Origin of the sequence: Streptomyces sp. NPDC085944 (assembly GCF_040686295.1) — a bacterium.
GTDB classification, from domain to species: domain Bacteria; phylum Actinomycetota; class Actinomycetes; order Streptomycetales; family Streptomycetaceae; genus Streptomyces; species Streptomyces salinarius.
The window spans coordinates 1-57,671 of record NZ_JBFBJX010000008.1; the positions used below are offsets into that span (position 1 = coordinate 1).

Below are 57,671 nucleotides of genomic sequence, written 5' to 3' on the forward strand. Positions count from 1 at the left end.
AACTTCGCCAGGAAGCAATAGCCGACACAGCCTCCACCAGCAGCCTTGCTCCCACCTCAACCGAAACGGACATCGCCTCACGAACCGCCCACTTAGACTCGGGGCGTGAGCCACAACGAAGAGACACCCGGCGTCGGCGCTTCCGACGGACAGCAAGGGGAGCGGCCCGGGCCGGAGTCGCAGCATCCGGCTGAGCGCGGACCAAGGGGAATGTACGAAGCGGCGGAGAAGCTGTGCCGGACGACGACCGGCGACGGCCTCCTTGAAGCCTCGGCGGCGCGAGCTGTCGGGCGGATCGCCGGGACTCTGGCCGAGACGCGTTCCCGGGACAGTGTGACGTTCGCTGTGGACCTCGTGAGCCGGCTGCTGCCCGAAGGGGCCATGCCTCCCGGCGAAGGCGATCGACTGCTGCGTTCCGTGGCCGCTAAGCTGGCCAAGGCTCAGCATCTGCGCGACATCGAGCCTCTGTTCCGTGAGGTGCCGGACGGGATTTCGGATCCGGCGGTCGAGCTACGGGCCTGTCTCCTCGCAGAGTTGGCGCTGATCGGCTCGGGGGCCGGTCGCCGCTCCCTGGAGGCGTACGCCGACAAGCTGCGTGAGCTGGGGCATCCGCTGGCTCGGCTGCCAGGGGCGCGACTGGACATCGAGCACCGATTCGCCGTTCGCGTCCGGGGGCTGGGGTCGATCAAGACCGCGAAGCAACTACGGTCGCGTTTCCCGGAGGCTTCCTCGACCGACTCCGGCGCCGTCGTCGGCCGCGGGGCCGAGGACGCCCGGGACGACGGTCGGGCGAGCGCGGCCGCCCGACCGTTCACGGCCGGCGGCTGGGCCCGTGAGCCCGAGGCACGGTTCTTCACGCTGCCGAGCCCGCTCGGCCCCGACGACTTCGGCATCTCCTTCATCAAGGAACTGCCCTTGCGCTGTCTGGCGGGTGAGGGCAGCCGCCGGGGGAGTGCGCTCGCCTGCGTGACGACACCCGACGATGTGCTCAACGAACTGTTCTCGGCTTCGTACGTCGGCGGAGTGAACGGCCAGGGGCAGGGCGGTGCGTACGCGCGGCTGTATGCCTGGCAGAGTCTCTACGCGCTCATGGGGTTGCCCACCCGTGTACCCCTCTTGGAAGCGGTGCGGCGCGCGGCGGATCACCGGTGGTTGCGTTTCATGGCGTTCACGGACTGGTTCCACCACGACACCTCGGACCTGGCTTTCGCCGTGCTCGATCCCACCCGGACTCGGGTCGTGGTGCTGGCGGCGACCGATACCGATGTCCACCGCGATGCTCTCGGATAGCGGGAAGTCGTCCCCGGCACCTTCTTCGCCTTTGTCGTCAGAATGGTCCGAGAGCCTTCCGGCCCTGTGAAGAATGACGTGGGCGTCACCAGCACCGTGCTGCGGACCCGCCGCCGGATTCCGGCCGCGGGGGTTCGGAGACCACGCTGCTCTGGCCGGACGTGACGCTTGGGGGTCTTCGGGCGAGGCGCTCGGAGCCTCGGCCTCTTCGCGCTGGCCTGCGGCTGTGTCACCTGGCCCCTGGTGAGAACCGCTGTCAATGAACGAACACGTGACGTTGCCTGTCCCAGAGAAGTCCCAGGGGTAACTGCGAGTCCCCCCTGCCTCGCATCTGTACAGGTCAGGAGGGGTTTCGCGCTGCTTTTCCTCAGACCCTTCAGATGTCCCGGAAGATCTCGATCTGCGCCCCGATCGAGTTCAGCCGTTCCGCCAGGTCCTCGTAACCGCGGTTGATGACGTACACGTTGCGCAGCACCGACGTGCCCTCGGCGGCCATCATCGCCAGGAGGACGACGACCGCGGGGCGCAGGGCCGGCGGGCACATCATCTCGGCGGCGCGCCAGCGGGTGGGGCCCTCGACCAGGACGCGGTGGGGGTCCAGGAGCTGGAGGCGGCCGCCGAGGCGGTTCAGGTCGGTGAGGTAGATGGCGCGGTTGTCGTAGACCCAGTCGTGGATGAGGGTCTGACCCTGGGCCGAGGCCGCGATGGCCGCGAAGAAGGGGACGTTGTCGATGTTCAGGCCGGGGAAGGGCATCGGGTGGATCTTGTCGATGGGCGCCTCCAGCTTGGAGGGGCGCACCGTCAGGTCCACCAGGCGGGTACGGCCGTTGTCGGCGAAGTACTCCGGGGTGCGGTCGTGGTCGAGGCCCATCTCCTCCAGGACCGCCAGCTCGATCTCCAGGAACTCGATCGGGACCCGACGCACCGTCAGCTCCGACTCCGTGACCACGGCGGCGGCCAGCAGGCTCATCGCCTCGACCGGGTCCTCGGAGGGGGAGTAGTCCACGTCGGCGTCGATGACCGGCATGCCGTGCACGGTGAGGGTGGTGGTGCCGATGCCCTCGACGCGCACGCCCAGGGCTTCGAGGAAGAAGCAGAGATCCTGGACCATGTAGTTGGAGGAGGCGTTGCGGATGACGGTGACGCCGTCGTGGCGGGCGGCGGCCAGCAGCGCGTTCTCCGTGACCGTGTCGCCCCGCTCGGTCAGGACGATCGGGCGGTCCGGGCGCACCGTGCGGTCGACCACCGCGTGGTAGTGGCCCTCGGTCGCGGCGACGTCCAGGCCGAAGCGGCGCAGCGCGATCATGTGCGGCTCGATGGTGCGGGTGCCGAGGTCGCAGCCGCCGGCGTAGGGCAGGCGGAAGCGGTCCATGCGGTGCAGCAGGGGGCCGAGGAACATGATGATGGAGCGGGTGCGGACGGCGGCCTCGGCGTCGATGGCCTCCATGTCCAGCTCGGCCGGCGGCACGATCTCCAGGTCGGTGCCGTCGTTGACCCAGCGGGTGCGCACGCCGATGGAGTTGAGCACCTCCAGGAGGCGGTAGACCTCCTCGATGCGGGCGACCCGGCGCAGCACGGTGCGCCCCTTGTTGAGCAGCGAGGCGCACAGCAGGGCCACGCAGGCGTTCTTGCTGGTCTTGACGTCGATGGCGCCGGACAGGCGACGGCCGCCGACCACACGCAGGTGCATCGGACCCGCGTAGCCCAGGGAGACGATCTCGCTGTCCAGCGCTTCGCCGATCCGGGCGATCATCTCAAGGCTGATGTTCTGGTTGCCGCGCTCGATGCGGTTGACGGCGCTCTGACTGGTGTTGAGCGCCTCCGCGAGCTGTGACTGCGTCCAGCCGCGGTGCTGCCGGGCATCACGGATGAGTCGGCCGATGCGTACGAGGTAGTCGTCTGCCATGAGGTTGAGGCTATCTCAGATATGAGATCACGCCTCTCGAGGGGTCTGTTCGGGTGATGTCACGTCAAGAAACCCCCGGTCACCGCCCGGTCGCGGCTCAGCGGCGCCTGCTCGTCGTCGTGCGACGCCACCCGAAAGGTCCCGGCAAATCCATCGATGTCGTACGACGTCCGGTACTGCTGCGGGTGTGGCGCGGGCCGTTGCGCCCTCCGGTCGTGATGGACCACGAGCGTTTGTTGATGTTCAGCCGCACTCCGGGGAGGATCCGGAAACTCTTGCGGAACGTGAGCGGCATCGTGCCCCCTTCCGGGTCGTGCCGGGTCGGTCCGGCACGAGTCGGATACCCCCGTACGGCGTAGTGATGGCCGTGTGGGTCACCCGGGGTGGGGCGCACGCCACATGGTGCCCGGACATGACCGGGCCGCCCCTATGTACTAGAGTTATCTCGACATCGAGATATCTGCCGAGGCGTACCGCAGCCGCCACCCTGGTAAGGGTTACCTAACTTAGCCCTACCTTAGCGGATCGGCCAGGGGGCGTGGCGGCAGGATGCGGTGGTACGCGCACATGAATGAAGGAGACTGTCGTGTCGGCGAACAGCTTCGACGCCCGCAGCACGCTGCAGGTGGGCGACGAGTCGTACGAGATCTTCCGGCTGGACAAGGTCGAGGGCTCCGCGCGCCTTCCCTACAGCCTGAAGGTGCTGCTGGAGAACCTGCTCCGTACCGAGGACGGCGCGAACATCACCGCCGACCACATCCGCGCCCTCGGCGGCTGGGACTCGCAGGCCCAGCCGTCGCAGGAGATCCAGTTCACGCCGGCCCGCGTGATCATGCAGGACTTCACCGGCGTGCCCTGTGTCGTCGACCTCGCCACCATGCGTGAGGCCGTCAAGGAGCTGGGCGGCGACCCGAACAAGATCAACCCGCTCTCCCCGGCCGAGATGGTCATCGACCACTCCGTCATCGCCGACAAGTTCGGCACCGCCGACGCCTTCAAGCAGAACGTCGACCTGGAGTACGGCCGCAACCGCGAGCGCTACCAGTTCCTGCGCTGGGGCCAGACCGCCTTCGACGACTTCAAGGTCGTCCCGCCGGGCACCGGCATCGTCCACCAGGTGAACATCGAGCACCTGGCCCGCGTCGTCATGACCCGCGACGGCAAGGCCTACCCGGACACCCTGGTCGGCACCGACTCGCACACCACCATGGTCAACGGCCTCGGCGTCCTCGGCTGGGGCGTCGGCGGCATCGAGGCCGAGGCCGCGATGCTCGGCCAGCCGGTCTCCATGCTCATCCCGCGCGTCGTCGGCTTCAAGCTGACCGGCGAGCTCACCCCCGGCACCACCGCCACCGACCTGGTGCTGACCATCACCGAGATGCTGCGCAAGCACGGTGTCGTCGGCAAGTTCGTCGAGTTCTACGGCGAGGGCGTGGCCGCCACCAGCCTCGCCAACCGCGCCACCATCGGCAACATGTCGCCGGAGTTCGGCTCCACCGCCGCGATCTTCCCGGTCGACGGCGAGACGCTCAACTACATGCGCCTGACCGGCCGCAGCGAGCAGCAGGTCGCGCTCGTCGAGGCGTACGCCAAGGAGCAGGGCCTCTGGCTGGACCCGAAGGCCGAGCCGGACTTCTCCGAGAAGCTGGAGCTCGACCTCTCCACGGTCGTGCCCTCCATCGCCGGCCCGAAGCGCCCGCAGGACCGCATCGTCCTCGCGAACGCCGCCCAGCAGTTCAAGACCGACGTCCTCAACTACGTGGACGTCGTGGACGAGGCGGGCAAGGAGTCCTTCCCGGCCTCCGACTCCCCGGCCGTCACCCCGAACGGCACCCCGTCCAACCCGGTCCGCGTGACCGCCCCCGACGGCACCTCGTACGAGCTGGACCACGGTGCGGTGACGGTCGCGGCCATCACCTCCTGCACCAACACCTCCAACCCGTACGTCATGGTCGCCGCCGCCCTGGTGGCCAAGAAGGCGGTCGAGAAGGGCCTGACCCGCAAGCCGTGGGTCAAGACCACCCTCGCCCCGGGCTCCAAGGTCGTCACCGACTACTTCGAGAAGGCGGGCCTGACCCCCTACCTCGACAAGGTCGGCTTCAACCTCGTCGGTTACGGCTGCACCACCTGCATCGGCAACTCCGGCCCGCTGCCGGAGGAGGTCTCCAAGGCCGTCAACGAGCACGACCTCGCCGTCACCTCGGTGCTCTCCGGCAACCGCAACTTCGAGGGCCGGATCAACCCCGACGTCAAGATGAACTACCTGGCGTCCCCGCCGCTGGTCGTCGCCTACGCGCTCGCGGGCTCCATGAAGGTGGACATCACCAAGGAGGCCCTGGGCACCGACCAGGACGGCAACCCGGTCTTCCTCAAGGACATCTGGCCCTCCGAGGCCGAGGTCAACGACGTCGTCGCCAACGCCATCGGCGAGGACATGTTCGCCAAGTCCTACAGCGACGTCTTCGCGGGCGACGCCCAGTGGCAGGCGCTGCCGATCCCGACCGGCGACACCTTCGAGTGGGACGCCGAGTCCACCTACGTGCGCAAGCCCCCGTACTTCGAGGGCATGGGTATGGAGCCGGCCCCGGTCGAGGACATCTCGGGCGCTCGCGTGCTCGCCAAGCTGGGCGACTCGGTGACGACGGACCACATCTCGCCCGCCGGTGCGATCAAGGCCGACACCCCGGCCGGCAAGTACCTGACGGAGCACGGCGTCGAGCGCCGCGACTTCAACAGCTACGGCTCGCGCCGCGGCAACCACGAGATCATGATCCGCGGCACCTTCGCCAACATCCGCCTGCGCAATCAGATCGCGCCGGGCACCGAGGGCGGCTACACCCGCGACTTCACCCAGGACGGCGGTCCGGTGTCGTTCATCTACGACGCCTCCCGCAACTACATCGAGCGGAACATCCCGCTCGTCGTCCTGGCGGGCAAGGAGTACGGCTCCGGCTCTTCCCGCGACTGGGCCGCCAAGGGCACCGCGCTCCTCGGCGTCAAGGCCGTCATCGCCGAGTCGTACGAGCGCATCCACCGCTCGAACCTCATCGGCATGGGCGTGCTGCCGCTGCAGTTCCCGGAGGGCCGGACCGCCGAGACCCTCGGCCTGACCGGCGAGGAGTCCTTCTCCGTCTCCGGCGTCACCGGGCTGAACGACGGCACCACCCCGCGCACGGTGAAGGTCACCACCGACACCGGCGTCGAGTTCGACGCGGTGGTCCGCATCGACACCCCGGGCGAGGCGGACTACTACCGCAACGGCGGCATCCTGCAGTACGTGCTGCGCAGCCTGATCCGCAAGTAGGCGGCGGCGCACAACGGCTGAGGGCCGCATCCCCGGTGACGGGGGTGCGGCCCTCGCGCTTGCCCGCCTCACAGAGGCGTCGCGTACGGCTTTAGAACATCAGGCGGTACGTGTTCCAGCCGCCGCTGCCGATCTTCACCCGGGACTTGTACGGGGAAGCGGCGTTGCCGGTGCCCTTGTACAGGTACAGCGCGCCCGTCGTGTCACGGGCGATCAGGTCGGTGATGTTGTCATAGTCGATGTCGCCGACGGTGAGGAGGTTGTTGTACGTGTTCCAACCGCCACCGATACGAGTGCGCGACGTGAAGGGCGCCTTGTAGTTGCCGGTGCCCTTGTAGAGCCACAGCACGCCGGACTTGTCCTTGGCGACGATGTCGTCCTTGCCGTCACCGGTCAGGTCGCCCTTGCCGGCGATGTGGGTGTAGGTGTTCCATCCGCCGCCGACGCGGTAACGCTGGGTGAGGGTCCCAGTTCCGTAGCCGAGGTACAGCCACAGAACGCCGGACTTGTCCCGCGCGATCAGGTCGTCGGCGGCGGCACCGCCGAGGTTGCCGGCCGACAGGAGCCGGTCGTAGATGCCCCAGCCCTTGCCGATCAGCGTCGAGCCGGTGATGTTCCACTCCAGGTACCGGAGCTGGCCGTCGACCACCAACCAGTTGCCGTCCGACTCGCCGTCGGCGTTGTGGTCGACCTGCGTGACGAACTTGGTGTCGGGCGAAAGCCGGCCGGCGCCGGATCGTGAGGTGAGTCCGCCGTAACCGTCGAGCCCGTAGCTGTAGAGGTCGCCCCCGCTCGTCATCCCGTACACGCCGTTGAACGGTGCCCCCTGCACATCGGCCGTGCCGAACTTCGACGCATCCGACTGCTTCACGTCGAGCGGCACCTTCGACGCGGAAGGTACGGGCGAGTCCGCGGCGACGGCACTGCTCGCCCCCGTCGCCACCAGTGCGGCGGTGAGCGCCGCAGCCGTGGCACGCGCCAGCGCGCGACGCGTGTTCAGGCCAGAGTTCTTGGCCACGTGGATCCTCCGTTTGGTCATGCGGAAGGGACCGCGGACGGGCAAGTCCGCAAGATCCCGGGATACTTCGTGATCCTTACACATGACGTTCACAGGTCAATCAGTTTTACGGCCAGGGACGAGAGCAGTACAGAAAAGGAACGCAAGCGCAACGTGGGGCGTACAACCTTTTGCGGGGTACGCCCGTCACCCGGCGTACCCCGCAACGTCATGTCCTGCTCACCTTCGGGCTCAGGCCAGCAGTTCCACCTCTGCCAGCGTGTGCGCGCCGTCCAGCACCAGGCGGTACTTGGCGTACGAGCCCGGCGACTTCACCGAGAACGCCCGCGTCTGCCGGTCCCAGGCGAAGGACTCGCCGGAGCGCTCGTCCAGCGTCCGCCAGGCCGTGCCGTCGGCCGAGCCCTGGAGCTTCCAGCCGGTCGGCGCCTGCGCACGGTCCGCCGACGAGGTGAGCGTGTACTGGACCGCCTCGACGCCCTTGCCGGACACGGGCAGGTCCACGGACGTCACGCTCGCGTCCGTCCCCGACGTGTCGTCGAACAGGGCACCCACACCCGTGATCGCGTCGGTGCGCGGGGTCGGGACCTCGTCGTCCTTGGTGATCGACGGCGGCGCCGCGTTGTCCCCCGTGCCCCACGAGGAGGGCTTCGCGCCCATGTCGAACTCCAGGACCCCGCCCCTGGCGAGCAGCGAGTGCGGGAGCGAAGTGGACTTCCAGCGCTTGCCGTTGACCTTCAGGCCCTGCACGTAGACGTTCTTCGTGCTGTTCTTCGGCGCCTTGACGACCAGCTCGCGGCCGTTCTCCAGGTGCACCGTGGCCTTCGTGAACAGCGGGGACCCGACGGCGTACTCGCCGCTGCCCATCACCAGCGGGTAGAAGCCGAGCGAGGAGAAGAGGAACCAGGCCGACTGCTCGCCGTTGTCCTCGTCGCCGTGGTAGCCCTGGCCGATGTCGCTGCCGGTGTACAGCCGCTGGAGCACCTCGCGGATGTTCTTCTGCGTCTTGTACGGCTGACCGGCCGCGTCGTACATGTACAGGGCGTGGTGGGCGACCTGGTTGGAGTGCCCGTACATGCCCATGCGCACGTCCCGCGCCTCGACCATCTCGTGGATGACCCCGCCGTAGGAGCCCTTCAGCTCCGGGGAGGCCGTCTCCGGGGTCGACAGGTACTCGTCGAGCTTGTCGCCGAGGCCCTTGCGTCCGCCGTACAGGTTGGCCAGGCCCCGGCTGTCCTGCGGGGCGGTGAAGGCGTAGCCCCAGCCGTTGGTCTCCGTGTAGTCGTAGCCCCACACGCGCGGGTCGTACTTCTCGGAGTCCACGCGCCAGTCGCCCTCGGCGTCCTTGCCCTGGAAGAAGCCGGCCTTCGCGTCGAAGAGGTTGACGTAGTCCTGGCCGCGGTTGAGGAAGTAGGCGGACTCCTCCTTGTAGTGCTCCTCGCCGGTCTCCTTGTAGAGCTTCTCGCCCATCTTGGCGATGCCGTAGTCGTTGAGGTAGCCCTCCAGCGCCCACGACAGGCCCTCGTGCGTCTCGGTGCTGGTGTAGCCGAGGAAGGGCGAGGTCTCCATGCCCTTGCGGCCCACGCCGGAGGACGGGGGCACGACGGTGGCGTTCTTCAGGGCCGCGTCGTACGCCGCCTTCGCGTCGAAGTCGACGCCCTTGACGTAGGCGTCGGCGAAGGCCACGTCGGAGGAGGTGCCGGTCATCAGGTCCGCGTAGCCGGGGGAGGACCAGCGCGAGGTCCAGCCGCCGTCCTTGTAGTGCTGCACGAAGCCGTCGACCAGCTCACCGGCCTGGGAGGGGGTGAGGAAGGAGTACGCGGGCCAGGTGGTCCGGTACGTGTCCCAGAAGCCGTTGTTGACGTAGACCTTGCCGTCCACGATCTTCGACCCGGTCGCGGTCGGCGTGTCCTCCTTGACCGCCTTGGAGAACGGGGAGGCGTACTTGTACTGTCCGCCGACCTTCTCGTGGCCCGCGTTCGGGTACAGGTAGAGGCGGTAGAGGCTGGAGTACAGCGTGGTCAGCTGGTCCTGGGTGGCGCCCTCGACCTCGACCTTGCCGAGGATCCGGTCCCACTGCTTGCGGGCGTCCCGCTTGACCTTGTCGAAGGAGGCGTGCTTCGGGATCTCCTGGCGCAGGTTGTCCTTCGCCTGGTCGACGCCGATCAGCGAGGTGGCGATGCGCAGCGTCACGGCGCGGTCCCGGCCGGCGTCGAAGCGCAGGTGGCCCTTGACGCCGCTGGAGTCGCCGCCGATCACCTTGCTGTCGAACTCGCCGTACACGAAGAGGCGGGTGGCGCCGGTGGACAGCCCGGACTTGACGTCCGAGTAGCCGGAGAAGGTGCCGTTGTCCTTGTCCAGGGTCAGACCGGCGCTGTTCTCCACGTTGTCGAAGATCACGCTCGCGTCGTCACCGGGGTAGGTGAAGCGCATCATCGCCGCGTGGTCGGTCGGCGTCATCTCGGCCTTGAGGCCGTTCTCGAACCGCACGCCGTAGTAGTACGGCCTGGCCGTCTCGTTCTCGTGCCGGAAGGCCAGCTCGCGGGCGTCCCGGCCGGTGTCCGGGGTGCCGGAGGCGGCCGAGGGCATCACCTGGAAGGTCTGCCGGTCGCCCATCCAGGGGCTCGGCTCGTGGCTCGCGCTGAACGCCTGCAGGGTGGGCAGGTTGGCGTCGTTGTTGCCGCGCGCGTACTCGTAGAGCCAGCTGAGCGAACCGGCGTTGGTCACCGGCGTCCAGAAGTTGAAGCCGTGCGGCACGGCCGTCGCGGGGAAGTTGTTGCCACGCGAGAAACTGCCGCTGGAGTTGGTGCCCCGGGTGGTGAGCGCGTAGTCGGACAGGTGGGCCTTGGGGCGCTCTGGCTCGGCGCGCTTGATCTCCACGTCGTCCAGCCAGCCCCGGAACTTCGCCGGGCCCTTGGGGGAGTCGTAGGCCACCAGGATGCGGTCGACGGTCTTGCCCGCCGCGACCGTGCCGATGCCCGACTCGACGCTGTTCCACTGGTTCACGTAAAGGATCTCGGCGTCGCCCTGACCGCGCGGCGTCAGCGGGAACCCGTGCTGGTCGGTGGCCTTCAGGTCGCTCAGGTAGGTGCCGTCGGTGAAGGCGAGGTCGACGGAGACGTTCGTGGCGTCGTAGTCGAGGTCGCCGTCCGCCATCGACGGGAAGATCTTGTACGACAGTTCGGTGCGCCGGTCGACCTTCACGTCGACGTCGAAGACCTTGTTGTACGAGTAGGCCCGGCCGTCCGCCGTGTGGCGGCCCGCGTAGCGCAGCGCGTGGGTGCCGGTGAAGCCGGCGTTCGCCTTCGCGGTGGGCGAGCCCGCCGGGCCGTCGTCGACCGAGGAGAGCATGTCCTCGGGGGTGGGGACCTCGGTGTCGGCGGTGGCGAGCTGCACGTCGGCGAGCTGGAGGGCGTCGCCGGCGCCGTTGTTCCTGGTGATCTCCAGCCGGAAGTGCTGGAACTCGGCGGTCCCGTCCAGCTCGTACGTCTTCGTCTGGAAGCGCTCGCCGAAGCTCTCCCCGGAGCGGGTGTCCACGGTCTGCCAGTTCTCGCCGTCCGCCGAGCCCTTCAGCGTCCAGTCCACCGGGTCGCGCTCGTCGTGGTCGTTGGCCGAGGTGAGCGCGTACTTGGCGATCTTCTGCGGGGAGTTGAGGTCGAACTCGACCCAGCCGGTCGGGGCGAAGGTCAGCCACTTGGTGCCCGGCTCGTTGTCGACGAGGTTCTCCTTGACCTCCCCGCCGCCCGCGTTCTCGGCGCTGGCCCGCACCCCGGTGACGTGCTCCGTGACGTTGCCCGGTATACCGGTGCTGAACCCGCCGTCCACGCCGGAGGCCCGCTTGCGGCCGTCCGCACCGGTGTCCACGGTGTCGGTCCAGTCCGGGGCCGGGTCGCCCTTCTCGAAGGACGACGCGAACTCCCGGTCGGCCTTCGCGGGCGCGCCGGGCAGGGCGACCGCCGCCCCCTGAGAACCCACGGCCAAGGCGAAGGCGGTCGCCGTCACGACCGCCGGACCCCATCTGTGCCGAACTCTGTAGTGCATGTCCTGGCCACCCTCCCAGCGCTGGGGACAACGTTGTCAATTCAACTGCGCAAGGACCAGTAGGGGTCAAGTGGCAAGTGATGTCAAGGGCGTTGGATGTGGCGTTCGGGGGTTATGGCGGGGATTCCTACGGCATGCGACGCACAGGGCACTCATATTTCCGGGAGGTCTCAACTCGGAAAAGACGTACCGGGAACCTTGCATTCGATCTTGCTCCGCCGACGGAAAGTGGACTATACCTGTCGCCCATCGGGGGATACGGAGGGAACCGCGAGGAGGAACCGCCCAAGCGCCCGAACAGCGGTGACGGAATCCGTGACCGCACAGAAGCACCCGCGTTTCCAGTACGGCCCAGCATGAACCAGCACGATGCAGCGTGACCCGATCGCGGTGCCGGGGAGGATCCGGTTCACCGCCTGAGTCCTGGAGAAGGCGAGGACTTGAGCATGGGATCCACTTCCGCCGAGAACAACGGTACGGGCGTCGGCCGCCGCGATCTGATCAAGCGGTCCGCCGCGCTCGGCCTGATCTCCGTACCCACGATGAGCTTCCTGTCCGCCTGCGCGAGCGGCGGCGGGGACGACCAGAAGAAGGCCGAGGCGGGCGAGAAGTCCGCCGAGAACCCGCTGGCGGTCAACGAGAGCGCCCAGATGGAGTTCGTCCTCTTCGACGGAGGCTTCGGCAAGGAGTACGCCGAGGACGCCGTGAAGCTGTACGAGAAGGCCTTCCCGAAGGCCAAGGTGAAGTTCGCCGCGACCCAGAAGATCCAGTCCACCCTGCAGCCGCGCTTCAACGGCGGCAACCCGCCCGACCTCGTCGACAACTCCGGCGCCGAGCAGATGGACATGGGCGTCCTGGTCGGCAAGAAGCAGCTCGCCGACCTCACCCCGCTCCTCGACGCACCGTCCTACGACGACCCGAACAAGAAGGTCCGCGACACGCTGCGCCCCGGCATCGTGGAAATGGGCCAGTTCGACGGCGACCCGGTCTGGATCCTGTACTACGCCTACACGGTCTACGGCAACTGGTACTCCCAGAAGGCCCTGGACTCCCTGGACGCGGAGTACCCCAAGACCTGGGACGAGATGCTCGCCGTCTGCGCCAAGGCCAAGAAGAAGGGCATGGCCGGCTGGACCTACGCCGGCAAGTACCCCTACTACATCCCCTTCTCGATGTCCCCGATGATCGCCAAGGTCGGCGGTGTCGAGGTGCTGGACGCCATCGACAACCTGGAGCCGAACGCCTGGAAGCACCCGGCGGTCAAGACGGTCTTCGAGGCCTGGTACGAGCTGTTCAAGAAGGGCTACATCCTCAAGGGCACCCCGGGCCTGGACCACATCCAGTCGCAGACCGCGTGGGCCAAGGGCGACGCCCTGTTCATCCCCAACGGCTCCTGGGTGGAGAACGAGTCGGCCAAGGTCATCCCCGCCGACTTCGACCTCGCCGTCTCCGCCCCGCCCGGCATCGACGACAGCGACAAGATGCCCTTCGGCACCATCTGGGCGTCCGGCGGCGAGCCCTTCATCGTCCCCGCCAAGGCGGCCAACGGCGCCGGCGGCATGGAGCAGCTGCGCATCATGCTCAGCGAGGCGTCCTCCAAGAACTTCACCAGCAAGGTGAAGTCGCTGAGCGCCTACAACGGCGGCACCGACGGCATCGAGCTGACCCCGGGCCTCAAGTCCGGTGTCGCGGCGCTGGAACTGGCCGGCGACAACGTCGTGAACCCGCGCATGCAGGACTGGTACGTGCAGCTCCAGAAGGAGAAGATCGGCGTCTCCTGCCTGGGCGAGATGATGGCGGGCCGGATGACCCCGGCCGAGACCATCAAGAAGATCCAGGGCTACGCCGACGAAGCCGCCAAGGACTCGTCGATCAAGCACTACAAGCACCAGTGAGGACGCGTCACCAGGGCCTGTCCGGCGCCACCGCGCCGGGCGGGCCCTGGCGGCGCCACCCGCGCGCAGATCGGGGTCGGTAGCAATGCAGCACGGCAAGTACCGGTTCATCGTGGGGTTCCTGGCGGTTCCCCTGGGACTGTACGCGCTCTTCGTCATCTGGCCGTTCATCCAGTCCATCTACTACTCGTTCACGGACTGGACGGGACTGAGTCCCGAGTTCAAGATGGTCGGCTTCGACAACTACTCGCGGATGCTCGACGACGACATCTTCTGGAAGTCGTTGCAGCACAGCGTGATGTTCGCGCTGCTGGTGCCGCTGGTGACACTCAGCCTGGCGCTCTTCTTCGCCTTCATGATCAACGTCGGCGGACGGCGCCGCCGCGGCGGCCCCGCGATCACCGGTGTGCGCGGCTCCGGCTTCTACAAGATCGTGTACTTCTTCCCGCAGGTGCTCTCCATCGCGATCGTCGCCCTGCTGTTCCAGTTCGCCTACAACCCCGACAGCGGCGCGATCAACTCCCTGCTGCGCGGGATCGGCCTGGACTCCGTCCAGCCGCTGTGGCTCGGCGACCCCAACATCGCCCTGTGGTGCGTGATGGCGGTGCTCGTCTGGTCGACGGTGGGCTTCTTCGTGGTGCTCTTCTCCGCGGGCATGGCCTCCATCCCGGCGGAGCTGTACGAGGCCGCGCTGCTGGACGGGGCGAACCGCGCCACCACCTTCTTCAAGGTGACCCTGCCGCTGCTGTGGGACACCGTGCAGTCCGGCTGGGTCTACATGGGCATCCTCGCGCTGGGCGCCGAGTCCTTCGCGGTCGTGCAGATCATGACGACCGGACCCGGCGGACCCGACTACTCGACCACCGTCATGGTCCTGTACGTGTACCAGAAGGCGTTCCGTGACGGTCAGGCCGCCTACGCCACCACCATCGGCGTCGCACTCCTCCTCGTCACGCTGGCCTTCGCCGCCGTCGTGATGCGGCTGGGCCGGCGCGAGCGGCTGGAGTACTGATCAATGAAGACGACCGAGACCCCCGCCCCCGTGCCCGCCGAGCCCGGCACGCCCGTCGTCAAGGCCGAGGCCGCCCCCGGCGGACTCAAGGAGGGGAAGAAGCGGGAGGGCACCACCCTCAACGTCTTCTCCCACGGCGTCCTCGTCATCTGGGCGATCATGGTCGGCATGCCGCTGGTGTGGGCGGTGATGACCTCCTTCAAGGACGACGCCTCCATCTTCGGCTCGCCCTGGTCGCTGCCCGACAAGCTGAACTTCGACAACTGGTCGCGGGCCTGGTCGCAGGCGCACATGAGCGACTACTTCCTCAACACCATTCTCGTGGTGGGCGGTTCGCTCATCGGCACCCTGGTGCTGGGTTCCATGGCGGCCTATGTGCTGGCCCGGTTCGACTTTCCCGGCAACCGGTTCATCTATTACTTGTTCATCGCCGGCATGAGTTTCCCGATCATGCTCGCCCTGGTCCCGTTGTTCTACGTCGTGGACAACATGGGAATGCTGAACACCATCCACGGGCTGATCCTGGTCTACATCGCCTATTCGCTGCCCTTCACGGTGTTCTTCCTGACCGGGTTCTTCAGAACCCTGCCCACTTCGGTGGCCGAGGCCGCCTTCGTGGACGGGGCCTCGCACACCCGGACGTTCTTCCAGGTCATGCTGCCGATGGCCAAGCCGGGCCTGATCAGCGTGGGGATCTTCAACTTCCTGGGCCAGTGGAACCAGTACATGCTGCCGACCGTGCTGAACACGGACCCGGACAAACACGTCCTCACCCAGGGCCTGGTGCAGCTGGCGGTCAGCCAGGGGTACAAGGGCGACTGGTCGGGCCTGTTCGCCGGCCTGGTCATGGCGATGCTGCCGGTGCTGGCCGCGTACATCGTCTTCCAGCGCCAGGTGGTCCAAGGGCTCACGGCGGGCGCGCTGAAGTAGCGCCCGTCCCGGCCCCGGAAACCCCGGAGGCCTCACCCGCATGCCGCTCCCGGAACCCCGGGGGCGGCATGCTCGTATGTGCGGGACCGCCCGCATGGGATACCTGGATACGGTTCAACCTCTTGACGGTAGGTGACCCGAACGGCTCTGCTTAGGGTTCACTAGTTGCACATGGAAGGGGCCTCATCGAAGCGGCCCCGCGCGCAGGAGGTCGTCGTGGAGACTCCCGGGTCGCAGTCGTCGCTGCACCGAGCCAACCTGGAACGCGTCGTACGGGCGGTACGGCTCGCCGGTTCGCTCACGCAGGCGGAGATCGCGAGGACGACGGGCCTGTCCGCGGCCACGGTCTCGAACATCGTCCGCGAGCTGAAGGACGGCGGAACGGTCGAGGTCACGCCCACCTCGGCGGGCGGCCGGCGGGCCCGCAGCGTCTCGCTGAGCGGCGACGCCGGCATCGTCATCGGCGTGGACTTCGGCCACACCCACCTGCGCGTCGCCGTCGGCAACCTCGCCCACCAGGTGCTTGCCGAGGAGTCCGAACCCCTGGACGTCGACGCGTCCGCGGCTCAGGGCTTCGACCGGGCGGAACAGCTGGTCAGTCGGTTGATCGCGGCCACCGGCGTGGACCGCGCCAAGATCGCCGGAGTGGGCCTCGGCGTGCCCGGGCCGATCGACGTCGAGTCCGGCACGCTGGGTTCGACCGCCATCCTGCCCGGCTGGGGCGGCACCCGGCCCGCCGAGGAGCTGCGGGGGCGGCTCGGCGTGCCGGTGCACGTGGACAACGACGCCAACCTCGGCGCCCTGGGCGAGCTGGTCTGGGGCAGTGGGCGGGGCGTGCGGGACCTGGCCTACATCAAGGTGGCCAGCGGCGTCGGCGCCGGTCTGGTGATCAACGGGAAGATCTATCGCGGCCCGGGCGGCACGGCGGGCGAAATCGGGCACATCACCCTCGACGAGGCCGGTCCCGTCTGCCGGTGCGGAAACCGGGGTTGCCTGGAGACCTTCGCGGCAGCACGCTATGTGCTTCCGCTCCTCCAGCCCAGCCACGGCACCGATCTGACGATGGAGGGCGTGGTGCGGCTGGCCCGGGACGGCGACCCCGGTTGCCGTCGGGTGATCGCCGACGTCGGCCGCCACATCGGCAGCGGAGTCGCCAACCTCTGCAATCTGCTCAACCCGAGCCGGGTCGTCCTCGGCGGTGATCTCGCCGAGGCCGGCGAGTTGGTGCTCGGGCCGATAAGGGAGTCCGTCGGGCGCTACGCCATCCCCAGCGCGGCGCGCCAACTCTCCGTACTTCCCGGGGCACTTGGGGGCCGTGCGGAGGTGCTGGGGGCGCTCGCCCTGGCGCTGAGTGAAATGGGCGATTCGACCCTCTTGGACGGATCTGCGACCGGCGCCCTGCCGACGGTCACGCCTGCCTTCACTTAGAGCACGGATGGCACCGTTGTCATCTCGTTAAGGATTTACTTCTTGACGTCGCACGTGTGGCCGAGTTGACTTCCAGCCACCTCGGCCGCAACGTCGCGGCCTCGTCAGGGAGGTTTGTGAAGTGAACACGCGTATGCGTCGTGCCGCCGTTGCCGTTGCCACCACCGCGATGGCCGTCTCTCTCGCCGCCTGCGGCAGCGCCAAGGAGTCCGGCGACAACAACGACTCGTCCGACTCGGCCGCCAAGAAGGGCGACGACATCAAGGTCGGGCTGCTCCTTCCGGAGAACCAGACCGCGCGGTACGAGAAGTTCGACCGGCCCATGATCGAGAAGAAGGTCAAGGAGCTCACGAACAACAAGGGCGAGGTCGTCTACGCCAACGCCAAGCAGGACGCCAGCCTGCAGAACCAGCAGGTCGAGACGATGATCACCAACAAGGTGGACGTGATGATCGTCGACGCGGTGGACTACAAGGCCATCGCGGGTTCGGTGAAGAAGGCCCACGACGCCGGCATCAAGGTCGTCGCCTTCGACCGCCTGGCCGAGGGTCCGATCGACGGCTACACCTCGTTCGACAACGTCACCGTCGGCAAGACGCAGGGCGAGGCGCTGCTGAAGGCGCTGGGCGACAAGGCCAAGGACAGCCAGATCGTCATGATGAACGGCTCGTCCACCGACCCGAACGCCGCCCAGTTCAAGGAGGGCGCCCACTCCGTCCTCGACGGCAAGGTCAAGATCGGCCGCGAGTACGACACCAAGGAGTGGAAGCCGGAGAACGCCAACGCCAACATGCAGGCGGCCATCTCCGCCCTCGGCAAGGACAAGATCGACGGGGTCTACTCCGCCAACGACGGCATGGCGGGCGGTTCCATCACCGCCCTCAAGCGCGCCGGTATCAAGAACATCCCGGTCACCGGCCAGGACGCCGAACTGGCGGGCGTGCAGCGCATCGTCACCGGTGAGCAGTACATGAGCGTCTTCAAGTCCTACCCGAAGGAGGCCGAGACCGCAGCCGAGATGGCCGTCGCGCTGGCCAAGGGCGAGTCGCTCGACTCGATCGCCAACGACAAGGTCGACAGCGCCACGACCAAGGGTGTCCCCGCGGTCATCGTCCCGGTCGTCTCGCTGACCCAGGACAACATCAAGGAGACCGTCATCAAGGACGGCTTCTACACGATCGACGAGATCTGCACGGACAAGTACAAGGCCGCCTGCGACAAGATCGGCCTCAAGTAAGCGGACCCGCGTCCCGCGCCGCGTGAGCGGCCCGGACCGCCCGCCCCAGCTCCTCCGGCGCCCCGCACTCAACAGCCCCGCAAGCTACGCGGGGCGCCGGACGGAACAACCCCCCAACTTCTGTACAACCTCCCGCCGGGTCAGGCGGCGAAGGAGATGGTTCACGTGTCCGCTACGCCCGTGCTGGCGTTGCGCGGGGTCTCCAAGCGATTCGGTGCCGTCCAGGCGCTCACCGACGTCGAGCTTGAGGTCCACGCCGGTGAGGTGGTCGCCCTGGTGGGCGACAACGGAGCCGGAAAGTCCACGCTGGTCAAGACGATCGCCGGCGTGCACCCCATCGATGAGGGCGCCATCGAGTGGGACGGCAAGGCCGTCTCGATCAACAGGCCGCACGACGCCCAGAACCTCGGCATCGCGACCGTCTACCAGGACCTCGCGCTGTGCGACAACATCGACGTCGTCGGCAATCTCTACCTGGGCCGGGAGCTCCGCAGGCGCGGCGTCCTCGACGAGGTGGAGATGGAGCGCCGCTCACGCGAGCTGCTGGACACGCTGTCCATCCGCATCCCCAGCGTCCGTATCCCGATCGCCTCGCTCTCCGGCGGTCAGCGCCAGGTCGTGGCGATCGCCCGGTCCATGCTCGGCGAGCCCAAGCTGGTCATCCTCGACGAGCCCACCGCCGCCCTCGGCGTCGAGCAGACCGCGCAGGTCCTCGACCTCGTGGAGCGGCTGCGCGAGCGCGGCCACGCCGTCATCCTCATCAGCCACAACATGGCCGACGTCAAGGCGGTCGCCGACAAGGTCGCCGTCCTGCGCCTCGGGCGCAACAACGGCGTCTTCGAGGTCAAGTCGACCTCGCAGGAAGAGATCATCTCCGCCATCACGGGCGCCACGGAGAACGCCGTGACCCGTCGTGCGGCGCGCACCAATGGGGAGATCAAGAAGTGAGCATCGAAAAGACCTCCACCCCCGCCGAGGACCAGGCGAACGACAATCCCGCCGCGGCCGCCGGCGCGGCCACCCCGGTCGACCCACGGCTGCTGGTGCGCGAGCAGGGCTTCGCGGGCTACCTCGGCGAGTTCAAGCGGAAGATGAAGGCCGGTGACCTCGGGTCCATACCGGTCGTCGTCGGACTGCTGATCATCTGGGCCATCTTCACCAGCCTGAACTCCAACTTCCTCACCGCCGGCAACTTCTCCGACATGGCGGTCGCCATGGTCGGCACCGGCATGATCGCCGTCGGCATCGTCTTCGTCCTGCTGCTCGGCGAGATCGACCTGTCGGTCGGCTCGGTCAGCGGTGTCGCGGGCGCCACGTTCGCTGTGCTGAGCGTCACCCACGGGATGAACGAGTGGCTCGCCCTGCTGCTGGCGGTGCTCACCGGCACCGTGGCCGGTGCCGTCCACGGCTTCTTCTTCGCCCGCATCGGTGTGCCGGCCTTCGCCGTGACACTGGCCGGACTGCTGTTCTGGCAGGGCTTCATGCTGCAGATCCTGGGCAGCAACGGGACGATCAACCTCGACTCCGAGGGCGTCGTCGTCAAGATGACCAGCTACTTCTTCAGCGACGTGGCCGCCGCCTACGGGCTGGCGATCGTCGTGACCGCGGGGTACTTCCTCACCTCGTTCTTCGACAACCGCCGCCGTGCCGCCGCCGGGGTGCCGTCCCGGCCGCTGAACGAGATCATCGTGCGTACGGTGCTGCTCGCGATCCTGGCCTTCGTCGTGGCGATCGTCTTCAACCAGTACAAGGGCCTGCCGCTGGCTGTGGTGATCTTCCTGGCCTTCCTGCTGCTCACGGACTTCGTCCTGCGCCGCACCGCCTACGGTCGCATGATCTTCGCACTCGGTGGCAGCGTCGAGGCGTCCCGCCGTGCCGGCATCAATGTGGAGCTGGTCCGGATCTCGGTCTTCGCGATCGCCGGCGGCTTCGCCGCCCTGGGCGGCCTCTTCGTGGCGTCGAAGATCGCCGCCGCCAACCAGGGCGCCGGCACCGGTGAGTTCCTGATGAACGTCATCGCCGCGGCGGTGATCGGCGGCACGTCCCTGTTCGGCGGCCGCGGCCGCACCTGGAACGCGCTGCTCGGTGTGATGGTCATCGTCTCGATCCAGTACGGCCTCGCCCTGGAGGGTGTCGGCTCGCCGGTCCAGTACATGATCACCGGTGGCGTGCTGCTGGCGACCGTCGTCATCGACGCGGTGACCCGCAAGACGCAGAAGACGGCCGGCCGCGCCTAGCGTCCCGCACGGCCGACGACGGTCCGCCCGCCCGCCCAGCTGAGCCCTGGGCCGGCGGGCGGACCGCTGTGTCGCGTCAGTGGGGCCCGCTCGTCGTCAGCAGGCGCCGAGGTCCTGCCAGACACCCCACTGGCCGGTGGTCCCGGGCTCCTCGCCGGTCGTCCACCACTTGGCCTTCCAGGTGTGCCCCTCGTGGGAGACCTGCTGTCCACCGGTGTAGATCGCGCCCGAGTCCCACGGGGCGGCCGTGCACCGGTCGCCGTTGCCGCCGGTGACGGTCAGCGAGTACGTGGTGCTGTGGCTGCCCGACGGACTGGTGCCGGTGACGGTGACGGAGTAGGTCCCCGAGACCGCCCGGTCGGTGGTGGCGAGGGTCAGCGTCGACTGTCCGCCCGCGGTGACCGAGGCCGGGCTGAAGGACGCGGTGACGCCGGCCGGGAGCCCGCTCGCGCCGAGCCGTACCGTCTCCGCCTCGCCGGACTTCACCGCGGTCTTGACGGTGGTGGTGGCCGAGGCGCCCGCGGTCACCGTGCCCGAGGCCGGGGTGGCGGAGAGGGAGAAGTCGTTCTCCGGGGCGGTGCTGCCGCTGGTGAAGGGCGCGAAGACGTGCGAGAAGTCCCAGGTGTTCTGCTGGATGCCCGAGCAGTTGTCGGCCGCGCCGCCGCCCGCGCAGCTGCCGTTGTCCCGCTGCAGCGCCCAGAAGGAGAGCGTGTTGATGCCCTGCTTGAGGGCCCAGTCGTAGACCGTGCGGGCGTTGTCCAGGGTGAAGGTCTCCGCCGGTCCGAAGTCGTCGACGCCGATCATCTCGATGACGCCGATCATGTGCCACAGGTCGGCGGAGGACTTGTCCGGGTGGAGCCGGGCCAGTACGTCGTGCAGGCCCTGGGTGGCCGTCTGGGTGTCCTTGGCCATGTCGTGCGGCTGGTTGTCGTAGTAGTCGAAGGTCATGAGGTTCACGACGTCGACCCTGGTGCCGTTCTTGACGGCGTTCTCGAGCAGGGCGACGCCGTTGCTCGCCAGGCCGTGGGTGGTCGTGGGCAGCGTGTACGAGATCTCGATGTCCCGGCCGTTCACCGCGGCCCAGTCCTGGACCAGCTTGATCGCCTTGTTGCGGCGGTCGATGCCGGCGCTGTTGTCCAGCGCGTCGATCTCGATGTCCATGTCGAGCCGGGTGACGTCGTAGGTCGTGATGACCTTCTCGTAGGCCGCGGCGATCTGCTGGACGTCGGTGCAGCTGTCGGCGATCTCGGTGCCGGTGGTGTCGGCCGTGTAGCCGCCGAACGAGGGGATGAGGTCCCCGCCGTCGGCCTGGACGGTGTCGAAGTCGGCGCCGAAGGTCGACTGCGCGATCGGCATCGAGGTGTCGCCGTTCCAGTACGGCGTGCAGGAGCCCGCGGTCTCCGTCTGGAGGAAGGCCATCGTCAGGTGCTTGGCACCCGACTGGGCGGCCAGCGCGGCCGGGCTCTCGCCGGTCCAGGCCTCGAAGTACGGCGCGAAGACCCGGTCCGGCAGCGGGGTCGCCGCCTGGGCCGCGCCGGTGCCGGTCAGCGCGAGGCCCACCGCGGCCACGGTGGTGGCGGCCGCGGTGAGGGCCGCCCGGATGGAACGCATGCGTCTCATGTCAGTCCCGGTGTGTGTGGGGTGGAACGTCGATTCCCTTGCTGTGCTGGGGTGTTGCCGGGTACGGGGATATCGCCGGAGCACCGGGAGCCGCAATGGTCTGGACCAGAATGGGACTAGACCAATCCGCGGGGTCGGACGTCACCGGGCCTGGACACCGCGCGCCCGGGGGACTGGACCACCCGGGTAAAGGTGTCCCCAAGCCGGACGGCGACGTGCGACGGCGCGGACGGGGAAGACGCGAGGAGGCGGCAGGAGACACGCGAGGGCGCAGACGGGGAAGACGCGGACCGGTGAGACGTAGAACGGCCCGCCCCTGGGTAAGGCCGAACGCGTGACGTACGACGCACCGCCCGGACACGTTCCGCCGGAGCGGAACATTAGACTCGACGAGCCCGGCAACAGCTCTACTGCAAGGAGGCACGGGTGCCGCTGCTGACCCGCATCACGGGACCGCGCGATCTGGACCGGCTCAGCCTGGAAGAGCTGACTCAGCTGGCCGAGGAGATCCGTACCTTCCTCGTCGACGCCGTCTCCAAGACCGGCGGCCACCTCGGCCCCAACCTGGGCGTGGTGGAACTCACCCTCGCCCTGCACCGCGTCTTCGACTCGCCGAAGGACAAGGTGCTCTGGGACACCGGCCACCAGTCCTACGTGCACAAGCTGCTCACCGGCCGCCAGGACTTCTCCAGGCTGAAGATGAAGGGCGGCCTGTCCGGCTACCCCTCGCAGGCCGAGTCCGAGCACGACGTCATCGAGAACAGCCACGCCTCCACCGTGCTGGGCTGGGCCGACGGCATCGCCAAGGCCAACCAGGTCCTGGAGCGCGACGACCACGTCGTCGCCGTCATCGGCGACGGCGCTCTGACCGGCGGCATGGCCTGGGAGGCGCTGAACAACATCGCCGCCGCCAAGGACCGCCCCCTGGTCATCGTCGTCAACGACAACGAGCGCTCGTACGCGCCCACCATCGGCGGCCTCGCCAACCACCTGGCGACCCTGCGCACCACCGACGGCTACGAGCGCTTCCTGGCCCGCACCAAGGAGGTCCTGGAGCGCACCCCGGTCGTCGGCCGCCCGCTCTACGACACCCTGCACGGCGCCAAGAAGGGCCTGAAGGACTTCATCGCCCCACAGGGCATGTTCGAGGACCTCGGCCTCAAGTACGTCGGCCCGATCGACGGGCACGACCTGGAAGCCCTGGAGTCCGCACTCACCCGCGCCAAGCGCTTCGGCGGCCCGGTGATCGTGCACTGCCTCACCGAGAAGGGCCGCGGCTACCAGCCCGCCCTGGCAGACGAGGCGGACCGCTTCCACGCCGTCGGCAAGATCCACCCCGACACGGGCCTGCCCATCTCCACCTCCGGCGCCGACTGGACGTCCGTCTTCGGCGACGAGATGCTCAAGCTCGGCAAGGAGCGCGATGACGTCGTCGCCATCACGGCCGCGATGCTCCAGCCGGTCGGCCTCGACAAGTTCGCCAAGGCCTTCCCCGACCGCGTCTACGACGTCGGCATCGCCGAGCAGCACGGCGCCGTCTCCGCGGCCGGCCTCGCCCACGGCGGCGTCCACCCGGTCTTCGCCGTCTACGCCACCTTCCTCAACCGCGCCTTCGACCAGGTCCTCATGGACGTCGCCCTGCACAAGTGCGGCGTGACCTTCGTGCTGGACCGGGCCGGCGTCACCGGCACCGACGGCGCCTCCCACAACGGCATGTGGGACATGTCGATCCTCCAGGTCGTCCCCGGCCTGCGCCTGGCCGCCCCGCGCGACGCCGACCAGGTCCGCGCCCAGCTCCGCGAGGCCGTCGAGGTGGACGACGCGCCGACCGTGGTCCGCTTCTCCAAGGGCGCCGTCGGCCCCGCCGTACCCGCCGTCGGCCGCGTCGGCGGCATGGACGTCCTGCGCGCCCCCGGCACCGACACCCCCGACGTGCTCCTGGTCTCCGTCGGCGCCCTCGCGCCGATGTGCCTGGAGGTGGCCGGCCTGCTGGACAAGCAGGGCATCTCCACCACCGTCGTCGACCCCCGCTGGGTCAAGCCCGTCGACGAGGCCATGGCCCCGCTCGCCGAGCACCACCGCGTGGTCGTCACCGTCGAGGACAACTCCCGCGTCGGCGGCGTCGGCTCCGCTGTCGCCCAGGCCCTGCGCGACGCCGGCGTCGACGTGCCGCTGCGCGACTTCGGCATCCCGCCCCGCTTCCTCGACCACGCCTCCCGCGCCGAGGTCCTCGCCGAGATCGGGCTCACCGCGCCCGACATCGCGCGCCAGGTCACCGGCCTGGTCGCCAAGCTCGACGGCCGGTACGACCGTACGGGCGCCGCAGTGGACCAGGTGGAGGCCGCGCGCGACTGACGCGCTTGCGCATCCTCCGGACGGGCCGGTCGCACCACTCGATGCAGTGGCGCAACCGGCCCATCCGCGTGAAATCGCCCACGCCGGGGCATACGCAGTACGCCCCCTCTCGATCATGTCGAGGACGACAAGCGTGGGAGGTCCCCGTGAGCAACACCCTCTTCAGGACCAAGAAGATCGAGCAGTCCATCCAGGACACGGAGGAACCGGAGCACGCGCTCAAGAAATCCCTGTCGGCCCTGGACCTGACCGTCTTCGGTATCGGCGTCGTCATCGGCACCGGCATCTTCGTACTGACCGGCACCGTCGCCAAGAACAATGCCGGACCGGCCACGGCTCTGGCGTTCGTCGTCGCCGGAGTCGTCTGCGCGCTCGCCGCGCTGTGCTACGCCGAGTTCGCCTCCACCGTCCCCGTGGCCGGCTCCGCGTACACCTTCTCCTACGCCTCCCTGGGCGAACTGCCCGCCTGGATCATCGGCTGGGACCTGGTCCTGGAGTTCGCGCTCGGCACGGCGGTGGTGGCCGTCGGCTGGTCGGGCTACATCCGCTCACTCATGGACAACGCGGGCTGGCACATGCCCGCCGAGCTGGGCGGCCGGGACGGCGCCGAGGGCTTCGGCTTCGACATCCTTGCCGCCGCGCTGGTGCTGGTGCTCACCGCGATCCTCGTGCTCGGCATGAAGCTGTCGGCACGCATCACCTCGCTCGTCGTCGCCATCAAGGTGGCGGTCGTCCTCGTCGTGATCATCGCGGGTGCCTTCTTCATCAAGGGTGCCAACTACGACCCCTTCATCCCCGAGTCGCAGCCGGTCGAGGCGGGCGGGGGACTGCACTCACCCCTGATCCAGCTGATGTTCGGCTGGGCGCCGTCCAACTTCGGCGTGATGGGCATCTTCACGGCCGCCTCGGTCGTCTTCTTCGCCTTCATCGGCTTCGACATCGTCGCCACCGCCGCCGAGGAGACCAGGAACCCGCAGCGCGACATGCCGCGCGGCATCCTCGGCTCGCTGGCCATCTGCACCGTCCTCTACGTCGCCGTGTCGATCGTCGTCACCGGCATGCAGCACTACACCGAGCTCTCGGTGGACGCCCCGCTGGCCGACGCGTTCAAGGCCACCGGGCATCCCTTCTTCTCGGGCGTCATCAGCTTCGGCGCCGCGGTCGGCCTGACCACGGTCTGCATGATCCTGCTCCTCGGACAGAGCCGGGTCTTCTTCGCCATGAGCCGCGACGGGCTCCTGCCGCGCTTCTTCTCCCACGTCCACCCGAAGTTCCGCACCCCCTACCGGCCCACCATCCTGCTCGGCGTCGTCATCGCGATCGTCGCCGGCTTCACCAGCCTCAGCGAGCTGGCCGAGCTGGTGAACATCGGCACGCTCTTCGCCTTCGTGGTCGTCGCGATCAGCGTCGTCATCCTGCGCAGGACCCGGCCCGACCTGCCCCGCGCCTTCCGCACTCCGCTGGTCCCGCTGCTGCCCATCGTCTCCGTGGCCGCGTCGCTGTGGCTGATGCTGAACCTGCCGGCCGAGACCTGGGTCCGGTTCGGCATCTGGATGGTGATCGGCTTCGTCGTGTACTTCCTCTACGGCCGCACCCACAGCCGCCTGGGCCGCGGCGAGGAGGCCCCGGCGGAGCCGTCCGCCCCGAACGGCCCGTAGCCCGTCGGCCCACCGGTCCGGGGCCACGCACCCACGCGAGTGCGTGGCCCCACTGACGTACGCGGCCGGGTCTCACCCGGGCCGCACCGTCCGCGGTCCCGCCACCTCAGCCCCCAGCTCCGTCACCCGGCGGCGCAGTTCGCGGTCCGCCGTCACGACCAGGACGTCGCGGTCGCCCGCCGCCCGCGCGACCAGCTCGACCATGTGGTCGTCCCCGCTGCCGGGCGCGGACTCGACCCGTACGCCGGGCACGGACTCCACCCCGCGGGCCGCGCCCTCGACCACGAGCACGACCTCCACCGGCCCCGCCCGCCCCGGCACCCCGTCCGCCGCCAGCCGGTCCCGCAACCGCTCCGCCGCCCCACGCCGGTCCCGCCACCAGCCGTCGGGCACCGACCCGACGACGTTCGCGGCGTCGACGATCACGAGCTCAGGCACGTTGTCTTCCATCCCGTCAGGTTCGCACGGCTCCGTGACCGTCCCCTCCGGCACGGTGACGGCCGTACCCGACCGACGCGGAGCCGACGGCCCCGCTTAGAGTGATCCGGTGAATGGCGACTGGCTTCTTACCGGCCGCGACGGCCGCCTCAGTGTCTACCTCCCGTCGAACGACGCCGCCCTGTGGCGTGCCGAACGTGCCCCGGCCGGGCGCTGGGAGGCCCCGCGCCGCATCGGCGGCGCCCAGGAAGTGCGCCCGGACGGCGGCCTCGCGGTCGGCCGGGGACCGGACGGCTACACCCATCTGGTCACCTGGAGCCCCACCGGCGCCGGCCGCTGCACCCTCGTCCACACCACGCACTTCCGACCACTTCTCGCGCCCCTGGACTGGCAGTCCGCCGGCCACCCCAACAAGCAGGGCGACCGCACCGGGACCCCCGCCGTCGCGGTCGACGCACAGGGCCGCGCCCACGTCTTCGTCCGCAACGGGGGCGGCGGCCTGAGCATGGTGGCCCAGCAGGAGAAGGGCGGCTGGGAGCCGTGGCGGGACCTGAAGGGCCGCGGCGTCCTGGAGTCGCCGATCGCCGTGACGGCCGACTCCGGCACGGTCGAGGCGTACGCGCCCGTCGAGGGCGGCATCCTGCACTGGAGCCAGGACAAGCCGGGCGCGCGACCGGTCCTGGGGGAGCGCCTCGACGCGGCGGTCCAACCGGGCACCCTGTACGCCCTGGCGACCTCCGCGGAGCACACCACGGTCTTCTACACGGACGCCGGCACCGGTGAGCTGTGCGCCTGGCGCCCCGGCGGAAAGCCCGTACCCCTGGCACCCGCCGCGGGCCCCGGCCCGGTGTCCGCAGTCCGCACCGTCATAGACGGCCACGACTGCACGCTGCTCGCCCAGCGCGCGCCGGGCAGCGGCCGCGTCGCCTTCGCGGCGTACCCCTCTGAACTGGAGGAGATGGGCGCGACCTGGACCGAGTCGGGCCCCGCCCTGCCCTCCGACGCGACCGTCTCCCTGACCCTGGACACCGACGGCCGCCTGGTGGCGGCGTCCCTGTCCCCGTCGAGCGGACAGCTGCTGCTGAGCCGGCGCAGGGACGAGGCGGGGTTGGCGATGGGGGCTTGGGAGGGGGTCTGAGGCGGCAGCGGGCGGGGCCCACACCGCGAGGACGGGGACACCGTGCGCCCGGACCGGCCGTCGCAGGCTCTCCATGCTTCGTTCACCAGATGGTCATCCTATGATGAGCCCGCTCGGTCTCCTGCACGCAGGTTCGGGAGAGGCGGACCGGCCGCGCCGAGAGTACGGAAGGGGCAGGTCTCGTCATGCGTACCAGATCCGGGCGCGGCGCAGCCCGGGGCAGAGCATTCCCCGGGGCCGAACAGCCGTCGGCCGAGCGGTACGGTGCACGGCGCACCATGAACGGCCGGTGGCTCGTACTCGGCAAGGACGGCCGGCTGACCGCCTACGCGCGTACCGACGACGGTCTACTGCGGTGGACCGAGACGAGGCCGGGCGGGCCCGCGTGGGCGGGTCCGGACTTCTTCCCCGTGCCGCACCTGACACACCTCTCGGTGACTCAGGGCGCCGACACGTACGTGCATTTCCTCGGCCGGCGCGAGATCCGCCAACCGGACGGGCCGCCCGCCACCGACCTCGTACACGCCATCCAGTACCAGAGCGGACGTCCGGTCACCGAGTGGCGATCGCTGGGCAATCCGCACACGGACCCGCACAAGGCGGCCCGTCTGGGAGTGCCTACGGCCGCTGTCAGCGCCTCGGGCCGGGTGTACGTGCTGGTGCGCAACGCGGGCGGCGGGGTGATGCTGCGCAGGGAGGCGCCGGGCGGGAAGTGGGAGCGGTGGAGCGATCTCAAGGGCAGCGGCGTGCACGACGGTCTTGCCGCCCTCGCCCATGCCTCCGGACGCGTGGAGCTGTTGGCCGGCGGTGAGCGCGACGCCATGTGGTGGCGGCAGCACGAACCCGACGGCGAGCTTCAGCGGGAGCTGAACATCCCTGTGCGGATGACGCCTGGGACCGCCTCGGCCCTTCAGACCGCGCCGGACCGCGCGACGTACTACTGGACCGACCCGGAAACGGGAGGCATCGTCGCACACCGTCCCGGGGGGTGGCTGATTCCGCTGGGCGGAGCCCCGGCCGCCGAGCCCTTCGCGGCGATGCGCGCGGTGCTCGATGGTTACGACTGCACGGTACTGGCCCACCGCGATGCCGGTGGAGAGGTCCTGCTGGCCACCTTCGGCACGGAGAACGAGCAGTCGGGCGTGTGGTGGTCGCAGACTGGCGAGCACAGCGAGACCGCCCCGGCTCTGGCCCACGATGCTCTCGGTCGCGTCGTGCTTGCAGTGCTGGGCCGGGACGGTTCGCTGCGCGTTGCCCGCCAGACGGGCGAGCCCGGCCTGTCGATGGCGCCCTCCGTGTCCGTGTGACTCCGTTCCCGGGCGATGCCCGGTCAGTTCGGCGTACCGCCTGTGGCAGGAGACTTCTTGGCCGACTCGGGGATCTCCGAGTCGCTGCGGATCGCCTTCCACAGGGTCGACGCCTGCGGTTCGGCGGCCACCACCCGGTTCGGATCGATCTTGTCGTACGCCACCGGAAGCATGATCGTCTCCAGGGTGGCCGGGTCGACTCCGTTGAGGCTGCGGCCGAAGTCCGCGAGTTTGGTGAGCGAGGCGAGTTCGGAGTCGGTGGTGAGGGCGGAGGTGAGCTCGTCGGCGATCTTGTATGTCTTGGTGGGGCTGCCGAGCAGGTCCTGCTTCTTGATCTCGGACAGCAGATCGATCATGAACTGCTGCTGAAGGCCGATGCGCCCGAGGTCGCTGCCGTCGCCGATGCCGTGCCGGGTACGGACGAACTGCAGGGACTGGGTGCCGTCGAGCCGGTGGGTGCCGGCGGTCAGGTCGAGGCCGCTGGAGGAGTCCTTGATGTCCTGGTCGACGGTGACGGTCACTCCGCCGATCGCGTCCACCAGGCCCTTGAAGCCGGCGAAGTCGACCTCCATGTAGTGGTCCATGCGGACGCCGGACATCTGCTCCACTGTCTTGACCACACAGGCCGGACCGACCTGAGAGTAGATGGAGTTGAACATCACGCGCTTCGCCGAGGCCACCTCGCTGCCGTCGGACTTGCTGCAGGCGGGCCGGGTGACCAGGGTGTCGCGAGGGATGCTGATGGCGACGGCCCGGGTGCGGCCCTCGGGTATGTGCATCACCAGAGCGGTGTCGGAGCGAGCGCCGGCGACCTTGCCGGTCTTCAGCTCGGCGTTGGCCCCGGCTCGTGAGTCCGAGCCCAGGATCAGTATGTTCTGCCCGGACGTGGGGAGCTTCTGCGGCCGGTCGTCGCCGATCGCCTTGTCGAGGTCGACGCCCTCGATGTTTCCGTTCAGGCTGCTGTACAGCCAGTAGGCCGTGCCGCCCGCGGCGAGCAGCAGAACTATGAAGGTACCAAGGAGGATGCGGACGACCCGTGAACGACGGGTGCGCTGTCGGCGGCCGCTGCGGGAGGCTCTTCGGCGGCCGGCGCGGATGCTGGAGTCGGGAGTGGGGTCACTCATGACGGAGCACTATATGCAGGCCGACCAGGCGTTGGGGTACCGTCCCCGCGGCATCGCGGTCAGTACCGGAAGGCCGCAAAAGGTTGTACGCGGGCGGCGTGGGATTGTTCACGTACACCATCACGTTGCGCGATATTTCACGCCTGGACTTTTAGGGGCCACTTATGTGAAAGTTCTGTGACTCGGTCAACCCGTGCGCATGTTCGATGCGTCCACGGGTTGTGTCGTGAGTCGAACAGAACGGATAAATAGGCAGCGTACGGTCTGTCTTCGCTCGACGATCGGAAGGCGGCGCTGCCTCTCCGTGGCGTCGGCGCGGGACCGGTAGCGGCATGGATGGTGAGTGCCTCGTGGTCGGTTCCGGCAATCCGGAGTCTGGATCTCTCGTGTCCGCGTACCGGGCGATCGTGCCAACGACTGCCCGGCGCGGCATCGCCCGCAAGGTCCCCACCCCGCTGCGCTCCGCCGTCAAGCAGTCGCTGTCAACGGTCGATGCCGTCCGCTCCGCCGCGGTCGTCTGGGCCATGGGCGGGCGTCGCAACGCACCTCGCCACGGTGGCGCCTACAGCGTCCGCGTCGTCCGGGTCGGCAACCGGCACATGCGCGCCCGGCTTGTCGAGGGTGCCACCGCCTGGGCGGCTCGTGCCCGTAACCTCCACCTGCTCGTCACCGCGCTGGAATCCGCAGGAATCGACCACTTCTGCGTCCGGGGCTCGGGACGCGAGGTGCCCGCCGTCGCCGTGCCGGCCGCCCTGCGTCGTGAGGCGGAGGCCGTGCTGCGAGCCGTCTTCGAAGCCGCGCCGGGCTACGCAGGCCCGGTCGGCGATGATGACGGGGCCATGCAGCCCGGCGACGAGGAGCGCAGCTGGAGCCGACTGCGCCGACACGACGTACTGCGCGTCGCCTGGTACGTCACCGACCTCACTCAGGAGCTGGTCTTCGGAGCCGCTTTCGGCTGTGACCTCGAATTTTGGGAGAAAGTCGACGGGCGTCTCACCGCACCTCGGCCCAACAGCGTCGTCACCGACTTCGTCGACGTCGGAGAGCGGGTCGAGGCACCGCAGGCTCTGTTCAGTCTCATACCGGGTGCGTACGCGACCGGACTCACCCGCACGCTGCCCGAGTTCACCCAGCCGCTGCCCGACGATCACCTCTTCCCCATCGACGTCGTCTACACCTGGGTCGACGACTCCGACCCCGTATGGGCTGCCGAACGAGACGAGGCCCGGTCCGGGAGGCTGGGCGTCCCCGCTCCGCGGCTCCATTCCCAGGCCGCAAACGATGCTCGCTTCACCAGCCGTGACGAGCTGCGCTACTCCCTGCGCTCGCTGCATCAGTACGCGCCCTGGGTGCGAACCATCCACCTGGTCACCGCCGGACAGGTGCCCAGCTGGCTGGACACCGACGCGCCGGGCCTGAACGTGGTCGACCACCGGGAGATCTTCTCCGACCCTTCGGCCCTGCCGACCTTCAACTCACATGCCATCGAAAGCCAACTGCACCATATCGAGGGCCTGTCCGAGCACTTTCTCTACCTCAACGACGACGTGTTCTTCGGCCGCCCCCTCAACGCTGGCCGCTTCTTTCACCCCAACGGGCTGAGCAAGTTCTTCCAGTCCAAGGCGCTCGTGCCGAGCGGCCCGAGCGGCCCCGAGGACCTGCCGGTGAACGCCGCCGGCAAGAACAGCCGGGCACTGATCGAGCGGTCGTTCGGGACCCGTATCGCGCAGAAGATGAAGCACACGCCGCACCCGCTCCGGCGCGACGTCCTCGCGGACATCGAGCTGGTGTACGCGGACGAGCACCACCGAACGCAGCACGCCCGCTTCAGGTCCCCGGAGGACGTGCCCATCGCCTCGTCGCTGCACCACTACTACGGCTTCCACACGGGCCGCGCGACCACTGGCAACCTGCGCTACGTCTACATCGACCTCGCCGGTGACCTCGCCCAGCGCCGCCTGGACACCCTGCTGGCGCGCCGGAACTTCGACACCTTCTGCCTGAACGACACAGTGGTGCACCCGGACCCCGAGGCGCAGGACCGCATGGTTCGCTCCTTTCTGGAGCGCTATTTTCCCGTTCCCAGCCGGTTCGAGCTGCCCCCGGGCGTGACGGGGCCCACCCGGCTCGCCGACCGTCGTGCGCTCCGTCCGCTCGCCGCCCATCGCTACGCGTACGCCCCTATCGACGGAGTCTCACGATGAAGCGCCGACCCCTTCGCGCCATCCGCCGCAGGCTGCGCCGAGCAGGCGCCCGCGCCCGGTCGGTACTCATGCACCGAGTCTTCCTGCCCTGGCGCGAGGACCGTGCGGCCGTACTGCGCTACGCCGCGGTTCTCGACGGTCAGACCGTCAATCTGCACGCGAGCATGCCGGACTGGGTGCCGTGCGACGAACACGCCCGCATTGAAGTGCGGCGCAGGGGACGCCGCTACACCGCGGACGCCCGGGTTTACCACGACCACGACGGCACGGTCGTCATGGACGCCGCCGTCCTGCTCGGGCAGGAGGTCGGCGGCCTCGCGTTGCGTTCCGGCCGGTGGAAGGTCCGGCTGAGGGTAAAGAAAGGTTTGCGCAGACGGTCCCTGTCCCTGCTGCTCCTCGACATGCCCAAGCCCTACGGCGGACCCACCCGGCCCATGGATGCGTCGGCTGCGACCGGCACCCGCTACCGGTTGGGGCGGTCCGTCACCGGAAGCGTCCGGGTGACGTGCAGTCCGGCTCCTCCCTCGGCCGAGGTGGTCCGTGTTCAGATGTCCCACAGCGGGATCGACATCGTCTTCCGCGTCGTCGGGGGCGAGCCCCGGGCGCCGTGGGCCGAGTTCGTCGCCTCCGGGAGCCGCCGCCTGGAGGCCGAGGTCGACGAGTTGGACGACGGGCTGTGGCACGTCTCCGCCCCGCTCCACCTCATGGCTCCGCGTCGTGACCGCGCCGAGCAGTGGGACGTCGTCTTGTGCTCGGACAACCTGCGGGACATGCGGCTCGGACGACGGCTGCACGACGTGCGCAACCCCAAGCGGGTGTTCGCCATGCGTGAGACCGCTGTCACGTCCGTCGGCCGGACCCCCATGCTCGTACTTCCCCGCTACACCCCCGCGGGCAACTTCCGTATCCAGTGCAGCCCGATGGCGCAAGCCGCGTAACCGGAAACCATGAAGATCACTTTCCTACTGCTCACCGCGGACGCCGTCGGAGGCACCGAACGAGCCGTCTTCAATCAGGCGGCCGAACTCGTCGGGAACCACGACGTTCGTGTTCTGAGCATTCTGAAGACCCAGCCACAACTGTTCTTCCCCATCGACGAGCGCATTCGGATCGACTATCTGATCGACCGGACGGGCACGGAGCCCGTACCGTTTCGGCCCACGGGCCTTGCGGCCGAGGCATGGGCCCAGGTGGCGGATCGGCCCAGCGCGCTGGTGGACCCGTCCTGGGAAGCGGCGTTCAACCGGCTCACCGACCTCGAACTGGAGTACGCCCTCCAGGACACCGATACGGATCTGCTCATCACCACGACGCCGGCGCTCATGGCCCTGGCGGTGCAACTGGCTCCGCCCCGTGTGATGACCCTTCATCAGGAGCACCGGGTCTCCGAGCTGCGCGGCCCCAGCGCCGAACCACTCCTGCGTTACGCGTCCCGGCTCGACGCGCTCGCCGTGCTGAGCGACCGCACCCGCAACTGGTTCGCCGAAACCCTCGAAGGGAGCGCGCCGCGCATCGACGTCGTGCCGAACGCGCTGCCCCGTGGTTTCCGGCCGCGGTCGACCCTCGAGACCCGGAGCGTGGTCATCGCCGGCCGGCTCGTCGGCGAGAAGCAGATCGACCACGCCATCACCATCTGGGACACGGTCGTCCGCCGGCACCCCAGCTGGACGCTGCGCATCTTCGGTGACGGCCCGCTCAGTGGTGCCCTGCGGCGGCAGATCGACGTGCTCGGCCTGCACGACAGCGTCCAGCTCAACGGCAACTCCCCACATCTCGCCGAGGAATGGGCCAAAGCCAGCATTGCCCTGATGACCTCCCGCAACGAGGCGTTTCCCTTGGTCCTCACGGAGGCCCAGGCCGCCGGTGTGCCCGTCGTGTCCTACGACTGTCCCAACGGACCTCGCGAAGTCATCTTGGACGGGCACACCGGCATCCTCGTGCCCGCCAACGACACCGACGCCGCCGCGCAGGCGCTGATCCACCTCATCGAGAACGCTCCTTTGCGCCACCGCATGGGACAGGAAGCCGCGGCATCGGTCGCCCGGCTCGCCCCGCCCGTCGTCACCGCCATGTGGGAGAAGATCTTCGCCGAGTTGGAGGACGAGCGGGCCTCCGGACTCCGTGAGGCCCACAAGGCGGAGCGTCAGGCGGTCCATGCCTTGATGAGCGGCCAGGAGGGCATGCTCCGCCCGGCAGCCCCCGCCCCCGCCACGACCATCGACACCAAGGCGCAACGCGCGCTCGAGGACCGGCTCCTAGGGTCGGACCGAGGCATGGTGCGCGACGGCGGACAACTGTGCCGCAGACTGGAGAGCGAGACACCCTGGGACGTCGTTCAGCACAACCTGGGCCTGGTCGCCGCGGCTCTGTCACACGCACAGATCCCGTACTTCGTCACCCGGGACACCAACGTCCGGCACGCGGTGGCCGTACACGTCTCCAATCGGGAGACGGTACTCAAGGCTCTGTCCGCGGTGCATGGGAACAGCGCCGTCTACGTGTCCCTCCTCAACGAGCGCCAGAGCCCGACCGCCACCGTCCTCGCAGCCTTCGCCGAGCAGCACGCGCAGACCACCTGCGCCGCGGTGCGCGTGTACCAGAACGCGGTCAGTCCTGCACGTACGCTCCGGCTGGCAGGCGTCTACGGGTGCACGATCAACTTCTGGGAGGAGGACCCGGAGGACCCCGGCATGATGGTCTCCCCGGTCCGTACCCTTATCGGTGACCGGGTACCGGTGCACTCGATGAAGGTACAGAACACCGTGTTGGGCGGTCGTACCTACCCGACCATCGAGCCGTTCGCCCACACCCTCAACGGCGATGTGACCTTTCCCGTCGACGCCGTCTACACCTGGGTCAACGGTGGGGACGTCGCCTGGCTGGAGCGCAAGAACTCGGTGATGCGCGCGCTCGGCATGCAGACCGAGGATTCGGCGAGCAGCGCCGCCCGCTTCCGCAACCGGGACGAGTTGCGCTACTCCCTGCGCTCCATCGACATGCACGCTCCCTGGATCCGCACCATCTACCTCGTCACCGACCAGCAGGTGCCCGAGTGGCTCGACCTGAGCCACCCGCGGATCCGGGTGGTCGACCACCGTGAGATCTTCGCCGATCCCTCGGTGCTGCCGACGTACAACTCGCACGCCATCGAAAGCCAGCTGCACCACATCGACGGTCTGGCCGAGCACTTCCTGTACTTCAACGACGACGTGTTCGTCGGACGCGTGCTCCAGCCGAGCATGTTCTTCCACGGCAACGGCGTGGCCAAGTACTTCATGTCACCCACGACCGTCCCCATGGGACCGGTCACAGCGGACGATGAGTTCAACATGAGTGCGGCCAAGAACAACCGCAGTCTCGTCGCCGCGACCTTCGGCCAGGTACTCGCCCACTCGTTCCTGCACGCGCCCCACCCCCTGCGGCGCAGCGTGCTCGCAGACATCGAGGAGTACTTCGCCGACGCCGTGGCCGGCACGGCGGGAAGCCGCTTTCGCAGCCACTCCGACCTCGCCGTCGCTTCCTCACTGCACCACTACGTCGGCTACCACACGCAGCGGTCGGCGCCCGGCAGCATCAACTGCGGCTTCGTCAACGTGGGTCTGAGCGAGCACAAGCAGCGCCTGGCCCGGCTTCAGTTGAACCGGCCGCACGACGTGTTCTGTCTGAACGACTACCACGACGGCGACGTCACAGAGGACGAACAGGACGCCATCCTGGCCGCCTTCCTGCCGTCGTACTTCCCGGTGGCCAGCCAGTTCGAGGCCGGGTCACCTCGCAACCAGCGGTTCCACGCCGGTTACCTGCCCGGATGGCCACTGTGAACGTCACCGTCCGCTCGTCCGCCGTCCCCGACCGGAGCGCCCACCGACCATGACCCAGCCCACTGACGCGCACTCCACCTCCGTGTTCCAGGTCTTCGCGCACCCGGACGACGACCTCTACTTCGTCAACCCCGATCTAACCCGGCTGCTCGCCGCCGGGCACCGGGTCACCAGCGTGTACCTCACCGCCGCCGAGGCTGACGGGCGCAACGTCGACACCCGTGACCCGCTCAGGGACCGCAGCCCGGTCGACTTCGAGGGCTACATGGAGGCCCGGCAGAACGGGCTGCGCGCCGCCTACGCCACCATGGTCCTTGGGAAGAGGGAGGCGTCCTGGGCCCGGGAGGCCGTGGAGCTGGTCCCCGGAGTGGTCGTGGAGCGGTCTTACCTGTCCGAAGCGCCGGGAGTGCAGCTCTTCTTCCTCGGGCTGCGGATGGTGGACGCCGCGCACGGCTTCCCCGCCGACCAGCCACCCGTCCGGCTGACCAGCCTCTGGGATGGACGGGCCGTCGGCCAGCCCACGCTGGTCGGCCGCGAGTCCCCACTGCGCCAGGCGCAACTCCTGGGCAGGGAGGAGGTCGTCTCGGCACTGGTGCAACTGCTCGGCTACGTACAGCCCACACTGATGTGGACCATGGACCCCGATCCCCTGCACGAGTCGTTCGATGAGGCACGTGGCATCACATCCAGCGACCACGCCGACCACACCGCCACCGCCCAGTTCGCCCTGGAAGCACTGCGCCGCCACCTTCGGGCCGGTGGCCGCCCGCCGCTGACCGAACACTTCACCGGCTACGGCAACAAGGCCTGGCCGAACAACCTCAGCGAGCGCTCCTACACCCTGAAGAAGAGGCTCATAGACGTGTACGCGGGGGCCGACGGTCACCCGTGCACCCACCGTTACTGTGGTGACCTCCAGCTCGGTGACGGCGCGGACATCCGACGCTACGGCTGGAGCACTCGCAGCCGCTACCCACAAAGCACCCAGTGGCTGCACCTGCAGGCCGACGGCCGACTCGCCGCCTATGCGGTCCTGGGCGACCAGGCTGCCGTGTGGACCGAGGCCGAAGCGGGTGCCGGCCGATTCGAAGGTCCTTTGCTGCTGCCCGGCGGCGGCCTCCTGCCGTGCCTCGCCGTCGCGCCCGACCGCACCGGCGGCGTTCATCTGGTGGGCCTGCGCCGCACCATGAGTGAAGAGGGCCGAGTCGACGTGGAGGTGGTGCGCATGTGGCGCCAGGCTCACACGGGCTCGGTTCTCCCCTGGGAGTCGTTCGGCAACCCGGACGAGGCGACGAGGGACTGGCGCCGGTGCCGCGAGGTCGGCGTGCCCGCGGCGGTCGTCGATCCGGCGGGGCATCTCCACGTCTTCGTGCGGAATTTCTCGGTGGGCGTCAGCATGCGCCGTGAGACGGCGGAGGGGCTTTCCCCCTGGGAGGCCTTTGGGGGACGCTGGATGCAGGACACCCTGACCACCGTTCTGCGTTCCACGGGCCGCATCGACCTGTACGCCACCAACCGTACAGGCGGCGTGCGCTGGCGTCAGGAAGCTGTCTACGGTCCGTTCAAGCTGGAGGACCAGCTGGTCACCAGCGTGCCGGAGACCTGGCGCCCGGTATCGGGGCTGACTCCCGTGCAGATCGGCCGCAATCGAATGGCCCTGTTCTACCGAGAGGAGGACACCGGTGCCGTCATGCGTCATCAGCAGCGCCCGAACGGAACCTGGGAGCAGCGCGTGGAACGGCTGAGCGAGGACGGCGGTACCGGCGCGGTCGCCGCGGCCCGCCTCCAGTCTGGTGAACACGACGCCCTGGTCATCGCCCGCAGGGACGAACACAGCCGGCCCACCGTCGCGGTACTGCCCGTGGACGCACACGGGGAGCAATGGCCCGACTGGCAGCACCACCCGGTGCAGATGATCGGTGCACCGGCGGTCGGATCAGACGTCTACGGCCGGGCCGTCGTCACGGTGCTGGGCGCAGACGGCCGGCTGCACTGGGCGCGGCTGGAGGAAGCGCGTCCCGGAGTTGGTTTCGGACCCTGGCAGGCGTGCTGACCCGCCGGGCCGGACGCACGACAACGGAGGCGAGAAGAAGAAGTCATGAAGATCTGCGTCATCGGTAATTCGGTTGCCGCATCCCGTACCGAGGAGGAAGCCCCGCTCGCCGGCTGGGGCCAGTACCTCGACGAGTTCCTGGGGGCCGGCTGCGACGTCCGCAACTACGCGCGCGACGCGATGACGCTGCGCGGCTACTACACCGAGCGGTTCGCAGCACTGCTCACGCTCGTGAGCCCGGGCGATCTGGTGCTTGTCGCCTTTGGACACGTTGAGCAGCGCATCAACCAGCTCAATCGGTACCACGGTCCGTGTGAGTTCAAGGAGTACCTGCGGCTCTACGTCGCGGCCCTCCGGACGGAGGGGGCTGTCCCCATCCTGGTGGCTCCGGCGGCACGCTGCGTATTCGATGTCACCGGACGTCCGGTGGACACCCACGACGGCTACCGGGAACTGACCCTGGAGGCCGCCGCGGAGCTTGACTGCCCCGTCATCGACCTCACGGCGTCCACCACCCAACTCCTGGCGGAACTGGGACCTACCCGGGCGCGAGGCCTCTATCGCTGGCTGGACCCGGGTGAGCACCCCGGGCATCCCCAGGGCGTCATCGACGCCAGCCACTTCAACCACGCCGGGGCACGGGAGGTGGCCCGACTGGTCGTGAGCGGACTGGCGGGCGTGCCAGGCGTGCCTCGCGGACTGGTGCAGGTTCAGAACCTCATGCCGGGCCGGATCCCCGAGGTACAAACGGAGTTCACCGTCCAGCACCCGCACCTCGCTCTCACGGCCCAGCCAGAGGTGAGCGCCGCTCCGGTCATCCAGTCCCCGACGCCCGGCCAACTGGTGGGTGCGGGAAGGAAGCTGGCGGGGTCGGCCCCAGCGGGTGCCCAGTACGTCATGTTCTTCGAGGACGGCCAGTATCTCGGCGGCACCCAGGTGGCCGCGGATGGCTCCTGGCAATGGCGGCGCGCGGTGCGGTGGCCCCACGGGCGGCACAAGGTGACCGTTGTTGCGCTCGCCGGCAGCGCGGTGTCGTCCTCGGCGGAAACCGACTTCGAGGTACTGGAGCATCTGGAAGCACCAGAGGTGATCGGCCCACGTGCCGGTGCCTGGAGCGGTCCCCGCCCTCGGTTCTCGGGCACAGCGGGACGCGGTACCGAGAAGGTCATGGTGTTGGAACAGGGAAGGCTGATCACCGAGGCACCGGTGGAGGACGACGGCACCTGGCGGGTCACGCACGCTCACGACTGGCGGCCGGGGAGCTACGCCGTCGAATTCGTGGGGGTGTTCAGCGCGGTTCACTCACAGCCCACTCGCCTTGAGTTGAAGGTGCACGGCGTCCCAGAGGACAGCTGGCTCCACAGGTCGACGTCCGCGCGAGTGACGTGCGGTCCGGGATGTGAGCACTACCCGGCCCTGCCCGCTTGGTGACACGAGTCGGTGCAGGCACATGCCCGGGCCGCGTCCGGAACCCGAGGGGCCCCCGCCGGAAGACGGGGGCCCTTTTTCGTGCTGCGAGCAGCGCGCCTACGCCGGAACGCTGGCCACGCCCTGCGCCAGGAACCGCTTCCCGTTCACCCGCTCGGCGACGCCCTCGCGGTCCAGGTACGGCGTGATGCCGCCCAGGTGGAAGGGCCAGCCGGCGCCGGTGATCAGGCAGAGGTCGATGTCCTGGGCCTCGGCGACGACGCCCTCGTCGAGCATCAGGCCGATCTCCTGGGCCACCGCGTCCAGGACGCGGTCGCGGACCTGGTCCTCGGTGAGGACGGTGTCGCCCTGCTTCAGCAGCGCGGCGACCTCCGGGTCCAGCTCGGGCTTGCCGCTGTCGTAGACGTAGAAGCCGCGCTTGCCCGCCTCGACGACCGCCTTCAGGTTCGGGGAGACCGTGAAGCGCTCGGGGAAGGCGCGGTTGAGGGTCTCCGAGACGTGCAGGCCGATGGCCGGGCCGACCAGCTCCAGGAGGACCAGCGGGGACATCGGCAGACCGAGAGGCTCGACCGCCTTCTCCGCCACCGGCACGGGGGTGCCCTCGTCGATGACGTTCTGGATCTCGCCCATGAAGCGGGTCAGGATGCGGTTGACCACGAACGCCGGGGCGTCCTTGACCAGGACCGCGGTCTTCTTCAGCTTCTTGGCGACGCCGAACGCCGTGGCCAGCGAGGCCTCGTCGGTCTGCTCGCCGCGGACGATCTCCAGCAGCGGGAGGATCGCGACCGGGTTGAAGAAGTGGAAGCCGACGACCCGTTCGGGGTGCTTCAGCTTCGACGCCATCTCCGAGACGGAGAGGGAGGAGGTGTTCGTGGCCAGGATCGCGTGCGCGGGGGCCACCGCCTCGACCTCGGCGAAGACCTTCTGCTTGACGCTCATCTCCTCGAACACGGCCTCGATGACGAAGTCCGCGTCCGCGAAGCCCTCGGCCTTGTCCAGGACACCGGTGACCAGCGCCTTGAGGCGGTTCGCCTTGTCCTGGTTGATGCGGCCCTTGCCGAGCAGCTTGTCGATCTCGGCGTGGACGTAGCCCACACCCTTGTCGACGCGCTCCTGGTCGATGTCCGTGAGGACGACCGGGACCTCCAGGCGGCGCAGGAAGAGCAGGGCCAGCTGGCTGGCCATCAGGCCGGCGCCGACGACGCCCACCTTCGTGACCGGGCGGGCCAGCGACTTGTCGGGGGCGCCCGCCGGGCGCTTGCCGCGCTTCTGGACCAGGTTGAAGGCGTAGATGCCGGAGCGCAGTTCGCCGCCCATGATGAGGTCGGCGAGAGCCTGGTCCTCGGCGTCGTAGCCCTGCTGGAGGTCGCCGTTCTTGGCGGCGGCGATGATGTCCAGGGCGCGGTAGGCGGCCGGGGCGGCGCCGTGCACCTTGCCGTCGGCGATGAAGCGGCCCTTGGCGACGGCCTGGTCCCAGGCCTCGCCGCGGTCGATCAGCGGACGCTCGACGGTGATCTCGCCCTTGAGGACGGACGCCGTCCACAGCAGCGACTGCTCCAGGAAGTCGGCGCCCTCGAAGATCGCGTCGGCGATGCCGAGTTCGAAGACCTGCTTGCCCTTGAGCTGCTTGTTCTGGTTGAGGCTGTTCTCGATGACGACCGAGACGGCCTTGTCGGCGCCGATCAGGTTCGGCAGCAGGGTGCAGCCGCCCCAGCCGGGGACCAGGCCGAGGAAGACCTCGGGGAGGGAGAAGGCCGGGAGGGCCGCCGACACCGTGCGGTAGGTGCAGTGCAGGCCGATCTCCACGCCGCCGCCCATGGCCGCGCCGTTGTAGTACGCGAAGGACGGCACCGCGAGGTTCGCCAGGCGCTTGAGGACGTCGTGGCCGCCCTTGCCGATGGCCAGGGCGTCCTCGTGCCGCTTCAGCAGCTCGACGCCCTTGAGGTCGGCGCCGACCGCGAAGATGAACGGCTTGCCGGTGACGCCGACGCCGACGATGTCGCCGTCCGCGGCCTCCTTCTCGACCTGGTCGAGGGCGGCGTCGATGTTCGCCAGCGACTGCGGGCCGAGCGTGGTCGGCTTGGTGTGGTCGTGGCCGTTGTCCAGGGTGATGAGCGCGAAGCGCCCGGCTCCCAGGGGGAGGTCGAAGTGGCGCACGTGGGCGCTGGTGACGACCTCGCCGGGGAACAGCTCGGCCGCACCCTTCAGCAGCTCTGCGGTGGTGCTCACTTGTCCCCCTCGAAGTGCGGGTTCTCCCAGATGACCGTCGCGCCCATGCCGAAGCCGACGCACATGGTGGTCAGGCCGTAGCGGACGTTCGGCTGCTCCTCGAACTGGCGGGCCAGCTGCGTCATCAGGCGGACGCCCGAGGATGCCAGCGGGTGGCCGAAGGCGATGGCGCCGCCGTACTGGTTGACGCGTGCGTCGTCGTCGGCGATGCCGTAGTGCTCCAGGAACGCGAGGACCTGGACGGCGAAGGCCTCGTTGATCTCGAACAGGCCGATGTCGGAGATCGACAGGCCCGCCTGCGCGAGCGCCTTCTCCGTGGCCGGGATCGGGCCGTAGCCCATGACCTCCGGCTCGACGCCCGCGAAGGAGTACGCGACCAGGCGCATCTTCACGGGGAGGTTGTTCTCGCGGGCGAAGTCCTCGCTCGCGATGAGGGAGGCGGTCGCGCCGTCGTTCAGGCCGGCCGCGTTGCCCGCGGTGACCCGGCCGTGCACGCGGAACGGCGTCTTCAGGCCCGCCAGGTTCTCCAGCGTGGTGCCCGGACGCATCGGCTCGTCGGCGGTGACCAGGCCCCAGCCCGTCTCACCGGCCTCTTCGTTGGTGCGGCGCACCGAGATCGGCACCAGGTCGGCCTGGATCTGGCCGCCTGCGTACGCCTTGGCGGCCTTCTCCTGCGAGCGCACGGCGTACTCGTCGGCGCGCTGCTTGGTGATCGACGGGTAGCGGTCGTGCAGGTTCTCCGCCGTCATGCCCATGAACAGGGCGGACTCGTCGACCAGCTTCTCGCTGACGAAGCGCGGGTTCGGGTCGACGCCCTCGCCCATCGGGTGGCGGCCCATGTGCTCGACGCCGCCCGCGATCGCGACGTCGTACGCGCCGAAGGCGACCGAGCCGGCCACCGTGGTGACGGCGGTCAGGGCGCCGGCGCACATGCGGTCGATCGAGTAGCCCGGGACCGAGGTCGGCAGGCCCGCCAGGATGCCGGCGGTGCGGCCGATGGTCAGGCCCTGGTCACCGATCTGCGTGGTGGCGGCGACGGCGACCTCGTCGATCTTCTTCGGGTCGAGACCGGGGTTGCGGCGCAGCAGCTCCCGGATCGCCTTCACGACCAGGTCGTCGGCGCGGGTCTCGTGGTAGATGCCCTTCGGGCCCGCCTTGCCGAACGGGGTGCGGACGCCGTCGACGAAGACGACGTCCCTGACGGTACGAGGCACGATGGCTCTCCTCCAGGGTGCGGGATGGCACTGCTGCGGCACGCATGCACTGAGCGCGCGCTCAGCCCCATGCTACTTGTGGGTAACGTAGCTGCCCAGTCCCCCCGGCGGGAGCGGCGAAGGTCACACCGTCCGTCACACCACCGGAGCACCACTCAGGCGGACGTCGGGTCCGGCGTCCGGCCGGGCGTCCGGTTCGGGATCCGGCCGGACGTCCCGCTTCGGAATCCGGCCGGAATCCGACCTCGCGCCGTCTACGACGCCTCCTCGCTCAGCGCCGCCACCAGCACCGGTGTCACCTGCTCCACCTGCCAGGGACGGGCCCCGTGTCCGGCGAGGGCGGCGCTCACCGACTCGGCGTCGATCGTCGCGGGCGGCTGCCAGCAGACCCGGCGCACGGTGTCCGGCGTGATCAGGTTCTCCTGGGGCATGTTCAGCACCTCGGCCAGCGCCGTCACGCCGGCCCGTGCCGCGGTCAGCCGGGCCGCGGCCGCCGGGTCCTTGTCGGCCCAGGCCCGCGGCGGCGGGGGACCGGTCACCGGCTGGCCGGGCTGCGGCAGCTGCGACTCGGACAGCGCCCTGGCCCGGTCGACCGACGACTGCCACTGCTCCAGCTGCCGGCGGTTGACCCGCCCGAACCCGTTCAGCGCGGCCAGCGCGTGTGCGTTGGGCGGCAGGGCGAGCGCGGCCTCGACGATGGCCGCGTCGCCGAGCACCTTGCCGGGGGAGACGTCCCGGCGTTGCGCGATCCGGTCCCGGGCCTGCCACAGCTCCCGCACCACGGCGAGCTGTCGGCGCCTGCGCACCTTGTGCATGCCGGACGTACGGCGCCACGGATCCCTGCGCGGCTCGGGCGGCGGGGCCGACGCGATCGCGTCGAACTCCTGCCGGGCCCACTCCAGCTTGCCCTGACGGTCCAGCTCCTTCTCCAGGGCGTCCCGCAGGTCGACCAGCAGCTCCACGTCGAGCGCGGCGTAGCGCAGCCAGGGTTCGGGCAGCGGGCGCGTCGACCAGTCGACGGCCGAGTGGCCCTTCTCCAGGACGAAGCCCAGGACGTTCTCCACCATCGCGCCCAGGCCGACGCGCGGGAACCCGGCCAGCCGCCCGGCCAGCTCGGTGTCGAAGAGGCGGGTGGGCACCATCCCTATGTCGCGCAGGCACGGCAGGTCCTGGGTGGCCGCGTGCAGCACCCACTCCGCGTCGGCGATCGCCGCGCCGAGGCCGGACAGGTCGGGGCAGGCCACCGGGTCGATCAGCGCCGTCCCCGCGCCCTCGCGGCGCAGCTGCACCAGGTACGCGCGCTGCCCGTAGCGGTACCCGGAGGCGCGCTCGGCGTCGACGGCGACGGGGCCGCTCCCGGCGGCGAAGGCGGCGGTCACCTCGGCGAGGGTCTCCGCGTCGGCGATCACCGGCGGAATGCCCTCGCGTGGTTCGAGCAAGGGGATCGGCGCCCGGCTCACAGAAGATCCGGCGTCGTCCGGAGGGGCGCCTCCGGTGGTTCGCAGTGGACGGTCTGCTGCGGTTTCGTGGGCGTCGGTCACCTGTCAAGGGTATCGGTGGATCGACGGCGCCCGCCGACGGAACGTTCCGTCGGCGGGCGCCGGGGGGTCGTAAACCAGTCAGGTCAGTGAAAGATCGGCTTCACGGGGGCGTCGTCAGGGGAGCGGGGGTGGGGAGTGGGGAGTGGGAGATCGGGGCGGTCAGTGGATGATTCCCGTGCGCAGGGCCACCGCGACCATCCCGGCGCGGTCCCCGGTGCCGAGCTTGCGGGCGATGCGGGCCAGGTGGCTCTTGACGGTGAGGGCGGACAGGCCCATCGAGACGCCGATCGCCTTGTTCGACTGGCCCTCGGCGACCAGGCGGAGCACCTCCACCTCGCGGCCGGAGAGCTCGCGGTAGCCGCCCGGGTGGCTCGGGGCGCCCGGGGGGCGGCGGTGCAGGCGGGCGGCGGCGGCGCCGATGGGGGCGGCGCCCGGCCGGGTGGGGAGCCCGACGTTGGTACGGGTGCCGGTGACGACGTAGCCCTTGACGCCGCCGGCGAGTGCGTTGCGCACGGCGCCGATGTCGTCGGCCGCGGACAGGGCGAGCCCGTTGGGCCAGCCCGCGGCGCGGGTCTCCGACAGCAGGGTCAGGCCGGAGCCGTCGGGAAGGTGGACGTCGGCGACGCAGATGTCGCGGGGGTTGCCGATGCGGGGACGAGCCTCCGCGACGGACGAGGCCTCGATGACGTCGCGCACGCCGAGCGCCCACAGGTGGCGGGTGACGGTGGAACGGACGCGCTGATCGGCCACGACCACCATGGCGGTCGGCTTGTTCGGGCGGTAGGCGACCAGGCTTGCAGGCTGCTCGAGGAGAACGGACACCAGGCCTCCTGGGGGGCGGGGACGGGGCCGGCTCATGGGGGAAGCCGGGACGAACCGTGCTTTCAAGGTCACAGTCGTCTTCGGCACCGAAGGCGTCCGCCTTTAGAGAATGATCACGATCTGGTGAGTAACAATCCGAGCAATTCGGACACGCTGTCGATCATTCGAAGATCGAACGGTTTCACACTTTGTCGATAAGAGCCCGAAAGTTGTCGTATCGACAAAGTGACGGAACCTCCTCCGGGCGTGCGGGTCCCACGCCCGGAAACAAGTGACGAGGGTTGGTGGGGTCAGCGTGACTGCGGGCCGCGCCGCTGCGGCAGCGTCACGACCGAGGCGTCGCCCGGCGCGGCCGGCGGCAGGCCCGCGACCTGGGCCAGCAGGTCGCACCACGAGGAGAGGTGCGCCGCCGTGTCCGGGACGCCGCCCAGGGACTCGCGCGGCGTCCAGGACGCCCGGATCTCGATCTGCGAGGCGGACGGCCGGGCCGAGAGCCCTCCGAAGTAGTGGGAACTCGCACGGGTGACCGTGCCGCTGGGCTCGCCGTACGTCAGCCCGCGCGCCTGGAGCGCGCCGGTCAGCCAGGACCAGCACACGTCCGGCAGCAGCGGGTCCGCCGCCATCTCCGGTTCCAGCTCGGCCCGCACCAGCGTCACCAGCCGGAAGGTCCCGTGCCAGGCCTCGTGTCCGGCCGGTTCGTGCAGCAGCACCAGCCGCCCGTCCGCCAGCTCCTCGTCGCCGTCGACGACCGCGGCCTCCAGCGCGTAGGCGTGCGGGGCGAGCCGCTGCGGGGCGCGGGTGGCCTCCACCTCGATCTGCGGCCGCAGCCGCGCGGCCCGCAGCGCCTCCACGGCGGCCGTGAAGGCCGGCGGCACCGTACTCCCGCCGCCCGCGCCACTGCCGGTGCTTGCGTTGCTCCCGCCGCTTCCGTCGCTTCCGTTGTGATTCCCTTTGTGCCGGGCCTCTTCCTCGGTCCCCTTCGCGTCGTCCATTCCGCCAGCGCCGTCCGACAGTCGTCCCTGAGCCGCAGCCATGCGGGGAACATTAAGCGGAACGGCGGCCCGGTGCAGGGAGGGACACCCGCGTGCGGGCGCGATGTCCGGATCACGCGGCCCCCCAGGGGCGCGCGGGAGCCGCCCCACCCGTGGTCCGGTGCCGTTGTGGGGGCATGCGAGACTTGCCGGTGTGAGTGCCAACCAGAGCCCCGCGGGCCAGCCGCCGACCGCCACGTACGACTCCGCGTTCCTGAAGGCGTGCAGGCGTGAGCCGGTGCCGCACACGCCCGTGTGGTTCATGCGGCAGGCCGGGCGCTCGCTGCCGGAGTACCTGAAGGTGCGCGAGGGCGTCCCGATGCTCGACTCCTGCATGCGGCCGGAACTGGTCGCCGAGATCACCCTCCAGCCGGTGCGCCGGCACGGCGTGGACGCGGCGATCTACTTCAGCGACATCGTGGTCCCGCTCAAGGCCATCGGCATCGACCTCGACATCAAGCCGGGCGTCGGTCCGGTCATCGCCGAGCCGATCCGTACCCGCGCGGACCTGGCGCGGCTGCGCGACCTCACCCCCGAGGACGTCACCTACGTCACCGAGGCCTTCGGTCTGCTCACCCGCGAGCTCGGCGCCACCCCGCTGATCGGCTTCGCCGGCGCGCCGTTCACCCTCGCCAGCTATCTCGTGGAGGGCGGCCCGTCCCGCAACCACGAGCACACCAAGGCCCTGATGTACGGCGATCCGCAGCTGTGGGCCGACCTCCTGGACCGGCTCGCCGGCATCACGGCGGCCTTCCTCAAGGTGCAGATCGAGGCGGGCGCGAGCGCGGTCCAGCTCTTCGACTCCTGGGTCGGCGCGCTGTCCCCGGCGGACTACCGCCGCTCGGTGCTGCCCGCCTCCCGCAAGGTCTTCGACGCCGTTGCCGGGTACGGCGTGCCGCGCATCCACTTCGGTGTCGGCACCGGCGAGCTGCTGCGCCTCCTCGGTGAGGCGGGCGCGGACGTCGTCGGCGTCGACTGGCGCGTCCCGCTGGACGAGGCGGCCCGCCGCGTCGGCCCGGGCAAGGCGCTCCAGGGCAACCTGGACCCGGCCGTCCTCTTCGCCGGCCGGGAGGCGGTCGAGACCAAGACCCGCGAGATCCTGGAGGCGGCGGCGGGGCTCGAGGGCCACGTCTTCAACCTCGGCCACGGCGTCCTGCCGGCCACCGCCCCGGACGCGCTGACCCGCCTCGTGGAGTACGTCCACACCCAGACCGCGCGCTGACGCCCGCTCCGCACAGCGGGCTGCGCCCCCGACCGCCCGCTGTGCGCCGAGCCCGTCGCCCCGCGCGGTACGACGGGCGACCGGCATGCCCCTGGGGCGCTGTTCGGCTCGGGTGCGGGCTGACAGGCGCCTTGGGCATGGGCGGACAGGCCGTCCCGCGCCGGTGTCACGATCCGCCGGGCCGGCGCGCGACCGGCGGCCGAGGGCGTGGCCCACGGCCCTGGGGCGACGCCGACCGCGCGTCGAGCCCGCGAGCGGTACTCCACCGCGGTGGACCGTGCGCACGGTGGACGCTGAGTTCGGAGGGCGGAGGAACGACCAAGGGGCGTCATGGCGCCCTGCGCCTCCTCGCCTCGCCCTCCCTCTCGTAGCCTCGCGGGATGTCCGTGCCGCGACACGCTTCCGGGCGGCGACGGGTTTCCGGGCCGCCCCGGGCTGCTGGGCGCGGCCCCCGCTCAGCCCGCCGACGTCGTCGTCAGGATCTCCGCCGCGGCCACCCCCGAGGCCGCGCTCGCGCCGTGGGTGAAGATCTGGGCGGCCGCGGTGGCGGCGGTGCCCGGCAGGCCCATCTCCACGACGATCGCGTCCGGGCGGGCGGCGGTCAGGCCGGTCACGGCACGGCTCATCCACGCGTGCCGGGCCACGTCGCGGGCGACGATCACCAGCGGGCGCCCCGCCGCCGGTTCGAGTGCGCATCGCTCCAGCGCCACCGTCCCCTCCTCCAGCTCCTGCCCGCGCACCCGCACCGAGGTCGTACCGGGCAGCCGTTCCCGCAGCGGGCCGGCCACGCCCCACGGGGTCTCCTTGCCGATGGCCATGTTGGTCACCGGTGCCAGCTCGACCACGTGCGGGGCTGCCGTCAGCGGCAGGGCGGCCCGCGCGGCGCCGGTGAGGCGCACGGCCCGGCGCGCGGCGATGTGCCCGATGCCGTCCCCGGCCGTCGTCCCGGCGTCCCCGGCCGCCCGCAGCCCGGCCGACCAGCGGGCGAACTCCCGTACCCGGTCCGCCGCCCCGGCCAGCCGCTCCTCGGACAGCTCCCCGCCCGTCACCGCGGTGGTCAGCGCCTTGACCAGCAGCGCGACGGTGGCCTCGTCGGCGCTCTCGCCGCCCACGCAGACGGCGTCCACCCCGGCGGCGACGGCCTTCACCGTGGCACCGTCGATGCCGTGGCGGCGCGTGACCGCGCCCATCTCGATGGCGTCGCTGACGATCAGGCCGTCGAAGCCCAACTCCTCGCGCAGCAGGCCGTGCAGGATCCGACGGCTCAGCGTGGCCGGGAGGTCGGGGTCGTAGGCCGGGACCAGCAGGTGGCCGCTCATGACCGCGCGCACGCCGGCCGCGACGGCGGCCCGGAACGGGGGCAGCGCCTGGGCGGCGATCTCCTCCCGCCCGGCGGGGTAGGAGGGCAGGTCGTGGTGGGAGTCGACGGCGACGTCCCCGTGGCCGGGGAAGTGCTTGGCGCAGGCGGCGACGCCGGACGACTGGAGCCCGCGGATCCATGCGGAGGTGTGGCGGGAGACCACGCCGGGGTCCGAGCCGAAGGAGCGCACGCCGATGATCGGGTTGTCCGGGTTGGAGTTGACGTCCGCGCTCGGCGCGTAGTCGAGGCTCACCCCGGCGGCGCGCAGCTGCCGGCCGAGGTCGGCGGCGACCGCCTCGGTCAGCGTCGGGTCGTCGACGGTGCCGAGGGCGAAGTTGCCCGGCCGGGACGAGCCGGTGGCGGACTCGATGCGGGTGACGTCGCCCGCCTCCTCGTCGATCGCGACGATCAGGTCGGGGTTCTCGGCGCGGAGCCGGCCGGTCAGCCGGGCCACCTGCTCGGTGGAGACGATGTTGCGGGAGAAGAGCACGACGGAGGCCAGTCCGTCGCCGATGTCGCGCAGGATCCAGTCGGGGGCCTCGGTGCCCACGAAACCCGGCTGCAGGACGGAGAGCGCGAGCCGACGCAACGCGCTGCTGTGCTTGCTTGAGGACATCGGCCGCGCCTTTCGGGTGGTTTCTTGGTATAGACCAAGAGGGTGCGCGTTCAGGTTAACCAGACGTGTCAAGGGCACCTGGAAGCGAACTCGGAAGTAACAAATTGCCTAGTCCGGAGGGGTGTTGACACCTTCCCTTGGTCTAGTCCATTGTGAGGCGCAAGTTCGGCGAGGGGCTGCTGAGACTCCTGTTTCCGCGCCGGACACCAGCCGCGGCCGGACTGCGCAGACCGCTGTCGTGGCGACGACTTCCGTGACGACCACCCCGGACGAGACGACCATTCCGGACGGGTGCGCGGGCCGGGACACCACCCCGTCCGAGCCGCCCCGTCGCCCCGCTCCCGCCCCGTGCCGCGAGCGGGCTCCCGCTGCCACCACCGACCTCAGGTGCGACGGCCGACCACCGTCGCACGCACCGCCGTTGCCCGCACGGGGCGACGGCGAGGATCTGGAGCACCACATGGCGACGCCTGATTCCTACCTCCACCGAGCCCCGTCCGACCTGCCCTACTTCAGTGCGGACGCCGACACCTACCTGGCCCGCACCCAGTTGCGAGACCTCCGCAAGACACGCCCGCTGCGGGTGCTGTCCGAGGAGGACTTCGCCCACTGGCAGACGTACGGCTACGTCGTCGTCAAGGAGGCCATACCCGCCGACTCCGCGCGTCGGCTGCTCGACTTCGCCTGGGAGTTCCAGGGGCTCGACCCCGAACGCCCCGACACCTGGTACCAGGACCGCGAGTACCGCTCCGACCTCGACCGCGAGCTGCACATCTACGGCTTCGTCGAGGCCTACCACCACCAGCTCATCTGGGACAGCCGCCAGACGCGGCGCGTCTACGACGCCTTCGTCGACGTGTGGGACTGCGAGGAGCTGTGGGTCACCCTGGACCGGCTCAACCTCAACCCGCCCAACGTCGGCAACCGCGACCGCGCGCTCATCGACAAGCCCGAACGCGGCTTCGACATCGAACTGCACTGGGACGTCGACACCTCCCAGGGCGTCCTGCCGCAACGCGTCCAGGGCATCATCGCGCTCAACGACACCAAGCCCGACCACGGCGGCTTCCAGTGCTGCCCCGAGCTGTTCCGCCGCTTCGACCGCTGGAAGGCGCTCCAGCCCGACGACCGGGATCCCATCCGGCCCGCGATCGACCGCGAGGACATGCCCGTCGTACGGCCCGACCTGGAGGCCGGCGACCTGCTCATCTGGAACGGCCTGCTGGCCCACGGCGTCGCACCCAACGTCTCCGGCGAAGGCGTCCGCGCGGTCCAGTACCTGTCCATGATGCCCGCCCTGGAGAGCCACCGCAGCCTGCGCGACTCCCGCGTCGACTCCTGGCGCACCCTCGCCACCCCCGACTGGAACGCCACCCTCCTCGGCGACGCCCACCGGCACGAGTCGGAGCGCTACGGCTCCGCCGAACTGACCGAGCTCGGCGCCAAGTTGCTGGGCCTCACGTCCTGGCACGCGGACGCCGCACCCGACGGCGGCGACACGGACGAGGCGACCGACGAGGCCACCGGGGACGCCGCATGCGCCGTATCTGCCTGACCCTCCCCACCAACCGGCACTGCCCGGAGACGATCACGGCCCTCGGCGAGGAAGCCGCCTACGCCGCCGACCACTTCGACATCGATGTCCACCTCCTCGTCCTCGACTCCTGCCCGCCCGAGGACCGCACCGCCCACGCCGACGCCCTGCGGCGCCTGCCCGACCACCCCCGGATCACCACCCACCACCTCGACGAGGCCGCCCAGCGCGACTTCCTCACCCGGGTGACGGCACGCTCCGGCAGCGCCAAGCCCGAACTGCTCCTCGATCTGATGCTCCCCGACGGGCTCTCCTACGGCGCCTGCACCAACCGCGCCTTCCTGATCGCGGCCGCGCTCGGCTGCGACTCCGTCCACCGCCGGGACTCCGACAGCCGCTACCAGAGCGTGGACGGCCGTACGGTCTTCCCCGTCCACCACGAGCTGCTGTCCCTCGGCGCACGCGCCGCCGACGCCGTGGCCGGTGTCACGGAGTCGACGCTGCCGGAGCACCTGATGGAGCGGCGGGTCGCCATGGTCGGCAGCTCCTTCGTGGGCGAACTCTCCGTCGACATCGCCCGCATACGGGACGCCGACCCCGACGTCTACCGCGACGTCGTCTCCCTCTGGGCGCCCGAGCACTGGTCCGCCGAACAAAAGCGCGAGCTGGTCGAGGAGTCGTTCACCGGCGCCGGCACCGAACCCTTCACGGCCGACCACGCGACGCTGACGGTGGTCGACCCGATGCGCGTGGACATGTGCAACATCGCCTTCCACGCCGCGACGGTCACCGAACGCGTGCCGCTGCCGCCCGCCCGCGACACCATCGGCAGCGACTACTTCCTCATCCACCTCGTGCACGACGCGCGGCTGCCCGGCGTGCTGCACAACCGCAACATCGTCAACTACTACACCGGCGAACGCCGAACGGGACCCGGCTTCCTGGCCTACCAGACCCGATTCGCCAAGTTCCTGCTGTCGATGCTCTACTTCCACCACGTCTACGACCGCATGGCCGAGGCGGGCGACTGCCTGCTGGACGAGCACGGCCGGGCCCGCCCCGGCGCCGTCGCCGCCCTGGCCCGCGAGAGCACCGGCCTCGACCCCGCCGAGAACGTCCGCAGACTCGACGCCCTCGACACCGCCTACCGACGGCTCGGCGGCGCATACACCGACGTCGCCGACCACCTGGCCGGCCGCCGCGCCCGCCTCCTCGACGAGGCACGCGACGACATGGCGGACTTCGCCCTGCTCACCGAGGCGTGGGAGAGCATGGTGACCGCCGCCGGGGCCACCTCGCTCACTCCGTCCACGGGACAGCCGCGGTGAGCGCGGAGAGCGCGGTGACGGGCGCGGGCCTCAGCGAGCCCCTGGCCGCCGCCCTCGCCGCCGCCACCGAGGACCGGCTCGTCTACGACCTGGCCGGCATCGAAGCGCGCTACGACACCCTGCGTCGCGAACTACCCGGCGTACAGGTGCGGTTCGCGATGAAGGCCTGCCCGCTCGACCAGGTCCTGACCGCCCTGGCCCGCCGGGGCGCCGGTGCGGACGCGGCCAGTCCCGGCGAGGTCGAACAGGCGCTGCGGGCCGGGACACCGGTCGGCCGCGTGCACTACGGCAACACCGTCAAGTCCGACCGGAACATCGCCGAGGCGTACCGGCTCGGCGTGCGCACCTTCGCCACCGACAGCGTCCAGGACGTGGCCGCCCTCGCCGAACACGCCCCCGGCGCCCGCGTGTTCTGCCGGTTGGCGACCGGCGGCGCGGGCGCCGTGTGGGGGCTGAGCAACAAGTTCGGCTGCCCGCCCGGCGACGCCGTCCGCGTGCTGGAGGAGGCCCGCGACGCCGGGCTCGTGCCTGCGGGCCTGTCCGTGCACGTCGGCTCCCAGCAGCTGACGGGGGAGGCCTGGCACGCCGCCGCCGAGGACCTGGGCGACGTGCTGCGCGCCCTCGGCCGGCGCGGCATCCGCGTCGACCACGTCAACCTCGGCGGCGGCCTGCCCGCCCTCGGCTACCGCGACCGGCGCGGCACCCCTCTCGACCCGCCGTTGGACAAGATCTTCGCGGTGATCCGGGAGGGCATGGACGAGCTGCGCCGGATCCACGGCGGCCCCCTGGACTTCGTCGTCGAACCCGGCCGCCACCTCGTCGCCGACCACGGCGCGATCCGCGCCCACGTCACCCGCCTCACCGAACGGCGGACGGCGGGCGGCGAACGGCAGCACTGGCTGTACCTGAGCTGCGGCAAGTTCAACGGCCTGTACGAGATGGACGCCCTGCAGTACCGGCTGGTCTTCCCGGGCCACCACCCCGACGGCCCGCACGTCCCCGCCGTCGTCGCCGGACCCACCTGCGACAGCGACGACGCCTACTCCCACGAGGAGGCACTGGTCCCGGTGCCCGCGACGCTGGCCTCCGGCGACCCGGTCTGGGTGCTGTCCTGCGGCGCCTACGCGACCAGCTACACGACCCTGGGCTTCAACGGCTTCGCCCCGCTCCCGCACGCCTGGGCGGACCGCCCGGAGGGGACCGGCGCCGATGACTGACCCCGTGCGCGTACGCCCCCTCGCCGACGGCGACTGGGACGCGGTCGTGACGCTGGAGCGGGACGCCTACACCGGCCTCGGCCTGTCGGAGGGCCGCGCCGCGCTGCAGTCCAGGGCAGCGGTGTCGCCGGACACCTGCTTCGTCGTGGACGTCGGCGCCCGTACGGCCGGCTACATGCTGGCGCTGCCGTATCCGCCGCACCGCTACCCGGACCTGGCGCGGCCGGAGGGGCCGCCGGAGGGACCGCCCGCAGAGACGTCCGCCTTCCCGCCGGGCAATCTCCACCTCCACGACATCGTCGTCGCCCCGGGCCTGCGGCGCAGGGGACTCGCCCGACACCTCCTGCACCACCTCACCGGCACCGCCCGGGCCCGCGGGGACCAGCGGATCTCCCTGGTCGCCGTGGGCGGCACCGAGCCGTTCTGGTCGGCGCGCGGCTTCGTGCCCGAGCCGGGGGTGGTGCCCGGCGACGCGTACGGCGGCGGCGCCGTCTACATGTCCAAACCGGTGGCGGCCGTCCGGCAGACCCGTGCCCGCCCGTCCCTCTCCCCGCCCGCACCCACCCTGCGCGAAGTGAGCTGATTGCGCGTGTCCCGACTCCACGATCCCTTCCTGCGCGGCCAGTTGGCGATCGCCGCGCTGTTCCTGTCCCTCGGCTTCCAGTACGCCACCTGGGCCGCGCGCATCCCCGCGGTCAAGGCCGACCTGGACCTGAGCGCGGCCCAGGTGGGGGTGCTCCTGATGGCCGCGGGGGTCGGCGCGGCGGTGTCCTTCCCGGCGGTCGCCTGGCTGATGCGCCGCATGGGCTCGCGCCGGCTCGCGCTGCTGTCCCAACTGGGCCTGGCCCTGCTGCTGCTCGCCCTGGCGGCGGCCCCCGACTACCCCGTGGCCCTGCTGGTGATGTGCGCCGACGGCGTCCTCGTCGGCTGCCTGAACGTGGCCATGAACGCGCAGGGAGCGGCCCTGGAGGCACGGCACGAACGCAACACGATGGCGAGGCTGCACGCCGTCTTCAGCGGCGGCTCCCTGCTGGCGGCCCTGCTCGCCTCCGGCATGACCGCCGCCACCGAATCGGTCACCGCGCACTTCGCGGTCGCCGTCGCCCTGCTCGTCGTACTGGCCGCCACGGCACGCACCGGACTCCTCGACGAGGAGACCGACTCCGACGGCACGGACCCGGCCCCCGCCAAGACCCCCGCCGAGCCGAAGCCCGAACGGCGCCGCTGGAGCATCCCCTCCCGCCTGACCCTGTGGATGTGCTGCGCCATGGTCTTCGGCACGGTCGCCGAGGGCGCCATGAACGACTGGTCCGCCCTCTACCTCAGGGACATCGCCAAGGCGTCGGCGGAACTCGCCCCGCTCGGCATCGCCGTGGTGGCCGGGATGATGGTCGTCGCCCGCCTCTTCGCCGACGGCTGGCGCAGCCGCTGGGGCGACGGACGGGTCGTCCTCCTGGGCAGCGCCGTGGCCGGCACCGGGCTCGCCGTCGCGCTGGTCAGCGGCGGCGTCGCACCGGCCCTGGCCGGCTTCGCCTGCATGGGCCTGGGCATCGCCGCCGTGACCCCCTGCGTCTACGCCGCCGCCGCCCGGCAGGGCTCGGACGCGCTGACGCTGGTCGCCGCCATGGGCACCACGGGACTGCTGGCCGGCCCGCCCCTCATCGGCTTCATCGCCGGCGCGAGCGACCTGGCCTGGGGCATGGGCGCCGTGGCCGCCTCGGCGGGCGCCGTCGCGCTGTGCAGCACCCGCATCCGCTGGACCGCCCCGGCCCCCGTCGCGCGGAGCGAGGCGACCCCGGCCTGACCGCACGCGGCCCGCCGTGGCCGCCGCTCACCACCCGGGCCGCGCCCGTCTGCCGAACAGCAGCCCGCGCGGCTCCGGCGGAGGCGGCGTGCCCCGCCTGAGCGGCCAGGCGATCAGCATGCCGACGACGAAGCCGACGACGTGGGCCACGTACGCCACGGTGCCCGCGTCGGAGACGGCCCCGCCGGAGGAGTAGACCGCCTGGAGCCCGAACCAGAAGCCCAGCACCAGCCAGGCCGGCAACCGCAGCGGCAGGAAGATGAGGAAGGGGACCAGCACCCAGACGCGGGCCCTCGGATACAGCACCAGATAGGCGCCGAGCACCCCGGCGATCGCGCCCGACGCGCCGATCAGCGGGGCGCCCGAGTCGGCGTTGAGCAGGGCGAAGCCGTAGGTGGCCGCGTAGCCGCAGACGCCGTAGAAGAGCAGGAAGGGGAGGTGGCCCATCCGGTCCTCGACGTTGTTGCCGAAGATCCACAGGAACAGCATGTTGCCCAGCAGGTGCAGCCAGCCGCCGTGCAGGAACATCGCCGTCAGGACACTCAGCTCCGGCGACTTGTCGTAGTCCGGCGGCGCGACCACGCAGCCCGGCCCCTGGGGGCCGACCCCGACGGCGCCGGTGGGCACCAGGCGTGGCATCCGGTGCTGGAGCAGCTCCTGCGGCACCGCCGCCCAGTGGTCCAGGAACGCCTGGAGGTCGCACAACTGCGCCAGGCTGCCGTCGCCCGTCGCCGACCCGGTGATGCCGGGGGTGAACAGGAACACCAGGACGTTCGCGAGGATCAGGGCGTACGTCACCCACGGGGTGCGGCGCGCCGGGTTCACGTCATGGACGGGGATGACCACGAGTCACTACTGCCCGCCCCGCGGACGGTGAATCGGCTCGCCGCGTTGAACGCCCCCGTCCGTGTGTACGTATGCCCTCTCAACCGCCCGCGACCCGGGGAAGGCGGGGCGCGGGGACGACGTGAGGATCAGGCGATGAACGAACGGGTCACACCGGCTCCGGCGCTGCACGCCCTGCCCGACGGCGAGGCCGAGGTCGCCCTCGTGCTGCGGCTGCCCTGGGAGGACGTCGCCCGGCTCGGCCAGGAGGCGGGACGGCTGGCCGCGCAGACGCAGCGGCCGGTGACACTGGACGAGGCGGTGAGTCACCGGCTGCGCTCCGCGCGGGCCGCGTCCCATGCCAGGCCGGCCGGTGAGCAGCCGCCCGCGGTGAGCGCCCCGGTGCCGGCGACCGGCCCGGCCTCCGTGTCCTCCCTGCCGTCCCGGCCCCCGGCCGAGCAGGCACGGCAGGCCATCGACCGCATCAACGGAACGGCGTAGGGCCCGGCGCCCCGCTCGGCGTCGCCGCCGCAACGGCGTGGAGTCCCGGGCCCCCGCCCGGCCTCGTCGCTCAGCGCTGCTGCTCGACCGCCCGCACCGCCTTGCGGGCGGCCACCAGCACCGGGTCCCACACCGGGGAGAAGGGCGGCGCGTAGCCCAGGTCCAGGGCGGTCATCTGCTCGACCGTCATCCCGGCCGTGAGGGCCACCGCGGCGATGTCGACGCGCTTGCCCGCGCCCTCACGGCCGACGATCTGCACGCCCAGCAGCCGCCCGGTGCGCCGCTCCGCCAGCATCTTCACCGTCATGGGGGAGGCGTTCGGGTAGTAGCCCGCGCGGCTGGTGGACTCGATGGTCGCCGTCACGAACCGCAGCCCCGCCCGCAGCGCGTCCTTCTCCCTCAGGCCGGTCCGCGCGATCTCCAGATCGCACACCTTGCTGACCGCCGTGCCGACCACGCCCGGGAAGGTGGCGTAGCCGCCGCCCACGTTGGTGCCGATGACCTGCCCGTGCTTGTTGGCGTGGGTACCCAGCGGAATGTGCCGCTCCTGTCCGGAGACCAGGTCGAGCACCTCCACGCAGTCGCCGCCCGCCCAGATGTTCTCGTGGCCGCGCACCCGCATCGCCAGGTCGGTCAGCAGCCCCCCGTGCGCGCCGAGCGGCAGCCCCGCGGCCCGGGCGAGCCCCGTCTCCGGACGTACGCCGATGCCGAGCACCACCACGTCCGCCGGGAACTCGGCGTCCTCCGTGGCCACCGCACGGACCCGGCCGTCGTTTCCGGTCAGCACCTTGGTGACCTCGGCGCCGTTCACCATGGTGATGCCGAGGCCCTCCATCGCCGTGTGCACCATGCGGCCCATGTCGGGGTCGAGCGTCGCCATCGGCTCCCGGCCCCGGTTGACGACCGTCACCTCGTAACCGCGGTTGATCAGCGCCTCGGCCATCTCCACGCCGATGTACCCGGCGCCGACGACCACCGCGCGACGG

The 57,671-nt window shown here is 70.2% G+C and carries 40 protein-coding genes (1 of these 40 running past the window's edge); 25 read left to right on the forward strand and 15 right to left on the reverse strand.

Features of this window, described 5'->3' with window-relative positions:
* The first annotated feature begins 105 nt into the window (after nt 1-105).
* Nucleotides 106-1,290: a DUF6183 family protein gene (locus AB0P07_RS17350; protein WP_365551300.1), complete on the forward strand. Its 1,185-nt coding sequence runs from the start codon at nt 106-108 to the stop codon at nt 1,288-1,290.
* Nucleotides 1,291-1,666: 376 nt separating this feature from the next.
* Here AB0P07_RS17350 and AB0P07_RS17355 read toward each other — a convergent pair whose 3' ends face one another.
* On the reverse strand, nt 1,667-3,196 hold the full coding sequence (locus AB0P07_RS17355; RefSeq protein ID WP_061442025.1) for a UDP-N-acetylglucosamine 1-carboxyvinyltransferase: 1,530 nt from the start codon (nt 3,194-3,196) through the stop codon (nt 1,667-1,669).
* A 97-nt stretch (nt 3,197-3,293) separates the two neighbouring features.
* On the reverse strand, nt 3,294-3,491 hold the full coding sequence (locus AB0P07_RS17360; RefSeq protein WP_076976921.1) for a DUF4236 domain-containing protein: 198 nt from the start codon (nt 3,489-3,491) through the stop codon (nt 3,294-3,296).
* A gap of 291 nt (nt 3,492-3,782) precedes the next feature.
* On the opposite strand from AB0P07_RS17360, the gene acnA reads away from it, so the two are divergent.
* Nucleotides 3,783-6,500 carry an aconitate hydratase AcnA gene (gene acnA / locus AB0P07_RS17365; RefSeq protein WP_365551304.1) on the forward strand — a complete coding sequence of 906 codons (2,718 nt, stop codon included), beginning with the start codon at nt 3,783-3,785 and terminating at the stop codon, nt 6,498-6,500.
* Nucleotides 6,501-6,591: 91 nt separating this feature from the next.
* Here acnA and AB0P07_RS17370 read toward each other — a convergent pair whose 3' ends face one another.
* Together AB0P07_RS17370 and AB0P07_RS17375 are read right to left on the reverse strand one after the other, a co-directional pair.
* The gene (locus tag AB0P07_RS17370) at nt 6,592-7,518 is read right to left on the reverse strand and encodes a VCBS repeat-containing protein (RefSeq protein ID WP_365551307.1); all 927 of its coding nucleotides are present in this window, start codon (nt 7,516-7,518) and stop codon (nt 6,592-6,594) included.
* A gap of 231 nt (nt 7,519-7,749) precedes the next feature.
* Nucleotides 7,750-11,556: a GH92 family glycosyl hydrolase gene (locus tag AB0P07_RS17375; RefSeq protein WP_365551309.1), complete on the reverse strand. Its 3,807-nt coding sequence runs from the start codon at nt 11,554-11,556 to the stop codon at nt 7,750-7,752.
* Nucleotides 11,557-12,002: 446 nt separating this feature from the next.
* Between AB0P07_RS17375 and ngcE the strand changes: the two genes are divergently transcribed.
* The 7 genes from ngcE (at nt 12,003) to AB0P07_RS17410 (ending at nt 20,295) form a co-directional block, all read left to right on the forward strand.
* Nucleotides 12,003-13,451, forward strand: coding sequence for an N-acetylglucosamine/diacetylchitobiose ABC transporter substrate-binding protein (ngcE, locus tag AB0P07_RS17380; protein ID WP_365551312.1), 1,449 nt, complete (start codon nt 12,003-12,005; stop codon nt 13,449-13,451).
* Between the two features lie 85 nt (nt 13,452-13,536).
* Nucleotides 13,537-14,463 (forward strand): sugar ABC transporter permease, encoded by a 927-nt coding sequence (locus AB0P07_RS17385; RefSeq protein WP_365551315.1) that lies wholly within the window; start codon nt 13,537-13,539, stop codon nt 14,461-14,463.
* 3 nt (nt 14,464-14,466) lie between these two features.
* The gene (locus AB0P07_RS17390; RefSeq protein ID WP_365551318.1) at nt 14,467-15,393 is read left to right on the forward strand and encodes a carbohydrate ABC transporter permease; all 927 of its coding nucleotides are present in this window, start codon (nt 14,467-14,469) and stop codon (nt 15,391-15,393) included.
* A gap of 216 nt (nt 15,394-15,609) precedes the next feature.
* The gene (locus AB0P07_RS17395; protein ID WP_365551321.1) at nt 15,610-16,821 is read left to right on the forward strand and encodes an ROK family transcriptional regulator; all 1,212 of its coding nucleotides are present in this window, start codon (nt 15,610-15,612) and stop codon (nt 16,819-16,821) included.
* A gap of 133 nt (nt 16,822-16,954) precedes the next feature.
* Nucleotides 16,955-18,058, forward strand: coding sequence for a sugar ABC transporter substrate-binding protein (locus AB0P07_RS17400; protein ID WP_365552011.1), 1,104 nt, complete (start codon nt 16,955-16,957; stop codon nt 18,056-18,058).
* A gap of 156 nt (nt 18,059-18,214) precedes the next feature.
* The gene (locus tag AB0P07_RS17405; protein WP_362344360.1) at nt 18,215-19,006 is read left to right on the forward strand and encodes an ATP-binding cassette domain-containing protein; all 792 of its coding nucleotides are present in this window, start codon (nt 18,215-18,217) and stop codon (nt 19,004-19,006) included.
* Nucleotides 19,003-20,295, forward strand: coding sequence for a sugar ABC transporter permease (locus AB0P07_RS17410; RefSeq protein WP_365551324.1), 1,293 nt, complete (start codon nt 19,003-19,005; stop codon nt 20,293-20,295). The genes AB0P07_RS17405 and AB0P07_RS17410 overlap by 4 nt, the downstream gene beginning before the upstream one ends.
* A gap of 96 nt (nt 20,296-20,391) precedes the next feature.
* On the opposite strand, the gene AB0P07_RS17415 is transcribed toward AB0P07_RS17410, so the two are convergent.
* Nucleotides 20,392-21,915, reverse strand: coding sequence for a chitinase (locus AB0P07_RS17415; protein WP_365551327.1), 1,524 nt, complete (start codon nt 21,913-21,915; stop codon nt 20,392-20,394).
* Nucleotides 21,916-22,341: 426 nt separating this feature from the next.
* Between AB0P07_RS17415 and dxs the strand changes: the two genes are divergently transcribed.
* Together dxs and AB0P07_RS17425 are read left to right on the forward strand one after the other, a co-directional pair.
* Nucleotides 22,342-24,270 (forward strand): 1-deoxy-D-xylulose-5-phosphate synthase, encoded by a 1,929-nt coding sequence (dxs, locus tag AB0P07_RS17420; RefSeq protein WP_365551330.1) that lies wholly within the window; start codon nt 22,342-22,344, stop codon nt 24,268-24,270.
* A 146-nt stretch (nt 24,271-24,416) separates the two neighbouring features.
* Entirely contained in the window at nt 24,417-25,928 is a 1,512-nt protein-coding gene (locus AB0P07_RS17425; protein ID WP_365551332.1) for an amino acid permease, read from the forward strand.
* A 72-nt stretch (nt 25,929-26,000) separates the two neighbouring features.
* Here the strand turns inward: AB0P07_RS17425 and AB0P07_RS17430 are convergent, their stop codons facing one another.
* Nucleotides 26,001-26,378: an NTP pyrophosphohydrolase gene (locus tag AB0P07_RS17430; RefSeq protein WP_365551335.1), complete on the reverse strand. Its 378-nt coding sequence runs from the start codon at nt 26,376-26,378 to the stop codon at nt 26,001-26,003.
* A gap of 97 nt (nt 26,379-26,475) precedes the next feature.
* Between AB0P07_RS17430 and AB0P07_RS17435 the strand changes: the two genes are divergently transcribed.
* Together AB0P07_RS17435 and AB0P07_RS17440 are read left to right on the forward strand one after the other, a co-directional pair.
* Entirely contained in the window at nt 26,476-27,504 is a 1,029-nt protein-coding gene (locus AB0P07_RS17435; RefSeq protein ID WP_365551338.1) for a hypothetical protein, read from the forward strand.
* A gap of 185 nt (nt 27,505-27,689) precedes the next feature.
* The gene (locus AB0P07_RS17440) at nt 27,690-28,811 is read left to right on the forward strand and encodes a hypothetical protein (protein WP_365551341.1); all 1,122 of its coding nucleotides are present in this window, start codon (nt 27,690-27,692) and stop codon (nt 28,809-28,811) included.
* Between the two features lie 23 nt (nt 28,812-28,834).
* Here the strand turns inward: AB0P07_RS17440 and AB0P07_RS17445 are convergent, their stop codons facing one another.
* A complete protein-coding gene (locus AB0P07_RS17445) occupies nt 28,835-29,935 on the reverse strand; it encodes an LCP family protein (protein WP_365551344.1) in 1,101 nt (366 codons plus the stop codon).
* A gap of 350 nt (nt 29,936-30,285) precedes the next feature.
* Between AB0P07_RS17445 and AB0P07_RS17450 the strand changes: the two genes are divergently transcribed.
* The 5 genes from AB0P07_RS17450 to AB0P07_RS17470 are packed head-to-tail and all read left to right on the forward strand — an operon-like array spanning nt 30,286 to nt 39,444.
* Nucleotides 30,286-32,139, forward strand: coding sequence for a stealth family protein (locus AB0P07_RS17450; protein WP_365552013.1), 1,854 nt, complete (start codon nt 30,286-30,288; stop codon nt 32,137-32,139).
* Nucleotides 32,136-33,077, forward strand: a complete 942-nt coding sequence (locus tag AB0P07_RS17455; protein ID WP_365551347.1) for a hypothetical protein — start codon at nt 32,136-32,138, stop codon at nt 33,075-33,077. Before AB0P07_RS17450 ends, AB0P07_RS17455 begins: the two co-directional genes overlap by 4 nt.
* Before the next feature lie 9 nt (nt 33,078-33,086).
* On the forward strand, nt 33,087-35,960 hold the full coding sequence (locus AB0P07_RS17460) for a stealth conserved region 3 domain-containing protein (protein ID WP_365551350.1): 2,874 nt from the start codon (nt 33,087-33,089) through the stop codon (nt 35,958-35,960).
* Nucleotides 35,961-36,009: 49 nt separating this feature from the next.
* Entirely contained in the window at nt 36,010-38,013 is a 2,004-nt protein-coding gene (locus AB0P07_RS17465; RefSeq protein WP_365551353.1) for a PIG-L family deacetylase, read from the forward strand.
* A 45-nt stretch (nt 38,014-38,058) separates the two neighbouring features.
* Nucleotides 38,059-39,444, forward strand: a complete 1,386-nt coding sequence (locus AB0P07_RS17470) for a GDSL-type esterase/lipase family protein (protein ID WP_365551356.1) — start codon at nt 38,059-38,061, stop codon at nt 39,442-39,444.
* Nucleotides 39,445-39,540: 96 nt separating this feature from the next.
* Here the strand turns inward: AB0P07_RS17470 and AB0P07_RS17475 are convergent, their stop codons facing one another.
* From AB0P07_RS17475 to AB0P07_RS17495, 5 genes are all read right to left on the reverse strand, one after another.
* A complete protein-coding gene (locus AB0P07_RS17475; protein WP_365551359.1) occupies nt 39,541-41,670 on the reverse strand; it encodes a 3-hydroxyacyl-CoA dehydrogenase NAD-binding domain-containing protein in 2,130 nt (709 codons plus the stop codon).
* Entirely contained in the window at nt 41,667-42,884 is a 1,218-nt protein-coding gene (locus AB0P07_RS17480; protein ID WP_365551361.1) for an acetyl-CoA C-acyltransferase, read from the reverse strand. Before AB0P07_RS17480 ends, AB0P07_RS17475 begins: the two co-directional genes overlap by 4 nt.
* A 254-nt stretch (nt 42,885-43,138) precedes the next feature.
* Nucleotides 43,139-44,425, reverse strand: coding sequence for a ribonuclease D (locus AB0P07_RS17485; protein WP_365551364.1), 1,287 nt, complete (start codon nt 44,423-44,425; stop codon nt 43,139-43,141).
* A gap of 159 nt (nt 44,426-44,584) precedes the next feature.
* Nucleotides 44,585-45,247, reverse strand: coding sequence for a response regulator transcription factor (locus tag AB0P07_RS17490; protein ID WP_365551367.1), 663 nt, complete (start codon nt 45,245-45,247; stop codon nt 44,585-44,587).
* Nucleotides 45,248-45,537: 290 nt separating this feature from the next.
* Complete coding sequence (locus AB0P07_RS17495) at nt 45,538-46,281, reverse strand: DUF3000 domain-containing protein (RefSeq protein WP_365551370.1); 744 nt, start codon at nt 46,279-46,281, stop codon at nt 45,538-45,540.
* Nucleotides 46,282-46,432: 151 nt separating this feature from the next.
* Between AB0P07_RS17495 and hemE the strand changes: the two genes are divergently transcribed.
* Entirely contained in the window at nt 46,433-47,500 is a 1,068-nt protein-coding gene (hemE, locus tag AB0P07_RS17500; protein ID WP_365551372.1) for a uroporphyrinogen decarboxylase, read from the forward strand.
* 455 nt (nt 47,501-47,955) lie between these two features.
* Here hemE and AB0P07_RS17505 read toward each other — a convergent pair whose 3' ends face one another.
* A complete protein-coding gene (locus AB0P07_RS17505; protein WP_365551375.1) occupies nt 47,956-49,476 on the reverse strand; it encodes a glycoside hydrolase family 3 N-terminal domain-containing protein in 1,521 nt (506 codons plus the stop codon).
* A gap of 460 nt (nt 49,477-49,936) precedes the next feature.
* Here AB0P07_RS17505 and AB0P07_RS17510 point away from each other — a divergent pair, with 460 nt between their 5' ends.
* Genes AB0P07_RS17510 through AB0P07_RS17530 form a run of 5 tightly spaced genes read left to right on the forward strand, consistent with a single transcriptional unit; the run spans nt 49,937 to nt 55,359 of the window.
* Entirely contained in the window at nt 49,937-51,031 is a 1,095-nt protein-coding gene (locus tag AB0P07_RS17510) for a phytanoyl-CoA dioxygenase family protein (RefSeq protein ID WP_365552015.1), read from the forward strand.
* Nucleotides 51,013-52,338, forward strand: a complete 1,326-nt coding sequence (locus AB0P07_RS17515) for a DUF6271 family protein (RefSeq protein WP_365551378.1) — start codon at nt 51,013-51,015, stop codon at nt 52,336-52,338. The genes AB0P07_RS17510 and AB0P07_RS17515 overlap by 19 nt, the downstream gene beginning before the upstream one ends.
* The gene (locus AB0P07_RS17520; RefSeq protein ID WP_365551381.1) at nt 52,335-53,555 is read left to right on the forward strand and encodes a type III PLP-dependent enzyme; all 1,221 of its coding nucleotides are present in this window, start codon (nt 52,335-52,337) and stop codon (nt 53,553-53,555) included. The genes AB0P07_RS17515 and AB0P07_RS17520 overlap by 4 nt, the downstream gene beginning before the upstream one ends.
* The gene (locus AB0P07_RS17525) at nt 53,548-54,138 is read left to right on the forward strand and encodes a GNAT family N-acetyltransferase (protein ID WP_365551384.1); all 591 of its coding nucleotides are present in this window, start codon (nt 53,548-53,550) and stop codon (nt 54,136-54,138) included. The genes AB0P07_RS17520 and AB0P07_RS17525 overlap by 8 nt, the downstream gene beginning before the upstream one ends.
* A 6-nt stretch (nt 54,139-54,144) precedes the next feature.
* Nucleotides 54,145-55,359 carry an MFS transporter gene (locus AB0P07_RS17530; RefSeq protein WP_365551387.1) on the forward strand — a complete coding sequence of 405 codons (1,215 nt, stop codon included), beginning with the start codon at nt 54,145-54,147 and terminating at the stop codon, nt 55,357-55,359.
* Nucleotides 55,360-55,386: 27 nt separating this feature from the next.
* Here AB0P07_RS17530 and AB0P07_RS17535 read toward each other — a convergent pair whose 3' ends face one another.
* On the reverse strand, nt 55,387-56,205 hold the full coding sequence (locus tag AB0P07_RS17535; RefSeq protein WP_365551390.1) for a rhomboid family intramembrane serine protease: 819 nt from the start codon (nt 56,203-56,205) through the stop codon (nt 55,387-55,389).
* Nucleotides 56,206-56,340: 135 nt separating this feature from the next.
* On the opposite strand from AB0P07_RS17535, the gene AB0P07_RS17540 reads away from it, so the two are divergent.
* A complete protein-coding gene (locus AB0P07_RS17540) occupies nt 56,341-56,685 on the forward strand; it encodes a hypothetical protein (protein ID WP_061441992.1) in 345 nt (114 codons plus the stop codon).
* Nucleotides 56,686-56,755: 70 nt separating this feature from the next.
* On the opposite strand, the gene AB0P07_RS17545 is transcribed toward AB0P07_RS17540, so the two are convergent.
* Nucleotides 56,756-57,671 carry the 3' portion of an FAD-dependent oxidoreductase gene (locus tag AB0P07_RS17545; protein ID WP_365552017.1) on the reverse strand. It continues 500 nt past the right edge of the window, so 916 of the gene's 1,416 nt are visible here — the last part of the coding sequence; its start codon lies beyond the right edge, outside the window — the gene reads right to left on this strand; the stop codon is at nt 56,756-56,758.

What these genes read in the sequence shown, in the direction of transcription:
- AB0P07_RS17355 (WP_061442025.1), bottom strand. Translation starts at nt 3,196, where the DNA reads ATGGCAGACGACTACCTCGTACGCATCGGCCGACTCATCCGTGATGCC.
- AB0P07_RS17360 (WP_076976921.1), bottom strand. Translation starts at nt 3,491, where the DNA reads ATGCCGCTCACGTTCCGCAAGAGTTTCCGGATCCTCCCCGGAGTGCGG.
- AB0P07_RS17375 (WP_365551309.1), bottom strand. Translation starts at nt 11,556, where the DNA reads ATGCACTACAGAGTTCGGCACAGATGGGGTCCGGCGGTCGTGACGGCG.
- ngcE (WP_365551312.1), top strand. Translation starts at nt 12,003, where the DNA reads ATGGGATCCACTTCCGCCGAGAACAACGGTACGGGCGTCGGCCGCCGC.
- AB0P07_RS17385 (WP_365551315.1), top strand. Translation starts at nt 13,537, where the DNA reads ATGCAGCACGGCAAGTACCGGTTCATCGTGGGGTTCCTGGCGGTTCCC.
- AB0P07_RS17390 (WP_365551318.1), top strand. Translation starts at nt 14,467, where the DNA reads ATGAAGACGACCGAGACCCCCGCCCCCGTGCCCGCCGAGCCCGGCACG.
- AB0P07_RS17400 (WP_365552011.1), top strand. Translation starts at nt 16,955, where the DNA reads ATGCGTCGTGCCGCCGTTGCCGTTGCCACCACCGCGATGGCCGTCTCT.
- AB0P07_RS17405 (WP_362344360.1), top strand. Translation starts at nt 18,215, where the DNA reads ATGGTTCACGTGTCCGCTACGCCCGTGCTGGCGTTGCGCGGGGTCTCC.
- AB0P07_RS17415 (WP_365551327.1), bottom strand. Translation starts at nt 21,915, where the DNA reads ATGAGACGCATGCGTTCCATCCGGGCGGCCCTCACCGCGGCCGCCACC.
- AB0P07_RS17430 (WP_365551335.1), bottom strand. Translation starts at nt 26,378, where the DNA reads ATGGAAGACAACGTGCCTGAGCTCGTGATCGTCGACGCCGCGAACGTC.
- AB0P07_RS17440 (WP_365551341.1), top strand. Translation starts at nt 27,690, where the DNA reads ATGCGTACCAGATCCGGGCGCGGCGCAGCCCGGGGCAGAGCATTCCCC.
- AB0P07_RS17445 (WP_365551344.1), bottom strand. Translation starts at nt 29,935, where the DNA reads ATGAGTGACCCCACTCCCGACTCCAGCATCCGCGCCGGCCGCCGAAGA.
- AB0P07_RS17455 (WP_365551347.1), top strand. Translation starts at nt 32,136, where the DNA reads ATGAAGCGCCGACCCCTTCGCGCCATCCGCCGCAGGCTGCGCCGAGCA.
- AB0P07_RS17460 (WP_365551350.1), top strand. Translation starts at nt 33,087, where the DNA reads ATGAAGATCACTTTCCTACTGCTCACCGCGGACGCCGTCGGAGGCACC.
- AB0P07_RS17465 (WP_365551353.1), top strand. Translation starts at nt 36,010, where the DNA reads ATGACCCAGCCCACTGACGCGCACTCCACCTCCGTGTTCCAGGTCTTC.
- AB0P07_RS17470 (WP_365551356.1), top strand. Translation starts at nt 38,059, where the DNA reads ATGAAGATCTGCGTCATCGGTAATTCGGTTGCCGCATCCCGTACCGAG.
- AB0P07_RS17495 (WP_365551370.1), bottom strand. Translation starts at nt 46,281, where the DNA reads ATGGCTGCGGCTCAGGGACGACTGTCGGACGGCGCTGGCGGAATGGAC.
- AB0P07_RS17505 (WP_365551375.1), bottom strand. Translation starts at nt 49,476, where the DNA reads ATGTCCTCAAGCAAGCACAGCAGCGCGTTGCGTCGGCTCGCGCTCTCC.
- AB0P07_RS17510 (WP_365552015.1), top strand. Translation starts at nt 49,937, where the DNA reads ATGGCGACGCCTGATTCCTACCTCCACCGAGCCCCGTCCGACCTGCCC.
- AB0P07_RS17515 (WP_365551378.1), top strand. Translation starts at nt 51,013, where the DNA reads ATGCGCCGTATCTGCCTGACCCTCCCCACCAACCGGCACTGCCCGGAG.
- AB0P07_RS17525 (WP_365551384.1), top strand. Translation starts at nt 53,548, where the DNA reads ATGACTGACCCCGTGCGCGTACGCCCCCTCGCCGACGGCGACTGGGAC.
- AB0P07_RS17540 (WP_061441992.1), top strand. Translation starts at nt 56,341, where the DNA reads ATGAACGAACGGGTCACACCGGCTCCGGCGCTGCACGCCCTGCCCGAC.